Genomic DNA, 44,662 nt, shown 5'->3' on the forward strand with positions numbered 1-44,662 from the left:
ATCTTGCGCAAAGGCGCGCGGGATCTGTTGGCACAGGCGGTCGAGGCCGAGGTTTGTGATCTGATGGCGCAACACGCGCATTTGAGGGATTCGGCCGGTCGCCAGCGCCTTGTTCGCCACGGATACCTGCCGGAGCGCGAGGTGATGACGGGGATCGGCCCTGTCCCGGTGAATGTGCCTCGGGTGCGTGATCGTGGCACGGGGGCGGAGAAGATCAGGTTCACCTCGACGCTTCTGCCGCCGTATCTGCGCCGGGCAAAGTCGGTCGAGGAGTTGTTGCCCTGGCTCTATCTCAAAGGTATTTCCACGGGTGATTTCGGCGAAGCACTGGCGGCCCTTCTGGGGCCTGATGCGGGTGGTTTGACATCGAGCACGATTTCGCGCCTGAAGGCGGAGTGGTGGGCAGAATACGAGCGTTGGAACCGGCGTGACCTGTCGGCCAAACGCTATGTGTATTTCTGGGCCGACGGGGTTTATTTCAAGCCGCGCACGGATGCTGACAAGCAATGCATGCTGGTGATCATCGGCGCGGACGAGTGGGGTAACAAGGATGTTCTGGGCCTCGTGGACGGGTATCGAGAAAGCAGCCAGAGCTGGCGTGAACTGCTGCTGGACTTGCAACGTCGTGGCCTCAGAAAAGCCCCTGATCTGGCCGTTGGTGATGGCGCGCTCGGCTTCTGGAACGCCTTGCGGGAGGTGTTCGGTGAGACCCGGGAGCAGCGCTGCTGGGTGCATAAAACCGGCAACGTCCTGAATGCCATGCCGAAGTCGCTGCAAGCCAAAGCCAAGGGCCATCTACAGGACATCTGGATGGCCGAGAACAAACGGGACGCCGAGGCCGCGTTCAATTTCTTCATCGAAGCCTATGGCGTGAAATACGAGCGTGCCGTGGGGAAGCTGACCAAGGACCGGGACGTGCTGCTGACCTTCTACGACTTCCCTGCCGAGCACTGGAAACACATCCGCACATCCAACCCCATCGAAAGCATATTTGCCACCGTGCGGCACCGAACGAAGAAGACCAAAGGCTGCCTCGGGCGCAAGACCGCCTTGGCAATGACCTTCCGCCTGATGATGTCGGCAAAGAAGAAATGGCGTAAACTCGACGGCGCATTCCGATTGCCGGAAATCATCGAAGGGGTTGAATTTAAGGACGGGATCAAGCAGGAAAAACATGCCGCCTGATTACTGCGTCACCAACTTTTGGGCATAGCTCTGAGTCTTTTGCGTGAAATCCAAGCGTCTCTTATGGAGCAGGATCAAGATATTGGACCTATATTGTTGAAATGGTAGTGTCGCGAGTTTGGTGGAAATTCGAGGACGGCGTAATCTCCGGGTGCATCGAAGCCACCCAACCGGCGGCTGGAACCGCCAAGGAGATCACGCCATGACAAAGAATACAGCAACATCGACATCCGCGCTACTGGCCAATGAAGCAGGCTATGACCCGATTGAAGACCGGCTGCGCCAGAACATCCGCGCGACGATCGAGGCGGTTTTCGAAGAGGAGCTGGAGCAGTTTCTGGGCCGTTGCCGGTATGGCCGCAGCGGCGGGGCAAAGGCCGGATACCGCCACGGGCATCGCGAGCGGCAACTGGTCGGAACATTTGGAACCGAAACGGTGCGCGTGCCGCGTGCGCGGATCACAGGCGAGGCCGGCAAGGCCAGAGAATGGCGCTCGAAGGCATTGCCCCGCTACCAGCGGCTGACGAAGAAGGCCGAGGCGCTGATCGCTGCTGTCTACCTTTCGGGCACCAACACACGGCGGGTAAAACGCGCCCTGTTCGGCCTGTTTCAGGGGGCGGTCAGCAAGGATGTGGTGAGCCGCGCCTGGCGCAAGGTGAAGGTGGACTGGCAGGCGTGGTGCGCCCGCAGCCTTGCGGATGAAGACATCGTGCGGCTGATCCTGGACGGCACCGTGATCAAAACGCGGATTGACAGGAAGGCCACCAATATCTCGGTTCTGGCCGCGATTGGCGTGCGCCGGGATGGGCAGAAGGTCTTGTTATCACTGATGAACATGGGCGGCGAAAGCACCTCCGCCTGGCGTCAGTTCATCAACGATCTGGATGCGCGCGGGTTGAAACGGCCCGAATTTGTCATCGTGGACGGGGCACCGGGACTTGAGGTCGCTCTCATTGCCCTCTGGGGTGAAGATCTGCCGATCCAGAGGTGCACGGTGCACAAGCACCGCAACCTTCTGGCCAAGGCACCCAAGCGTATGCATGATGAGTTGACAGAAGATTACCGCGACATGATCTACGCCAAAACACCCGAGGAAATCGCCACCCGCCGCAAGGCATTTCTGCGAAAATGGCGGCTGAAATGCAAGGCCGTCGCTGACAGCTTGGAAGAAGCAGGAGATAAGCTTTTCACCTTCACGCGTCTGCCACAAGGCCAGTGGAAATCGGCCAGAACGACAAATGCGATCGAACGCCTGAACGAGGAATTCCGCCGCCGCATCAAGACCCAGACCGTGCTGCCATGCGCCGAGACCGTGCCGATGCTGCTTTGGGCTCTGATGGCCTCGGGGCAGATCGTCATGCGAAAGGTCGATGGCTGGGAAACGCTCGCTCAGCCCGTCGCCGACGCAACCCTTGACCAAGCCGCCTGACCGGCGCATAACTCAACCCGCTCGGAGGTGCCTGAAATCAATTTCCACCACTTTCGAGACACAACCGGAGCGGACACGGACGGTCTTTTCCACGTAGCCGTCGAAGGCCCGACCCAGGGGGCGCAGTTCGGCGCGCTCGTCTTCGAACACTTCGGTAATCGTGCGATCCTGCTGCTCGGGATGGGGACGCTCTGCCAGATCTTCGCAACGCAGACGCAGCCACGCGTTCAGCGCCTCGAGATCATCAAAGGCCGGTTCGGGAACGAACAACCGGCCCCGCAAGAACTGGACCTGGTTCTCGACCTGTCCCTTCTCCCAGCCCGCAGCGGGCGTGCAGGCCACCGGCTCCATCACATAGTGGTTCATCAAGGCCAGGAACCGGGGATGGAATATCCGCTCCTTCGAGCGCGAAACGTAGGTCACCATGGTCTTGGGGTTGTCGATGATCACCCTGCGCGGAACGCCTCCGTAAAAGGACAGCGCCTGCACGAAAGCATCCAGCACCATCTCCTGGGCTTCACCGGGATAGGCAATCACGAAAGGCTTGCGGCTGTGACACAGGCGGAAATGAGCGACCTTCACCTTCTGCTCGACACCACCCAGTACGACCCGTTCTTCGCTCCAGTCAAATTGCAGCGCGTCACCCGCCGCAAAATGCAGCGGGATAAACGCATCTCCCGAACAGGCCCCGGCGCGCTTCAACTCACGAACAAAACGCTGAACCGGCGAATAGGACCCGGTATAGCCCTCTGCCACAAGCTGCTCGTATAGCTTCTGGGCCGTCCGCCGCTCCCGGCGTGGTCGCCTCGAGTCCTGATCAAACAGTTCCTGCAGCCGAAGATCAAACCCATTGCACAGTTTGTGCCGAACTGGCGGCGCATGGCGCTGGTAGCTCGGCGGATTCTCGTCCTTCAAATACTTCTTGATCGTGTTCCGCGACAGTCCCGTCGCCCGCGCCACAGACCGGATGCTGCGCCCTTCAACCAGCACCCAGCGCCGGATCTTCGATACGCTTTCCATCAATATCACCTGCTCTTTCCTCCGCACAATTTTGCGCGGATGTTAACGAAACAGGTGGGTCAATTTTACTCGCTCATAACCCACCCAAGTGGGTCAGTTTTGCACGCCGATTCACATCCTGTCCGGGGATATGCGGGAAACCACGGAAATTGGCCGCGTTGGCGAACTTGGCCTGACAGGTTTCGAACCGCTTGTCGCATCCGGCGAAGATATTGCATATGTTGCCGACCTCTGGCGGCCGCACAGGAGCCTCGAGCAATTTGATGATCACGTCCGCGCCCACGATGACATGGCTCAGCACCTCGGTCTTGCGTCCGGTGTTGGCACCGGTCAGCCAGTGCAGCGTGCCGAGCGCAAACCAGCCTTCGGCAAAGCCTGAAAGGCCGGAGACCGCAAAACCGCGATCGCCCGACAGCGAAACCACCGTGCCCGATGCCTTGAAGGTGGCTGCATTCAGATCGACGCCGCAGCGGGTATCCCCCAATGCCGCATCACAACTCGCCTGAAACGTCCGCCCGATGGTCTGGCCCAGCACATGCGCCAGCGAGCGCATCTCGGCCACGAAATGCAGCCGCCCGCGCCGGACCTGACCGATGGCCCCGCGCCGCATCAGGGCACGGCTGGTGGTGCCGGACCAGTTGACGCGCCAGATTTCCACGGTGGCGTTGTCCCAGCGACCATCGAGAATATCGGTCTCGGTGATGGTGGTGGAGGTCAGCACCCCTTCGGCCTCTTGCGCATCGACGGACAGGTCGGAGCCGGAGCGGATTTCCGAGGCGGTGAAACCGCTCTCCGGTTCAAAAGTGGTGTCATCGAACGTTAGCGGCCGGTCATGATCGGTGAAGCCGAACACCGCCCCGTCGTTCCGGCCCGCCGCGCGCACCCCGGCTGATATTGTCCGGAAAACGTACCTCGTGAAACGCCATTAAGATTTTCCTTGTTCATGCTTCTTGTCCGAAAACCGGTTCCCACTTTTCGGGAAGCCCTCACATGCCCCTCCGGCCCATGGCGACGGCGCGGGCAATGTCGGCCGAAACCTGCGTGCGCGATTGCCGGAAGCTTTCCGCATCGCGGGTCTGGATGTTGATGGTGATGTTTTGGGAACTGGCTGTTCCGTATTGCGCGGCCTCACGCCGGTTCAGCACCCGTTCGCCTTTTTGCAGGATGGCGGGCACTTCGTCAGGCCGCAGACCGGCCCACCCGCCGCTATGCATTCTAGGCGCACCGGCGAAAGCCATGGCTGGCACTATCCTTTGTGGTGCAGCCCCACCAACCATACCGCCCGCATGCAGCACCGGCGCAAAAATGCCGCCGAGATTGCCAAGTGCCCCCGACAGGGCGTTGGCCAGCGGGCCAAGAATAAACTTTCGTGCCGACAGCTTGGCGAGATCGGCCAGCAACGTGGTCACGAGTGACCGGAAATCCAGCTTGCCGGTTTTGACGAACTCGCCAATGGCGTTCTCCGCGCTGGTGAAGGCCCCGACCAGCGCATCGCCGATCCTCTTGCCGACATTGGCGGCCTTGCTGGCGTAATCCTTGAGCGAATCGGCCGCCAATTCCCATGCGGTTTTGGCGACCTCGGCCGCTGCGCGCGCCGCACCACCGGCACCGGTGACCGCCCGGGACAGAGTTTCCGCAGCGGTAGTCGTGCCCGCAAGGCCGCTTTCGCCGTCCTCGGTGCTGGCTTTCATCGCATCACGCAGAGCCTGCATGGAAGTTAGCGGCGCGGTTGCGGCCTGGGCCATTTCGCGGGAGGATATCACCAGCCCGTCGGCCGCATTCCTCGCGTCCTCGGCAGTCGCGGCCATCTCGTAATAGGCCGATCCTGCCATGATTGCCGCATTGCCGATGGCCAGCATGGCGCTGTCCATGCCCGGGATATTCGAGATCCCGCGGGTCATCGCATGCAAAAAGTCGGTCCATGTCTTCTGGATGTTGGCCAGCATCGTCAGCCAACTGGCCTTGATCCGCGCCCAGACCGACGAGAGCGCCGCGCCGAGGGATTTGCCGCCAAGTTTTATGCGTTCCCAGACCTCGATGGCCACATCCTTGAGCAGCCGCATGGCCTCGCCAAATCCGCCAGCCCCTTTGACCAGGCGGCCGAACCAGTAGATCAGTTCACCCGCCCCAATGATCAACGCGCCGATACCGGTGCGGATCAGGGCACCGCGCAGAGTCACCAGTGAAATCGACACGCCTTTGATCCCCAATGCCGCGCTGGCCAAAGAAATCACCAGCCGACCACCCAGCACGGCGGCGAAGGTAGCGGCAATGCTGGCGATCTCGCCGATATGGTTGAACAGGCCCTTGATGGCGCGACCGAGCGGGCCGGTAGTCTTGCCGATCACGGCCATGGCGTTGGCGATCGATTCCAGCGCCGGAGCCGCCGCCACTGCCAGCTGGTTGGCAATGCCGCGCCAGAGCAAACCCATGCGGGACAGGGCATCATTGGTGCGCTGGATTTGCGCCGCATCGCTCTCGGACACCGCCACCCCGAAATCCTCTACGTCCTGTGTGGCCTGCCGCAAGGTGGCGCTGTCGATGCGGGTGAAGATCAGACCCGCGCGCGATCCAAAAATCTGTGAGGCCACAGCCGCTTGCTGGGCTGTCGGGATGAACCTGGTGATGGCGTCCTGAATGGCAGCCATCTTTTCGTCGATTGGCAGCTGGGCAAGGTCTGCAGCGGAAAGGTTCAAGGCATCCAATGCTTTCACCGCAGGACCTGTCCCCTGCGCCGCCTGGCTCAGGCTCTTGGTCATCATGATCGTGGCTTGTTCAACTTCGCCCTGCGAGACTCCGGCCAGATCAGCCGCGCGCGCCAACACCTGCATGCTTGCCGTCGTGGTGCGCAGGGACGTCGCCAGCTTTGCCTGCTCGTCGATGGTCTGCAGGCTGGAACGCACCATGGCAATACCGGCTGCCACCGCAGCCGCCGCCATGATACCGGCGGCGATCTTGGCGCGGCGGGCAAAGCGGGCGAGGCGTGCGTTGGCGATTTCGGCCTCTTTCGAGACCTTGCCAATCCCACGTTTTCCCGCATTCCCGATACCCACGAACTCGGCCTTGACCTTGTCACCTCCGACCGCCGCCAAGCGAACCGAGACCCGTTTTTCAGCCATCACCCATTTCCCTTTGTTCGTTCAATGCCCGCACCATTACCGCCTCGATCTCGGGGAGGATTTCCGCGACCGGCGCGGGATCGATCCCGAGCGCTGCGGCCATGCCCAGCGCTGCACCGAAATCCCAACCGGTGATCGTGCCGGATGGCGACAGGCGCAATTGACCGCCAAGGCGACCGACCAGATCCCATATCTGGACACCCTCATAGGTTTGTGGTTGGTTCAGGGTTTGCGGGCAGTCCGGGCATTTGCTTTCGCAGGCTCCGCAATACCTGTCGCCCCCGCCGAAGACCCACCCGGCAAGGGCGACGAGACGTTTTTTTCCTGATCCAGCAGCAGACCGCCCGCGACGTATTCGGTCTGGAAAGCCTCGAACAGCGGCCAGACATCTAGCAGGGCGTCGATCCCCTCGGGGCTGACATCCACCGGTTGCCCGTCCTCATCTCCCACGCCTTCCCAACCCGTAATGGCAAGGCGGCCCAGCGCCTTGGCGAATACCAGCGCGCTTTGCTCGTCGGTTGCATCTTGGGGCAGATCGGCAATGGTTTGATCATTTCGCGCCGCCACCATCAGCGCCGTGGTCAGGGGCAACAGGCGGACGCGCACCCCGTGGCCGAGATCAAGCCACGCGGGTTTATTGGACAGGTTCAGTTTCAGCATATCAGTAACTCGCAATCTGGTTTTTGAGGACCACCGTGCACATTTGCCCGGCGGCGGAATTATAGGCGGCCTGCCAGTCAAAGCTGGCCTGAATGCCCTGCGGCCCCTGAATTTCGATGCGCGGACGCGGCAGATAGACAGCGTGGGCGGTGAAGGTCAGGCTCTCGCCGCTGCCAAGGCTGTAGGCGAACTCCAGTTCCGCCGGCGTGCCATTCATCGCCTGGGTCATCAGCACCTGATCGGCAAAGCGCACCTCCATCTTGCCGGTCAGCGCGGCGATGGACGGGTCAGCCCCATCGATGCGCCCGTCCGAACGGATGGTTTCGATCCGGTCGAGATTATTGGCGTATTGAATGTCGGCGGAAACGATATTGCCGAGAGCCGTGCCATTGCGTTTGATCGACCCGTTGAAATGCCCAAACCGCTGCAGGGTCCAGCCGGTCGGCGTTCCGGCGGCCGTAGAGGTGGCAATCGCCTCGCCCTGTGCGATCAGTTTGGCAGTTGCGGTCAAAAGCCCCGAGCGCTGCATCTGCCAGGAAAGCTGGTCGAGCACGCAACCCGAATACATGGCAAAGCGCGGGACCTCCGGCATGGCGGTTTCGATCGACAGGCTCGGCAGGGTCCAACTGCCAGACACAAACTCATGCGTATACGGCCCCGTCCCGGTGGTGACCGGATCACCGAATGCCGCCTTCAGCCAAAAGCCGAACGCCTCGGCGTCGATCGGCACCACCACATCGCCATCCGCCGTCACCGCATCCTTGATCGGTGCCAGCGGATCACGCCCATAGCCCAGCAGTTCCGAGCCCAGCAAGGGTTGCTCCGCCCCCAGCGAGGTGCTGGCAAACGTCATCTGCATGTAACCGCTCAGCGGCGGGGTGCCATAAGTCGTCTCGAACGCAGCCGCCATCAGCGACCGCGCGCCTTGTGCACGTGCCATATTCAATTCCTTTGTGTTTTAGGGTCAGCCCAGCGGGTCGGCCGTGGTGTAGGTCAGATTTATCGGCACGATGGCCGCCTTCAGCGCCTCCGCCCCTTCAACCGGCAGATCGACCGGCTGCGGGGCTTCAGCCTCGACCCAGTCACATAGCCCGCCAAGGGTTCGGTCGGCCGTGATTGCCGATGCCAATTCCGCCAGCAGGGCATCAAAGACGGCATCACGGGCGGCAGGCATTTTGCCCTGCACAATCACCTCGACCTCGGCCCGATGTTCAAAGTGGTATTGCAGCGGCGACAGCGTTACCTCCGGCGTGCCGGGATCACCATCGCGCAGGATCAGCAGGCCGCCGAGGGGTATGCGCTCGGGCAGGATCGCGCCCCGCAGCACGGCTGGACCGGACACGCTTTGCAGTGTCGCAAGCAAGGCTTGCAGGATGGATTCTCGGGGTGTGGGCATGGGTTTGTCAGTCAGCTACAGTTACGGTTATTTCACTTAATTCCGTTATTTCACTTGAGATTACATGTTTCATGTGCATATAGACAGGTAAGGAAAGGGAGAAATCCAATGGGAAATACCGCTGAAAAACTTGAACATTACGGCCTCATGGACCGGCTTCCGACGGCTGAGGAAATTGACAGTGCTGCCAATGCCGCGACAGCAATTGCCGTAGCGATGGAGTTGGACGGCAGCCTCAAAATTTCCGGTGAAACCGGTGCCCCGGTCAAGATTGCGCCTGCCGTCGGCGAGCTTATCATCGAGCTGCTCGGCCATGTCAGCAACGGCAACATGGTGACGCTTGTCCCTGTTGGCACCATGCTGACCACCCAGCAGGCGGCTGACATGCTGAATGTGTCCCGCCCGTATCTGACCGGTCTCCTGAAAAAGGGCGAGATCGCCTTTGAGGAAGTCGGAAAACACCGGCGTGTTCCACTAACGGCCTTGATGGAATACAAGGAAAACAAGGCCCGGCGCCAAGAAGAAACCCTGCGTGAACTGTCTCGGCTTGGTCAGGAATATGATCGCGCATGAGTTTTGTTGCCAATCCGTTTGTTGTCATTCTTGATGCCAATGTCCTTTACCCGTTCAGGACTCGCGATGTCCTGTTCAGCTTTGCTCAGGCCGGTCTGTTCCGGGCGCGCTTCACCGATGAAATCCTTGATGAATGGACTCGTAACCTCATCAAGAACAAACCAAAGCTGGAAGACAGTGTTCGCCAGCAAGAGGCGGCAATTCGTGACGTATTCGGTGAATGCCTTGTCACGGGATACGCGCCGCTCATTCCGGGTCTGACCCTTCCCGATGAAGATGACCGGCATGTTCTGGCGGCGGCTATAAAATGCTCCGCCCAAATTATCGTAACGGAAAACCACAAGGATTTCCCGGCCGAGACACTCGAGGAATACGGCGTCGAAAAACTTGGGGCCGATGATTTTCTGGCCAACACCTATGACCTGTTTCCCAAAGGTGGCGCGCGGGTACTGAAACAGGTCAGGCAGCGCTATGACAACCCGCCGTTTACACGGTCCGAATTCCTGATGGACTTGATCAAGAGCGGCATGCCGAAATTGGCAGCCTTGGCTCGAGCAGATATAGAGTACCTGTAAGGCAGACCTGTTTCGTTTTAACTACCCAATTTCCGGTACAAAACCTCGGATAAAAACAAATCTTGTCCGAGATTTTGTAACATGCCGCGCAGCGCTATCCCCCATCCGCCCACTTTTCCACAATCAACCCCGGCACAGCCCCTGCCACCTTCTCCGCATCCCGCGCCAGATCCAGCCGTTTGCGCAGTTTGACCTGTGGCACCAGCAGAAATATCGGGGCGGTGACTTGTCCGCGTCCGGTCTTTGACCGCGACGCCACCGCTGTCCCGCGCGTGTTGATCCGCGCCTTTTCGGCGACCAGCAGGCTTGGGCCGTTGCGGCGGTAGATGAACCGCAACCGTATGCCACGACGGCGCTCCCATTCCCCCGGTGTCAGGCGCGCGCCACCTCGACCCTTGCCGGCGGCCTCGGTCGGGATTGCCAGATAGAAGCCGAGTTTCGAGTGGATCAGCACGCCCTTGTCATGGGCGTGGATGATCTTCGGGGCCTTGGACCAGATGAAGGCGGCGGCATCGAGGCTTTCGCCCCGCTCCGGATAGGTCTTGTTGCGGATGCTGCGGGCCAGCCGTTGACCGAGACCCGCGCCGGTAATCTGCCCGCGCCAGTCGGCCTTCAGATCACTGCCCGCCTGACGCATGGCGGCCGTAACAGCGCGTTCACCCGCCAGCACCTCCGCCTGCATCATCGCGGCAATGTCGGGATCGACGTCGAGTTTCAGCTTCATGCCGGATGCACGTCGATGGTCCAGATCAGCCGTTCCGCGTCACGCACCGGCTCACCCTGAATGAGAAACGCCTCGCCATAGATTTCCAGCCGGTCGCCGGGGCGCGGGTTTGCCACCTCGCTCACCCGCAAATCGAACCGCTGGGTTTCGGACCAGAGTTTGGCTTCGCCAAATCCGGTGATACTATCGGCACGGCGCGCCACAACACGGACGAGGACAGGCGAACCGCCCTCTGCCGTATAGATGGCGTCAACGGCAATATTGTCGTCCGCGAACAGCGCGTCCATGCCAATGGCAAAGGCGTTCATCGCAGTGTTTCCAGTTTGCAATACATCAGGGTGTCATTTGGCCCGCAGAGGCAGCCTTTGTTTATATGGGCGCTCAAAGGGCCAAATGATTCCGCGTTAACTGGAAACACCTTAGGTCCGCCGTGCACTGCGCAGCACCTGCGGGCGGGTGCAGATCGGCAGCGGGTTGGACTCAATCTCGAAGCGCACCCATTCATCGCGATCCCGATCCGGGATGGAGCGGGCGTAGAGTGGCAAGCCCAAGGTATTGACGGTCTCGAAGGTATCCGCCGGGGCGTAGTAGATTTCGAACAGGCCCTCGACGCCCTCGGGATAGAAGAACGCCTTGTCGACGGGCACCCCGAAGGCGGCATTGCCCCGGTAGCGACGGAAGTTGATGCCGCCAAAGCTGACCTCGTCGGAGACGCGCGAACGCAGGTCGGCAGCGGCGGCGGTGTTGAGATAGGTCTCGCGCACTTCTTTGTGGGCAACCAGATCGGCGAAGAAGGCCGAGCCGCATTCGGCGCGCAATTGCACGGCACCGGTGGACAATCCGCCGAGGCTATCCTCGACACTTTCGATCAGCGCCTGACAGCGCTTGCGCAGCACGCCGGAGCCGGGATTGGTGGCGGCAAGATCGAAGTTGACCTCCGCCGCCGGCGTAATCGCGAACTCGGTGAAGTAGTCGATCACGGTGGCCCCGTCCTTGGGGTCGAGCACCTTGCCCTGAATGCCGTTCAGCAGGTGATACTCAAAAGTCGCCTCGGCATCGGTGCGCAACCGGCGCAAACGCCGGGCCACTTCGGCCTGAATTTGCTGGGTCTCGCTGTCGGTGCCAAAGGCGCGGATGCCCTGGATTTCAGAGGCCCAGAGCACGTCCTGTTTCTTGAACTGGCGACAAACGAATGCCCGCACATCACGCCGTTCGGGCACTTGTTGATCGTATGCCGACCCGCGCTCGGAAAACGGGATCAGCGACAGGGTGCCGTCGCGGCTCTCGATGACAACAGTGCGGCTTCGCACCCCGCGATCGGAGAACAGGCCCGAGCCCGAGAGGGTGGCGGGCTTGAAGGGGATGTTTTCCAGCGCGCGGGTGAGTTCGATGACCGAAAACGCATCGGTCTCGAAGATATCCATGGTGGCCATGTGTGGATGGCTCCTTTTTTGCAAGGGTTAATTTGAAGTTTTGATCATTGCGGTTGCGGTCATGTGTTCGGCCTGTTGGCGCGGTACGTTTGACCGCTGGCCCTGATGAAGTCCGCGTCGCCTGGGTCCCAATCATGGAGACGAGCTACTATGCCCGGGCTACCGATACGGGGTGTCCCGGCGGCGGTTTTCGTTGATCATCATCATTCATCTTTGCCCTCGCAACTCGGTGCGGCGAACCCGTATCCCGGTCGCTGCGATTCCTGTCAGTTGACTGCCGGGCGGCGATAAACGTCTCCGCGCAACAGCACGGCCCAGATGATGCGCGCTGTTTTGTTGGCAATGGCAACCGTGACCACACGCGCGGGCTTTTTATCAAGCAATCTGCGGATCCAGATGCCGGTGGCGCTGTCGTCGCGTCCGTCTCTGCGAATGATCGATGTGGCACCATTTACCAGCAGAGTTCGCAGATAGGGATCGCCCATTTTGGATATTCGGCCGAGCCTGTCCTTGCCTCCTGACGAATTCTGCCTTGGTACGAGCCCGAGGAAGGCCGCGAACTGGCGCCCCGACGCGAAGGCAGCCGGGTCCGGAACGCTTGCGGCCATGGCGGTTGCCGTGATGAACCCGACGCCCGGGATCGTCTGTAACCGCTGGCTCACCGCACTTTGTCGATGCCAGGCACGCAGCTGATTATCGAGCGAACGGATTTCTACGGTGAGCGTCTCAAGCTGACGGGCAAAACCCAGCAACGCCGTACGCGCGACCTCCGGCAGGTCGTCATGCTCTCCGTCCTTCATGGCCTTCGCCATTCTTACGACATGTTGCGGCCCCTGTGGCGCAATGATGCCGAATTCGGCCAGATGGCTGCGAAACGAATTGAGCATCATGGTCCGTTGCCGGATCAGCAACTTTCGCGTCCGGTGCAGCACCATGACACCCTGTTGCCCAGGCGTCTTGATCGGTACAAAGCGCATGTTCGGGCGTGTTACGGCCTCGCAGATCGCCTCGGCATCTGCCATGTCGTTCTTTTGCCGTTTGACATAGGGTTTGACATAGGCGGGCGGGATCAGCCGCACATCATGGCCGAGCGCCGCAATCTCCCGCGCCCAGAAATGGGAGGTACCGCAAGCTTCTATTCCCACAAGACAAGGCGGCAACGCGCTCATGAACTCCAGAACGGCATTGCGGCGCAATTTCTTCATCAGCACAATCTGTCCTGCAGCATCAACGCCGTGAAGCTGAAAAACAGACTTTGCCAGATCGATCCCGAGTGTTGTAATCTCCATTGTGGATGGCTCCTTCTCTTATTGGTTTGCGACAGCACCAATATGGCACATTGCGATGCCGGCGGGTGGAGCCATCCACCCCATCATGAGCGGGCGTTACCATCCCCTTTTGCCCTGTGTGGGCGCGGGCCAGCCGTAACGCCAACTCGTTGGCTTCGGTTCCGGAATTCAAGAAAAAACAGACATTGAGCGGCGCGGGCAATTTGGACAGGATTTTTTCGGCAAAGGCAGTTTGCGCAGGGTGCAGATAGCGGGTGTTAGAGTTCATTCGGCTTAACTGCGCCGCCACGACCTGTTGAATGCGCGGATGCGCATGACCGACGTGGGGCACGTTGTTATAGGCATCCAGATACGGCCTGCCCCATTCGTCAAACAGGTGATGTTTCCAGCCACGCACAAGCATCACCGGATCTGAATAGGTAAGTGACAGGTTGCGCCCAAAATGCGCGCGCCGCCCGGCCAGCACCTCGGATTTGTCAGTTGGCACAGAGCAGGTTTTGTTGTCCGGCAGGTTCAGCAGTACCGCCGGGTTCGGACATAATGCGCGCCACAGATACATTTCATCCGGGTCGCCTGCCCCAGGCCAGTCTGCCTCGATTCCATCGGTGCTAAGGGCAAGCTGTAAATGCAGATGCTGCCCAGCCGCCGTTCTGCTGCAGGCTGCCAAGGCGACAGAACGCCTGCCCTGCCTCGATCCTGTCACCGATGGAAAGCCGGTCGGTGAGTTCAGGATCAAGATGACCATAGAGGGTATAGAACGAATCGCCCTGCGGGGTTTCATGCGCCAGTATGATGACGCCGCCATAATCAAGATGCCTGTCGCGATAGTCTGCCACCAGCACCCTGCCGGACAGAGGTGCATAGATCTGTTCACCTGCCGGGGCGAATATGTCGACGCCCAGATGGACAGTCCGACGGTCCGAGGCCTTCCATGGCCCCTTGCGAAAGCCGGGTTCGGTGTAGATCAGGCGCGGTTCGTTGTAATATCCCAGCAAGACGTTATCCTTGGGCTTGAATTCCTCGCCGACCCGGGCCGCTTCCTCCGGCGCGAGATGAAATGGATTCTGCGGCCAAAGGGATTCTTCGACCGACAGCGAGCCCATCGGGGCATTGTCCAGCGCCCGCTCCAGAACCATTGCAAAAGAACCGCGTTGCTGTTCCAGATAGGCCATGACCCGGTCTGCCCCTTCCGCAACCGGCAACCCACAAATGCTGCGCAATCGCGCGGCAACAAACCGGGGGTGCGGCGCATAGGCTTCAAGAAACCGCCAGGCCGGGGCCTGTGAGATGGTAACATAGGGGTCATCCGGGTTGTCGACCGCAGTAAGCGTCGAATTGACCACACTGACCGCCAACCGCATTCGCAACAGCGGCCAGACCAGATCCAATTCCTCAGGCGTAAGCGGGTTGACCGTATGATAGCCTTCGACCAAGGCCGCCAGGGCCACCTCGGGCTGGTCGTGATCCAGGACGATATACGCCCCGGCTATGGCAAGATCGCAAATGCGCGGCGCGGTGCACATATCGCCAAGGTCAAGGATGCCGGAAATGGCACGAGGCTCGTTTAGCTGGCCAGTTACCAGAACGTTATAGTCATTGACGTCATTGTGGATGGCCTGAAATGGCAGATCACGCAGGCTCGGAAGGGCCATGTCAAATTGATCGACAATCTCCTGAAGCAGTTCTTTGCGGGCGGTATCGTCGATTATATCAAGATGCTCGGCCACCCAGCCCGCTTCGGTCAGGTTCCACTTGAAATCACGCGCAAGAAACCCGTGCGCGAATGTCTTGAGAGCCGCGTCGCTTCTTCCGACAAGTTGCCCGAGATCGCGGATCAATTGCAGGCTTTTGGGCGCGCACCGAGCGTAACAATCGCCAGAAAGCCGCTCGAGCAACCAGACCAGCCGCCGCCCGCCCCGCCCATCCGAGCATTCCAGAATCTTCTGCCCGGACAGGGTTGGCACAACTGCCGGGAATGGCAGCGTTTCATCCAGCCTTTTCATATGTGTAAGCGCCTGAACCTGCATATCTATGAAATCGGACGAACACCCCGCTCGCATGACTTTCAGAATAAACCCCCTGCCGTCATCTGTTTTGGCGAGAATGTTCAGATCATATTCACCTTCCAGCAGTTCAAGCTGGGCATTTATTCCCCATTCCTCACGCAACATTCCCTGCCAAACATTCAATTCCATCGACGGAGTATCCCCTTGTTATCAGACGATTGAGGATAGGAACCTTACCTGTATGAAGCAAGATGCTAACGCAGGCATCTTGAAGAAACAGGCGCTCACATTCAAGCTGGGCAGCTCAAGAGGCACCGATAAGGCTTATCGAATTTGAAAAAGGCGGAGCTATTGGGCGGAATACAGTTCATTGGGAAGGAGCGCAGAAGGAATGTTTTGGTAGCAAACAGGACGCAAGAACCGGCGAATTGAAAGCGTGCCAACCGATGTTGCGCCAAAATTGGTTGAGGCCGGATATGGGCCACCGTGAACCATTGTGTCGCAAACTTCAACTCCGGTCGGAAAACCATTTGCCAGCACGCGCCCGGCCTTGCGTTCCAGAACAGGCATTATTCCAGCTGCATCAGTGATATCTTCGTCATCAATGTGAATGGTGCAAGTCAGTTGCCCTTGCAGGCTGAGGGCAACCGCCCGCATCTCATCCAGTGATTCAGCGGTGACGATCATACCAAGCGGGCCAAAGACTTCTTCTCCTAAAGCCTCGTTGGCAAGCCAGTTTCGAGCCGTGGTGGCAAAAAGATAAGGCGTTGCCTCGCGCAGATCGCATGTAGAGGTCAGGACTTCGCGCACGCCACTCGTTCCCGCAACCCGTTTTTGTCCATCGCGGTAAGCGGCGGCAATTCCGTCGGTAAGCATGGTTTGGGAGGAAACCCCGGAAAGGGCTGCCCTCGCGACATCGGCAAACTGTTCTGCATTATCACCCGCCAACACGACCACAATGCCGGGGTTTGTACAGAACTGCCCGGCCCCCATGGTGAGCGACGCGGCCCAGCCCTTGGCGATTTCTTCGCCACGGCTGGCCATCGCTCCATTAAAGATAAACATCGGATTTACCGATCCCAGCTCTCCGAAAAAGGGGATAGGCTCCGGTCGCGCTGCGCAGAGATCAAACAGAGTCCGCCCGCCAGCAAGGGATCCGGTAAAACCCACAGCCTTGATCAATGGATGCTCGACCAATGCGGCCCCTACCCGACGGTTACCGCCCTGGATCAAACTGAACACACCGGGATCGATTTTACATTTTGTTATGGCTGCCAGAATGGCCTCGGCGATGATTTCTCCGGTGCCGGGATGCGCGCTGTGGCCTTTTACAACAACGGGGCACCCTGCCGCCAGTGCGGCTACGGTGTCGCCACCAGCGGTGGAGAATGCCAAGGGAAAATTCGATGCGCCAAAAACGGCGACCGGACCAATCGGACTTTGAACCATGCGCATATCAGGCCGTGGCAGTGGCTCGCGATCTGGCAACGCGACATCATGGCGGCGGTCCAGATAGTCCCCTTGCATTATGTGCTGGGCGAACAAACGCAACTGTCCGGTGGTACGACCACGTTCACCATTCAGGCGCGCCTCAGGCAGGCCGGTTTCAGAACAACCGATTTCGGTGATGGCCTCGGCCCGGGCTTCGATCTCGTCTGCAATCGTATTCAAAAAGGCTGCTCGATCTTTCGCTGTGGAATATCCATAACTCCAGAATGCATGCTCAGCAGCTTTGGCGGCGTCATCCACATCACTTACCCGTCCAACGGCGTAAGCATGGGGCTGCCCCGAAGCCGGAGAAGACGTGAATGTTTCGTCGCCCTCAATCCAATTGCCTGCGATCAAGTGCATTCCGTGGGGTTTAAACATTACAGCATCCTTTCGTTGCCCACCTCGGGCGTCAATTTATTTCTGGATACTGTATCCAAAATTACAATTTACGCAAGATTGCTTTCCCGCAATTTTGCGATATTTTTTGATTTTTCGCGAAGTCAGCTTTCGTCTGCTTCCCGGTTAGCAGTGATCAATTCAAGCAATTGATCCTTGGTGCGCATCACGTGTTCATACAACAGTTGGCACCCCGCTTCGACTTTGCGGTCCTCGGCGAGCGCCAAAAGCTGGCGGTGCTCGTCTTTGGCGGGCTCGCGTTGCTCCATCACACTCAGATTCATGCGCACATATCGGTCAGATTGCAGGCTAACCCGTCGCAACAACTCATTGGTCAAATTTCGCTTCGCAGCAGCGTAGAGCGCCGAATGATACTGAAAATTAAGCACCCCCCACCTTGCGACATCATCGGCATCATATGACTGTTCCATTTCATCAAGAATATCGCGGCACCGAGTGAAATCCGGCGAAGTCATTTCAGGTATGGACCGGCGGAACAAATCTACTTCAATCAGAGCCCGCACATCGAAGATCTCACCAATTTCACGTAGCGAATGTTTGATCACTGATGCGCCACGATTATTGGACAAGAGCACAAGCCCTTCCGCGTCCAGACGTTTTAGTGCTTCACGGATTGGCATACGCGATACGTCATACTCTTCGGCAAGCGCCTCTTGCCGTATGATTTCGCCCTCAGCCATCTCTCCACTCAGAATACGCTCTCGTATGTCATCTGCGATCACATCCGGAAGGCTTCGTCTCGAGATAATGCGTTTTCCTGCCATACTGGAACTCTCTGATATGCTTGTATTTTGGATACATACATCATCATGCCTTTGCTTTTCAATTAGAATTCGAAAAACACCTGAAAGAGATACAGTTGGACGTTGCCCAAAACTATTGTATCTATTATCCAGACTGTTGAATTGCCATGAGGAAACGGTTCATGAACGCACCTGTCAAAATCTGCTTGCCGAGAAGGCGTCAAGGGACATCGTCGCCTCATTTCCATTTGCCAGTGAAGTGACAAGTTCTGCTGTCCCGGCGGCCTGTGTCATCCCCAAATGGCCATGGCCAAAGGCATAAATGACATTTCGGGTGTTGGAGGCGTAGCTGATGACCGGCAGGCTATCGGGCGTTGACGGCCGGAACCCCATCCATTGCTGACCACCTTGTGTGTTCAGTTCTGGTAGAAACTGTACCGCTTTTTTCAGCAATATATCAGCGCGTTTGTAATTCGGGGCAAGGGTCAACCCACCCAACTCAACAGCACCGCCAACACGAACCCCCCCCGATATTTTCGAGACAACAAATCCATGGCCGCCAAAGGTCAGATGCGTTCTAAGGTCAAACGCCCCGGCAGGTAGCGTCGTGTTATAGCCGCGTTCAGTCTCCAGCGGAATTTTATCGCCAAGGGTTTTGGCAAGGCGGTGCGACCATGCCCCGGCAGCGACAACAACCTGCCTGGCATGTTGCTTCCCGCTGGTGGTTGTCAAAAGAACCTGACCCTGCTCTTGAGACAGGGATTTGACTTCATCAATGTCAATTGTGCCGCCCCGCGCAACAAAATTCCGTGCCAAATGTTCGGTCCAGCGTGCCGGATCGCAGGTGTTCATCCATTTTGGCGTAAAGCTCGCATGGGTGAACCGCAGATCAAGACCAGGTTGGATCTCGGCAATCTTTTGCGGGCTTTCCAAAAGTTCAAACTCAACGCCGTGTTGGCGCCGCAGCTCCCACCCGGGAAGGCTTGCCGCATATTCCCGCTCGCCCTCGTAAAGCTGAAGCTGGCCATCACGTTGCATCATCTCCTCGCCGCTGACCATTTGAATTTGACGTTCAAGAGCCGCTCGGGACAGCTTCATCAGCTGCGCCTGCGCCGTGATGGTTGCGTCATACCTGTCGCGCCAGCTCGCGCGCCAGAATCGCAACATCCACGGTGCGATTTTCAAGGCATAAGAGGGAGGCACAGAAAGCGGCCCCATCGGATCCAGCAGCCATTTTGGTGCCTTGAGCATAATGCCCGGCGTGGCCAGCGGCACGATATCGGTAAAGGCAAACGCCCCTGCATTGCCCTGAGACGCCTCGGCCGCCACGCCTTTTCGGTCAAGGATGCGAACCGAAAAACCACTTGCCTGCAATGCAAGTGCCGTGCTGATTCCGATGATCCCGGCACCAATAACAATGATATCGCGCTGCGTCATGGCATCTCCCGCGGAGCTACAAGTGCCGAGGGGACTTCCCACAGGAAAGAAAACCGAACTGCGTCAGGTAAAATCATCATGACCCTTGCTGGTCCGGGTGCTGGCTGCCTTCTGATAGCGGGATGCCGCTTTTGAGCGGATCATGCTCAGCAAAGATCAATTTGCTTTCGGACATAACGAATGCCTGACCGGTGATTTTCGGGATAACGCCGCCATTATGGCCGGGGTGATATGACAGGCGGTAGGAGCTACCAATCACGCTTTCCTGCACAATTTCTTTCCCTGGGGACAGGCAGCCATCAGCGGCAAGACAAGCCAGACGCGCGGAACTGCCGGTGCCGCAGGGGGACCGGTCATAGGTGTCATCAGGGCAGAGCACAAAATTGCGGCTGTGCACCCCTTTGTTCGGCGATGTGCCTTGAAAGATCACATGATCCACAGGCTCGCCATTCTCGCCGCGAATGCCGGCCGAAATCACGGCCTCGCGTACGGCGATGGCGGCATCGGTCAATTCGCGAATATTGTCCTTCGTGACGGGGATCGGACTAGGGTCGACGATGAAGAACCAGTTGCCACCATAAGCCAGATCGCCGGTGATTGTGCCCATCCCTTCTACTTCAAGCGCAACCCCTTGCCGGACACAGCGGCTTTCAATGTTGGTCACGGTGACGGTGTTGGCGTCAGATAGCTCGATACTGACCACGCCCACAGGGGTTTCAAAGCGGTGCGTGCCCGTTCCGATCCGGCCCAGACGGGCCAGCGTTACCGCCAAACCCATAGTGCCGTGGCCGCACATACCCAATACGGCACCCGCGTCGAAATAAATCACTCCCGCGACACAACCGGGGTCCACCGGTTCTACCAGCAGTGCGCCAACCATCGCTGTCTGGCCACGTGGCTCGCACATGATCGAGCGGTAGAACGACACATGATCGCGGGCCAGCCGCCCAGCGCGGTCAGCCAACGGCCCGGACCCGAGATCGGGGCCACCATCAAGGATCACCCGGGTGGGCTCACCGCCGGTGTGGCTGTCAATTACATGCATTCTGCAATGACCCCGCCTTGCTTTACCCAATCGGCAAACCAGGCATGAAACAGGTTGTACTGAATTTCGCAATAGTTGCGCTGCGCATCACTCAGAACATCGGTTTCGTTGAAATGCAGGCGGTATTCATCTTCGCCATTCAGGACGAGAAGGTATTTGTAGAATAAAACAAGATCCGTTCCTTCATCAAAGCTGGAAAGAACCGTTAGGGCTTCTTCGAGTTCCAGCGCGCGCGCACGCGCCTCAACATGGCCTTTGGAAGCCATTTGCGACAGACTCGCCAACAGCAATGCCACCTTCGGCAGGGCCGCGCCAATGCCGGTGATCGAGCCCGTTGCGCCGCAGTTGACAAAACCATGATAGACCTGCGTGTCAACACCGACCATCAGCGTAACCTGTTCGTCCTGCGATGTGATTTCTTCCGCCGCATAGCGAAGATCTTCTGCGCCACCGAACTCTTTGAAACCAATCAGATTCGGGTGCTCGGAACGTAGCGCAAAGAACAAATCGGCGCGGGTTGCGAACCCATAAACCGGGCTATTATAGATGATTGCGGGCACATCCGGCGCCGCATCAAGAATTGCTTTGAAGTGGTTTTTCTGGGCAACGGCCGACGAACCGCGTGACAAGACGCGCGGTATGACCATCAGGCCGGCAGCGCCAACTTTCTGGGCATGTGCGGCATGGGCCACTGCAGATTTGCTGTTGATCGCCCCCGTGCCGACGACCACCGGCAGACCAGCTTTGACAAGGCGTTCTACACCCTCCATGCGCTGCTGGTCTGTCAACAAAGGCCAGTCGCCCATCGAACCGCAATAGACAACAGCGGACATACCCGCATCGATCATCTCTTTTCCCTTTTTTACGAGCGCGTCGTAATCCGGGGTGCGATCCGCATTACACGGGGTCATCATGGCCGGCATTGTGCCAGTAAAAACGTTAGAGTTCATTGTTTTCTCCATTGAGTAAGTATTGGATGCGCCTATGGCTTCAACCAGCCGCATCACCTTGTTCTGTTAACGAACGTTTGCCAGAAATTTGCGGGTGTGTTCGGATTGTGCATCGCCGAATATCTGCGACGGCGGCCCGATTTCTTCCATTATGCCTTCGCGGAAAAAGGCCACCCGATCAGAGACATCACGGGAAAATCCCATTTCATGGGTGACGCAAATCATGGTCATACCTTCTTCGGCAAGCAGACGCATGGTGTCGAGAACCTCGCCGACCAACTCTGGATCAAGGGCCGATGTTGCCTCGTCAAACAGCATGTATTCTGGTTCCATCGCCAATGCGCGGGCAATGGCAAGGCGCTGTTGTTGCCCGCCGGAAAGAGCGCTGGGGTATACATCCAACTTGTCAGCAAGGCCGACATGCTCAAGCTGTTTGGCTGCGATGTCACGCGCTTCTGCCCTGGATTTACCTTTGACGATCTTTGGTGCGAGGGCCACGTTTTCCAACGCGGTCAGATGTGGAAAGCTGTTCCATTGCTGGAATACCATTCCCATATTTTGCCGAAGATTGTTCAGGTTTTTGACTTTGCGTGGACCTCGATTGAATCCACTTGCACGGAACCCTCCTGAATCCCCTCAAGGCCATTAATGCAGTATAAAAGGGTGGATTTGCCTGAACCCGAGGCCCCGATAACCGAAAGGACCTCACCTTTCTGCACATCAAGGTCGATGCCTTTAAGAACATGCAATTTACCATAGGGAACCTCTGTAAATTCCCGTTTTCGCCTTCTTCGCGGCGGGGTGGACGGTTTTTCGCCTGTCCCGCCTGATTGCTTCGGATCATAAACCCATTTTCACCGGTTTCAAGCCGGTTTTGGGTATTTCAGGCACACCTCACCCCATGAACCCTTATCCCGGCGCCGCCAGGCCGCATTCGAACTGGACGAAGCGCTTCATGTTGTAGACCAGGTTCATCATCCCGATGCGAAATCGCGCCCGCTTCAGGCCGATGGAGCGGATCAGCTTGCCGCCCATGGAGCGCTCCTGAAAAGCGAATACATGCTCGACCCGGACCCGCACTTTCGAGCGCCTCCGGTTGGCCTTTTGCTGGCGCTCGCCAAGCGGCTTGCCGCGCCTGCCCTTGTGATGGATATGGCTGTGAAGCCCCCGCTCTTCCAGCTCGCTTTCGATCTTTTGCGAGCGATAGGCGCTGTCGGCCCACAGGTCCGATGAGGTGTTGCTCGCATCAATCAGACCGGCAAGCGCCTGGCTGTCATGCACGGCGGCATCGGTGACATCATAAGCGCGGATGAATTTGTGCCGCCGGTCGACATTGATGTGGTTCTTGTAGCCGTAATAGCTCTTGCCGTGCTTCTTCGTCCAGCGCGCATCCACGTCCTTCTGGCGCTTCTTGTGGGGTTTTTCCTCCCACTCTTCAGGCGTTTCGCCCGCCTTGATTTTCTCGTTCTCGTCCCTTTTGTTGTGCTGGCGCGGCGCCGGAACGATGCTCGCATCAACAATCTGCCCGCCCATCGCCAGATAGCCCTTTTCGCGCAGAAAGGCATCGAACTTGTCAAACAGCTCCTTCATCTTCCCGGCCCCGGCCAGCCTTTCACGGTAGGCCCAGATGGTCTTGGCGTCAGGTACGCTGTCTTCAATGCCAAGGCCGAGAAACCGCATGAACGACAGGCGGTCGCGGATCTGATACTCGATCTGATCGTCAGAGAGGTTGTAGAGCTGCTGCAAAACCATCGTCTTGAATATCAGCACCTCATCCCAAGGCGGGCGGCCAGCGTTGGATTTGCGCTGTTCGGGCGGCGTGCGCCATATGGCCTTCAGCTCGTCCCGGTAATCCTCGAACGGCACCATGTCGTTGAGCAACACCAGCGGATCACCAGATTTGTCCAGTCCCGCGTATCGGCTGGAAAGATCAAAAAATCCCATCTGACCCATGACAAAACCCCGTCGGTCGAATCATTTTCATCCTGATGACGATTCTACCCCGTCAGGCCGGATTTTGGGGGATTTTTAGAGGTTCCCTCAGGTGAAAACGGCGAAGTTGCTTCAAACGCGCCATTTACCATGGCCTCGTATTTGGCGGCACCCGGGCTGTCTGTGCCCGGATGCTGGCCGGTCGAGCCGTTGATGTCCGCGCCAAAGTTTTCTTCCAGCGCCGAACCGATCATCCCGTCAGGGAAGTGGAACGTGTCAAACGCGCCGGTGTCCAGTGCGGCGCGAACGATGCCGGCCCCACCCTGGTCGATATAACCTGCAACAACCAGACGATCGCCGCCGGCTGCTGCCAGCGCGCCAACTTCAGCCGAATAGTCGGCCTTGCCGTCTTCATGGGCGGCGGAAATGGTGATGGTGCCGCCAGCTGCCTCATAGGCGCTTTGGAACGCGTCGGCCAAACCTTTGCCGTAGTCGTTGTTGGTGTATGTCAGCGCAACCGATTTGATACCCTGACCGATCAGGATGTCGCTCATCACAACACCTTGACGCGCGTCAGACGGGGCTGTGCGGAAGAACAGACCGTTGTCTTCGGCTGTCGACAGCGCGGGCGATGTGGCAGAGGGCGAAATCATCACGATGCCGTTTGGCACAGCAACATTCGACAGGATCGCACCTGTAACGCCGGAACAGTCAGCACCCATGATGGCCTTGACGCCATCCGAGGTGACCAGACGTTCGGCAGCAGCCGTTGCAGCAGCCGAGTCAACACAAGTCGAGTCAGCGCGAACAGATGTAACTGTGGAACCACCCAGCAGCAGACCTGAATCCGAGACTTCTTTCATTGCCAGTTCGGCACCGGCAGCCATATGCGGTGTCAGCGATTCAATCGGGCCGGTAAAGCCAAGGATCACACCGATCTTGACTTCTTCAGCAGATGCAACACCCGCAAACAATGCGGTGGCGGCAGTCGCCAGTAGCAGCTTTTTCATGTTCTTCTCCCATGTTAGAACTTTATTTCCGGCCTTGAACCTATTCGGCCTTTGACCAAAAGAAAAGTAATTAGAGCCGCAAATCACGGGGTTAATGGGCTTCAATGAGGGATTATTGGGCTTGCCCTACCAAATATCCGGTATATTCCTGCATGTTTCGTGCAAATATTGACTTGGATCAAACCACAGGGTTTGACCGCAATTATCCTTTCGGGAATCGCTACCCTTGCTCGCGCGACCCTTGCGCGCCGCGTTCGCGATAAGGCGTGGTGTTGTAATGGGCACGATAACATTTCGAGAAATGCGACGGGCTGGCAAAGCCACAGGCCAGCGCCACGTTTATCACGCTCATATCGGTTTGCATCAACAGGTTGCGGGCCTTTTGCAGGCGAAGCTCCATGTAATAACGTTTGGGCGAGCGGTTCAGATAGCGCCTAAACAGCCGCTCCAGCTGGCGTGTGGACATGCCGACATCGCGCGCCAGTATCGAGGGGGAAATCGGCTCTTCCAGATTGCCCTCCATCATTTTGATCACGGTGGCCAGTTTCGGGTGGCGCACACCGATGCGCGTGGGGATGGACAGGCGTTGCGTGTCGCGGTCTGTGCGGATCGAGGAATAGATCAGCTGATCCGCCACTGCATTTGCCAATTCCTCGCCGTGTTCATTGGCAATCAAAGTCAGGAACAGATCAATCGAGGCCGTCCCCCCTGCCGCCGAATAGCGGTTACCGTCTATCACGAATACCTTTTTGGTCAGCTCAATTTCGTCGAAATCCTCGGCGAAACTGTCCTGATTTTCCCAATGGATTGTGGCACGCTTGCCATCGAGCAGCCCTGCCCGCGCCAAAGTGTAGGATGCTGTGCACAACCCAGCGATCTTCACTCCACGCCGCGCCTCGCGCCGCAGCCAGTTCAGCACCGGTTTGGTGGTGGCCTTTTGCACATCCAGCCCGCCGCACAAAACAATCGTGTCGTCGCGGTTGGTTTCAATAAAGCCGCTGTCCAACTTGATCATAACATCAGAAGAACTTGTCCCAAATTCCCCGTTTTCCCCGATCAACACAGTTTCATACAGGCTTCGGCCCGACATCCGGTTGGCCAGCCGCAGCGTTTCAACAGCGCTGGCAAAACTGATCAGGGTAAACCTGTCAAGTAGGGCAAACACAAAACGATGCGGCTTTTTCGGCTCGTTTTCAATGTCGACGATCTGGCGACTCACATCCATTTGCGGCGTCCTTAACAAGTGGTCAAATTACCGAAACAGGTTTGTGAATTCCGATCAAGCAAAACCATATCACCCATGAAAAATTCTTCTGCCACAACGCAGTCATTTCCCCTGTTGGCACTGGGGCCATTCATGATTATACTTTGCCTTCTTGACACTTATTTTCTGGAGCAAAGACGATGACAAATTGGCAAAAATCTGACTGGCGGAACAAACCGCGGGTACAGATGCCCGAGTATACGGACGAGACCACGCTGAATGCTGTAGAAGCTCAGCTTGCCAAATATCCGCCGCTCGTCTTTGCAGGCGAGGCCCGGCGCCTGAAATCCGCCCTTGCCGATGCCGCCGAGGGGCGCGCGTTTTTGCTGCAAGGCGGCGATTGTGCCGAAAGCTTTGCCGAGTTTTCAGCCGATACCATTCGCGACACCTTCAAGGTGATGCTGCAAATGGCGATGGTGCTGACCTATGGCGCCAAGGTGCCGGTGGTCAAAGTTGGCCGTATGGCCGGCCAGTTCGCCAAGCCGCGCTCGGCCCCGACCGAAACCGTGGACGGGGTGGAATTGCCCAGCTACCGCGGCGACATCATCAACGATCTGCCCTTCACCGCCGAGGCGCGCATCCCGAACCCGAAGAAGATGTTGCAGGCCTATACGCAGGCTGCCGCATCGCTCAACCTTGTGCGGGCGTTTTCGACAGGCGGGTATGCCGATGTGCATCAGGTGCATTCCTGGACGATGGGATTTACCCGTGGTGAAAACGCCGCGAAATACCGTGAAATGGCACAACGGATTTCCGACACGCTGGATTTCATGAAGGCGGCCGGTGTGGACAGCAATCGTGCCCATACCTTGCAGACGGTCAATTTTTATACCAGCCACGAGGCCCTGTTGCTGGAATACGAAGAAGCCCTGTGCCGGATCGACAGCACCACCGGTCTGCCGGTTGCCGGTTCCGGCCACTTCCTGTGGATCGGGGATCGCACCCGTCAACCCGACGGGGCGCATGTGGAATTCCTGCAAGGGGTGCAAAACCCGATCGGCATGAAATGCGGGCCAACCATGACCACCGAAGATCTGAAGGTTCTGCTTAACAAACTGAACCCCGAAAACGAGGCGGGCCGTTTGACCCTGATCACCCGTTTTGGTGCTGGCAACGTGGGCGACCACCTGCCCCGTCTGATCAAGACGGTTCAGGAAGAAGGTGCAAATGTGCTGTGGACCTGTGACCCGATGCACGGCAACACGATCAAATCGGCCTCGGGCTATAAAACCCGCCCGTTTGATTCCGTGCTGCGTGAAGTTCGCGAGTTCTTTTCGATCCACAAGGCCGAGGGAACGGTCCCGGGTGGTGTCCATTTCGAAATGACCGGACAGGATGTCACCGAATGCACCGGCGGCGTGCGTGCTGTGACCGACGAAGATCTGTCGGCCCGCTACCACACCGCCTGTGATCCGCGCCTGAATGCCAGCCAATCGCTGGAACTGGCGTTTCTGGTGGCCGAAGAACTGTCGGACCTGCGTCAAAGCAAACAGGCCGAAGCGGTTTAAGGGTCTAATCGTTGGAGACAACCAAACGAAGGGTCGGGTGTTTTTCATCCGGCCCTTTTTCGTTGGGGGCCGTGTAAGGCGCCTGCCCTTCGGCAAACCCTTCTACTGGTGTATTAACCGGCGCAGGTTCTGCCAGCGTTGCGGGCGCATGGCCCCGTTCCAGCGCCTTCATCTGCACATCGGTCACATCAAACCGGCGCGGGGAACGGCCAATCTGTCCGTCCGTCACCAAGGCCCCCAATACGCGCGTCACATCGCCCAGATCACTGCGCAGGGGCAGCAGGATCACCTTGGCATCCATTGCCGGTCTGCCGATGCCTTTTTCCGCCGTTAGCGTCAGTTCAGCCACTTGCGGGCCGTCAAACACCATTTCCAGCGCATCCGTCACTGTATTGCGTGCTGCGGGGGTGAAAAAGGATGTAAACGGCATGCCGCGCACTTCCATGCCCAACAGATCGTTCAGATGCATCCCCGACAACCGAAACCGCCCCAGACCGGGGGCAATGCGTTCAAGAATAAAGGTATATTCCAGCGCCCGTTCAATCCCGCGCGGGTCGATTTCACTGCGCAAAGGGACCAGACGACCCATGCGTAAGCCCTCCCAATAGGCCTCGACCTGCTTTATCTCAAGGAAACGCACCTGTTCCCTGAATCCCAACATTGAAATCACCTTGCGGCCACCCCTGAATTTACCCATGATACACACCCCGTGCCAAATGATACCTAAATCGCGGATCGTCATTGTTGTGGCAGGGTTATGTCTCTGTTAACCCTATGCTCACAATGCTTACCGCCAGGTTAATATGCCACGGTTTGTCTAAAATTGCGGGGATAAAATTGTTAAATGGTTAACTGCCGATGATCACTTCAATGACAGGGTTCGCCGCCCGAAATGGCGAAAGCGACGGGTTTACATGGGCTTGGGAGGTCCGCAGCGTCAATGCCAAGGGGCTGGATATCCGCCTGCGGGTGCCCGATTGGGTGGACGGTCTGGAACAGGCGGTGCGCAAACTGGTCGCCAAATCGGTGGGGCGCGGCAATATCAACCTGACCCTGCGGGTGCAGCGCGACGAAGGATCGGCACCGCTGAACCTGAGCGAGTCGCAACTGGCGCGCGTTTTGCAAGCCTTGTCACGGATCGAGGATGCAGCGGCCGATAGCGGCTTGACGCTGGTGCATTGCACCGCTGCCGATGTGCTGGCCCAACGCGGGGTGATTGATACATCCGTGGTGCAGGACGACACAGGCCCCCTGCTGGCGGCCCTGCTGGACGACCTGCCGCCGCTGCTAACGGATTTCACCGCCATGCGCCGCACGGAAGGGGCCGCGCTGGACAAAGTGATCCATGAGCAGATCGACCAGATCGAGGTCCTGACCAAACAGGCCACCACAGCCGCCGAGGCCCGCCGCGATGATGTGGCCAAAACCCTGCACGAAAATCTGGCCCGTGTGCTGGACAACACCGATGGCGCCGATCCGGATAGCGTGGCGCAGGAATTGGCGATGCTGGCGGTTAAATCGGACGTGATGGAAGAACTGGACCGCCTGCGCGCCCATGTGGATGCCGCCCGTGATCTGATGGGCAAATCCGGCCCCGTCGGGCGCAAACTGGATTTCCTGATGCAGGAATTCATGCGCGAGGCAAATACCCTGTGCTCCAAATCGCAATCGGTTGACCTGACGCGGATCGGGCTGGACCTGAAGGCGGTGATCGACCAGATGCGCGAACAGGTGCAGAATGTGGAGTGAACGATGAGCAACGGCACAGATAACCGGCGCGGGTTACTGATCATCCTGTCCTCGCCCTCGGGTGCGGGGAAATCGACACTGTCCAGACGGCTGATCAAATGGGACCCCGGTATCGGCTTTTCTGTATCCGCCACCACCCGTCCGCCACGCCCGGGCGAAGTGGACGGCAAGGATTACTATTTCAAATCCCACGACGAATTCACGGCGATGGTGGACAGCGGCGATATGCTGGAGCACGCCGAAGTATTCGGCAATTTCTACGGCTCGCCCAAGGGGCCGGTGGAACGCGCCATCAACGAAGGACGCGATGTGCTGTTTGACATCGACTGGCAAGGCGGCCAGCAGGTGCGCGCGTCCTCGCTTGGCAAACATGTGTTGTCGATTTTCATTCTGCCGCCCTCGATTGCGGAACTGGAGCGCCGCCTGCACACCCGCGCGCAGGACAGTGACGAGGTGATCGCCACACGGATGCAGAAAAGCCGCGATGAAATCAGCCATTGGGACGAATACGACTATGTGCTGGTCAATGATAATCTGGATGAAACCGAAGACCGGCTGAAAACCATCATTCAGGCCGAACGGATGCGCAAAAGCCAGCAACCCTGGCTGATGAACCATATCCGCGCGTTGAACAAGGAATTCGAGGACCGCCAATGACCCTATATGCAATCGACGGTAAATCCCCCACCCTGCCCAGCGAGGACGACTACTGGGTCGCGCCTGATGCCAACATCATCGGCAATGTGGTGCTGCAAACCGCCACGTCTGTCTGGTTCGGCTGCACCCTGCGCGGCGACAACGAACTGATCTTTGTCGGGGCTGGCAGCAATATTCAGGAAAACTGCATTTTGCACACCGACCCTGGCTATGCCCTGACCATTGGTGCGAATTGCACCATCGGCCACAAGGCAATGCTGCACGGTTGCACCATCGGCAGCAATTCCCTGATCGGCATGGGGGCCACGGTGCTGAATGGGGCGCGGATTGGCAAGAATTGCCTGATCGGCGCCGGCGCGCTGATTACCGAGGGCAAGGAAATTCCCGATGGATCACTGGTGATGGGGGCACCGGGCAAAGTGGTGCGCGAACTGGATGAAACCGCTATTGCCGGACTGAAAGCCAGCGCCCTGCACTATCAGGAAAACATGCGCCGGTTTCGGGATGGTTTGACGGTGGTTCAGGAATAGGTTTAGGCGGATTTGTTTTTGCCGGTAACCGCTGCAAGGCCACCATCCAGAAATGAACTGACACTGGATGGCGCGAACCCGCAGTCCTCGAAACTGTCGCAGACCTCCTGCGGATCCAGTTTGCGCGCTTTGCTTGCCCACAACCGCAATGCCCCTGCCGCGAAAAATCCGCATCCGTAATCCGCGATTATCCGTTCCGCATGTGCCCCGTCAAATTCCGGCGTCGGAAACAGGACCGAGGCCATGCCGCCGGGCCTTAACACACGTGCCACTTCGGTTAACAGATGTTTGCTATCCGGCACGACATTGATCAGTGAGGCCGATAATACATAATCAAACTGGCCCACCCCAAGCCCTGTTTGTGTCGCATCCCCGACCAGAAATTCAACCGCCCCCTTCCTGCTGGCAGCCTTTTTGATCATCTTTGAGGATCGGTCCATCGCGGTTACATCAATGCCTTTTGATGCAATATCACGGGCAAAATTACCCGGGCCGCATCCCAATTCCAGCATTTTGGCATTTTCCCCGACCTTCAGCGCATCAAGCCAGTCGTTTAATGGGGATCTATACCATTCATACCGGTACAGGCGATCAAACAAAGCAGGCGCATTGGTGATCAACAGCGCCAAAGCCGGAAATGTCGAAAGAGTTCTAAGCATTGGGTTTACGCATCCTTAATTACTTTGCCTCGGTGGCAAACGGCCCTCACACAGGCCAACAACGCGACACATAGGTTGCAAGGTTTCTTTTCGGAAGAAGTTACCAAAATGATAGTGGCTATCCATTCGGGGTAATTAAGGCGTGGCCAAAGACGAGCCTGCAGCAGTCTTTCTACAAGCTAATACAAAGACTTAGAAACGAATTCTTAAAATGGAAATCAGGCTTGTCCCGCCTCGAACACAAAAACATTCCTGCCATCAGGATCTGTGACAATCACGCGGCGCCCGTCCCCAAAAGGTGCAGTTTGGGCGACTATGTTATTCAGCGGCAATTTTAGACTGTCCAGATCGTCAGCCTTGATGCCAACCATTACCGATCCGTTGATATCGCCGCCCTTGGACGGATAGATTTCCAGCGCCAAGGCGTCCAGTTGGCAACAGTAGTGCTTTGGTCCCGTGCCGTGTTGTTCGCTTTGAAACGCCAACCCCAAGGCCGTGTAAAACGCCACGGTTTCGGACATATCCCCTGCATAAAGAACCAGAAATGAAACCGTACCCGCAGGCGTTTTCCGGTCATCCACCATGTCCAAACCCCGAACGCACCACATCCTCGCAATATTTCGCCAGCGCCTTGCGCCCGTCAAAATCCGACACCCTGACCGGCGGATGATAGATCACCTCGACCGAGCCATTGCGCCGCACCGAAAGCGTTTTCAGCAGATGCGGGGCCAGTTCCATATCGCCCCACCAGCCGTAAAACCGTTCTTCTTCGCCTTCAGGGGCGGTGTATTTCACCGTCACCGGCTGAATATGCATAATATCGCGCAATTCCGGCACAAAGAACGCCTGAAACAGCGTTGATTTAAAAGGAATAACCCGCAATCCGTCTGTCGATGTGCCTTCGGGGAAAAACAACAGTTTATGGCCTGCCTTCAACCGGTCCTCGAAGATTTGCAATTGGATTTTCGCATCCTGCGGACGACGGGCAATAAACACAGTGCCGGTGGCCCGCGCCAGCCAACCGATCAGCGGCCAACCGGCGACCTCGGATTTGGCAACGAAATAAATGCGTTTCGCCGCATTCAGAGTAAAAATATCCAGCCAGGACGCATGATTGGCCACCACGGCCCCCTTTTGCTGCATCCGGTCCCCTGTAACAATCAGGCGCAACCCCATGATAAACAGGGCTGATTTACAAACAAACTGGGTGATATAGGGCGTGATTGGCCGCTTTGCCCCGAACAATGGCCGCTCAACCAGACGCAGCAGCAGCAACACCGCCAACCCGACCAGAATAACCAGCAGCATCGGCACCACCCGCAGCACCACCCGAACCCAGCCCATCGGCGTCACCTTATAGGGCACCTCGGCCTCTTCGGGGTACCACATCCCGCTCATCCGCGCCGCCCCCTGGTATAGAGCGTGCGGTTCTTTTCGCTGATATTCTGCGTATCCATTAGCAAAAACACGTCGGTGGTGTTGAAACTGTGGTCAATAAACGCCCCTTCCCCTACATAACCGCCCAGCCGCAGGTAGGCTTTGATCAATGTCGGCATGGCACGGGTGGCGCGGCGTTGGTCAATCTGGTCGGCAGGCATCAAATCCATAGTCTGGAAATGCGGTGCCAGCACCTGTACCCGCATATCTTCAGGCGCAAGGTGAAAGTGATGTAAACAGGCCAGCGGCTCGGCAATGGCATTGATATCTGTGCCGTGAAAACTGGCCACCCCGAACATCACTTCGATCCCGTGATCCAACACATAAGCGCCCAGACCACTCCACAATAAATACATCGCCTTACTGCCGCGATAATCGGGATGTACGCAGGACCGGCCCAGTTCCATCAGGCTGCGCCCGCTGGATTTGATCGCGCTCAGATCATATTCATCCTCGGAATAAAACCGCCCCGCCTTTTGGGCCATATCCCCGCGCAACAGCCGGTAAACCCCGACAACATGCCGGTCCGAATCTTCTGGCTGGGTTTTGTCGATCAGCATCAGATGGTCGAAAAAATTGTCAAATTCGTCTTGTTCCAGCCGCGCGTCATGATCCACCAGCGGGCCATCGCCGCCCAGTTCTTTGATGAACACTTCATAACGCAGCCGCTGGGCGGCGCGCAGATCGGCCCTGGACTGTGCAAGGCGCAATTCGAATTTCGTATCTTCGAAGGTCATTTACCCATCACATCCGGCGTCCAAACACTGGCCCAACTTCTACGAATTGCGCCCTGAAATAGCAACAGGTTGCCCGCACAGCGATTGACTCGCGCCAAAGCTGTGTTAGCGTAAACCACAACCCGCCATGCAAGAACCTCAAGGATCCACCAGCATGAGTTCAATCTCGCTCCCGATAATAACAACCTTGCCCGCATGTTCGAAATTAACGGTTATTTTACCATTTATCTGTGATTAGTACCTGCCCAAGGCCCCACTCGGGCCGGGTCGGGTGTTTCACCAACATGCCCGGTTCCAGTAATTCATTCATAAGGACGCCCCCTTTCGCAGGACAGGAAGTTAGACCATGAACACACAAAGCACCATCGCCGCCCTGATCGGCTCGCGTATCTGTCACGATCTTATCAGCCCACTGGGGGCGATTGGCAACGGGGTTGAACTGCTGGGCATGGCGGGATCAGTAGACGGGCCGGAAATGGCACTGATCAGCGAAAGCGTGGCCAGCGCCAATGCCCGCATCCGTTTTTTCCGCATCGCGTTTGGCGCGGCAGGTTCGGGGGCCATGGTCGGCCTGTCCGAAATCACTTCGATCCTGCGCGATATGGGGGCGGCCGGTCGGGTGCAATATGATTGGAACAGCGAAAACAGCCTGCCCCGTTCCGAGGTAAAGCTGGCCTTTTTGCTGATCCAGTGTTTTGAAAGCGCAATGGCTTTTGGCGGCACCGTCAAGGTGCGTCAGGGGCCGGATGGCTGGCGGCTGGCCTGCACGGCTGACAAGATGAATATTGATCCGCAGAAATGGGAAATGCTGGTTTCACCGATCAACAAAGTTGATCTATCTCCGTCCGACGTTCATTTTGCGCTGGTTCCCGATGCGGTTCAACAGGCAGGCCGCGCCCTGAAAACTGACCTGCGCGAAGGCACGATTGCCCTGTCCTTCTAACCCCGCCCGCGCCCTTCTTCTTTCCCTAAATACCTCCGCCGGAGGCAACGCGCCCCGTCAGGGGCGCGCGGGGCAACACCGTCAGGCGGCGCAAACCCGCACCAAATCGAATTCGCCGACACGCTCTAGGCGCGCACCGCCCCGTCCCCGGTCACGATATACTTGAAACTGGTCAGCTGCTCGGCCCCGACCGGCCCGCGGGCGTGCATTTTACCCGTGGCTATGCCAATCTCCGCCCCCATGCCGAATTCACCGCCATCGGCAAATTGGGTCGAGGCATTGTGCATTAAAATCGCACTGTCCAGCCGCTCGAAAAACCGCGCGGCGGCGCTTGCATCCTCGGCCATGATGGCATCGGTATGGTTGCTGCCAAATTCACGGATGTGGGCAATCGCCGCGTCAATATCATCCACCAGTTTGGCGGCAATGATTGAATCCAGGTATTCCATGCCAAAATCATCCTCGGTTGCGGGCTTACTGCCCTGCAACCCTGCACCGGCCCGCACCTCGATCCCCGCCGCCATCAGATCATCAATCACCTGCTGCCCCAGTTCTACGGCATCCCGATGCACCAGCAAACATTCGGCCGCGCCGCAAATACCGGTGCGCCGCGTCTTGGCATTCAGCACCACTTTGCGGGTCTTTTCAGGGTCGGCCGAGGCATCAATATAGACATGCACAATGCCTTCAAGATGGGCAAACACCGGCACGCGGGCCTCGCGTTGCACCAGCCCGACCAGCCCCTTGCCGCCGCGCGGCACGATCACGTCGATGGTATCGGTCATGGTCAGCATTTCCTGCACCGCCGCCCGATCCCGTGTCGGCACTCGCTGGATGGCGTCTTCGGGCAAACCGGCGGCCTTTAGCCCCTGCACCAGACAGGCATGGATCGCGCCCGAGGAATGGAAGCTTTCCGAGCCACCGCGCAGGATCACCGCGTTGCCCGCCTTCAGGCACAAGGCACCCGCGTCCGCCGTTACATTCGGGCGGCTTTCATAGATCACGCCAATCACCCCCAAAGGCGTGCGCACCCGTTTGATGTGCAGGCCCGACGGCATGTCCCATTCGGCAATCACATCGCCCACCGGATCCTTTTGCGCCGCCACCGTGCGCAAGCCCGCCGCCATCGCGTTGATCCGGTTTTGATCCAGCATCAGCCGGTCCAGCATCGCCGCTGTCAGCCCCTTGTCGCGGCCATAGGCCATTTCCAGTTCATTGGCCGCCAGAATATCATCCGTATTGGCAATAATCGCATCCGCCGCAGATTCAAGCGCCGCCTGTTTTGCTTCGCTACTGGCAAACCCCAGCTTAGCCGAGGCCGCTTTGGCACGCGCACCCAGATCGGCCATCATGGTTTTGATTTCATCACTCATTAGATTCTATGCCTCCGGCGGGGATATTTGGGCGAAAAAGAAACAATTACAATACCATATCATCACGGTGGATCAGGGCGGTGCGTGGCTCGTAGCCAAGGATCTTCTCGATCTCGTCGGACCGGCACCCCTTGATCAATTGCGCCTCTTTCGCGGTATAGCGCGATAGGCCTGCCCCCAGCGGCGCAGCATCGGGGCCAAGGATGGTCAGCGGATCACCACGGCCAAAATCGCCCGACACAGCCGTCACACCGGCAGGCAGTAGCGAATTGCCACGTGCCAGCGCGCGGGCGGCACCGGCATCAATCGTTACCGTGCCCTTGGGTTTCATCGCGCCGATCCAGCGTTTGCGGGCGGTTTGCGGATCGTCCACAGGGGTAAACCATGTGGCATTTGCGCCGTTTTCCAGCGCGGTGAGCGGACGCATCGCAAAGCCGTTGCAGATTGCCATCGCGCAACCTGCCGCCATCGCGGTTTTCGCGGCCATCAGCTTGGTTTTCATCCCGCCCTTGGACAGGCCGGACCCGGCATCCCCCGCCATTGCTTCGATTTCAGGCGTAATCTGTTTGATCACCTCATAGCGTTTGGCATCCACGTCTTGCGAAGGGTTGGCGCTGTAAAACCCGTCCACATCCGAGAGCAGAACAAGCGAGTCTGCCCCCACCGTCACCGCCACCTGCGCCGCCAGCCGGTCATTGTCGCCATAGCGGATTTCGTCGGTGGCGATGGTGTCGTTTTCATTGACGATCGGCACCACGCCCAGCGACAGCAACTGCTCCAATGTGGCGCGGGAATTCAGGTAGCGGCGGCGGTTTGCGCTGTCTTCCAGCGTCACCAGCACCTGCGCGGTGGTGATGCCGTGGGGGGCCAGTTCTTCCTCGTAAGCGCGGGCCAGCCGGATCTGGCCAACGGCGGCGGCGGCCTGGGATTGTTCCAGCGCCAGTTCGGTCACGGGCAGACCCAGCACCCCGCGCCCAAGCGCGATTGAGCCAGAGGAAACCAAAATAACATCCGCCCCCTGCCCGCGCAGCCATGCCACGTCCTGAGCCAATGAATGCAACCAGTCGCCGCGCAAATCGCCCGTATCGCGGTCCACCAGCAGGGCGGACCCGATCTTGATCACCAGACGTTTGGCGTGGGTCAGGGATGCCATTCGGCTTCCTCCCCGCTGTCGTCCTCCAACTCGGCCGCCTCGGCCTTTTTGATCCGCAGCTTGCCTTCGGTGATCTCGGCCCGAACCGCACGCAAAACGTCGATCAGCCCTTCGCCAGACACGCCCGACATCATAAAGACGGGGCCACCCACAGCGGCCTCCAGCTCGGCGCGTTTTTCGGTGCGTTCTTCATCATCCAGCGCGTCGATTTTATTCAGTGCGGTCACGCGGGGCTTGTCGGCCAGATGGCCGCCGTATTGCTCCAACTCGTTGATGATCACGCGGTAATCTTCGGCCACGTCTTCGCTGGTGGCATCCACCAGATGCAGCAGAACCGAGCAACGTTCAACATGGCCAAGGAACCGATCGCCAATGCCGCGCCCTTCAGAGGCACCGGCAATCAGGCCCGGAATATCGGCCATCACGAATTCGGCATTATCCACCCCGACCACGCCCAGATTGGGGTGCAGCGTTGTGAAGGGGTAATCGGCGATCTTGGGCCGCGCATTGGATGTCGCGGCCAGAAAGGTGGATTTACCGGCGTTGGGCATGCCCAGCAGGCCCGCATCGGCAATCAGTTTCAGGCGCAGCCACAGGGTGCGTTCAACCCCTTCCTGCCCCGGATTGGCGCGGCGCGGGGCGCGGTTGGTGGGGGATTTGAAGTGCAGGTTGCCAAAGCCGCCATTGCCGCCCTTGGCAAGCAATACACGTTGGCCAACCTCGGTGATGTCGGCGATGACGGTTTCTTCATCTTCGTCCAGAATTTCACAGCCCACGGGCACCCGCAGAATAATATCGTCGCCATCGGCACCGGTGCGTTGTGCACCCATGCCGGGATGGCCGTTTTTGGCAAAGAAATGCTGCTGATAGCGAAAATCGATCAGCGTATTCAGCCCTTCCACACCTTCGGCCCAGACATCACCGCCACGCCCGCCATCACCACCGTTCGGGCCACCATATTCGATGTATTTTTCACGCCGGAACGACACACAGCCGCCGCCGCCGCCGCCCGAGCGAATGTATACTTTGGCAAGATCGAGGAATTTCATTGGTTTGCGGCCCTAAATGATTGTCTATCTAGGCGATAGAACAGAAAGCGTCCGGCCTCAAGCCTCGTCCATCTTCTTAAGGTATGTCCATGTCGCCACGGTTGCGTCACGCGCCACCGAATAGCTTTCGGCATCCCCGATATATTCGAACCCTGCGTTGGTCAGAACACGGGCCGATGCGGGGTTGTCCTGAAACACCTCGGCAAAGATTGTATTGCAGCCCTTGGGGTTGGCTTTGATCAAGGCATTGACGGCCTCGGAGGCATAACCGGTGTTCCAGAACGCCGGAGCAATCCAGTAGCCGATTTCGGCCTGACCGCGTTCAATACAGGTCAACCCAATTACGCCCAGTAATTCGGCATGACCATAGGCCGAGCCATCCAGAACCCAGACATCTTCACGACGATCCTCGGCTGTCACACGCGCGATAAAGGCTTCGGTGGTGCCCGGCGGCAGCGGGTGCGGGATCGAGGTGGTCGAACGCGCAATGCGCTCGTCGCTTGAATAAAGCTCCAGCAATCCGGCATCGGATTTGCGCAATGGGCGCAGGGTGAACCGTTCGGTTTCAATAACCGGCTGATTAATAATCTGTTCAAGTCTCATGCTGGCCCTCCTTTTGGGTCGCATCTGGATCAGATGGCGATTGCGATGTCCCGTTACAAGACATCTTATGATCACCGGGCCTTCAATCTACTGTGACACTGGAGCGATTTTTGGGCGCAATAATGTCGAAAAAGCAAAAGGACCGGTGTTGCCACCGATCCCTTTAAATTCTTACCATAAGGTTTCGGTTTACTCAGCGACCTCCGTTGCCGGAAGGACCGAAATAAATGTGCGGCGTTTAAGGCCTTTGTGGAAGGTCACCTGACCTTCGACAGTTGCAAAGATTGTGTGGTCCTTGCCCATGCCAACGCCTTCGCCCGGCCACATCTTTGTGCCGCGCTGACGCAGGATAATGTTGCTCGGAATGACAGCTTCGCCGCCATATTTCTTAACACCAAGGCGGCGACCGGCAGAGTCGCGACCGTTGCGGGATGAACCGCCTGCTTTTTTATGTGCCATCTCGTCTCTCCTTAGCCTTTAGCCAGTTCTTTGGCCTGATCGACCCAGCCTTCGCGCTCGATACGGCCTTTGAACGACAGTTTCCCGTCCATATCAGCAATATCGGCTTTAGACCAGCCCGCGATCTGGGCAAATGTGGTTACGCCGTTTTCATTCAGCTTCTTTTCCAGTGCCGGGCCAACGCCTGACAACTTCTTCAGATCGTCAGCACCCGTGGCGGCCGGTTTGGCGGCTGCCTTTTTGGCGGGCTTGGCGGCAGGTTTTGCAGCCGGTTTGGATTCTGCCTTGGCTTTGGCAGGTTTTGCGGCCGGTTTGGCAGGTGCCTTTGCCTTCTTTGCCGGTGCAGCCTTAACAGGCTTGTTGCTGGCGGGCTTCAGGGCGGCCAGCGCAGCAGCCGAAACCGACCCTGTGCCAACAGCTTCTTTAACACCCGACTTGTCAGCGCCTTTTTCCAGGATCTCGGTGATCCGGACCAAAGTCAGCTTTTGACGGTGGCCTTTGGTGCGCTTGGAGCCATGCTTGCGACGACGCTTGACAAAGTGGATCAGCTTTTCGCCTTTGATCTGGTCGATCACATCGGCCTGAACGCCAGCACCTTTAACAGTGGGTGTGCCGATTGTGTTGCCAACCATCAGAATTTCGTTGAACTGGACTTTTTCGCCCGCATCAGCCGCAATACGTTCGATCCGCAGAACATCGCCTGCCTGAACCTTGTATTGCTTGCCGCCGGTTTTCATAACCGCAAACATCTGGTATTCCTTCATTTCATCCGCGTTCTGTGGCCGCCCCGGTCGGGGTGTTTTGCCAGTATCGGCGCCTCGAACTGCGCGCCCGTTTGGGCGTCATTTCATAAACCTGACAAGGGAAGCCTTGCCAAGATGCGCGCTTATCTGGGAAATACGGATATAAGTCAAGCGTTATGAGTAAAGGAATATAGGGAAATGCGTATTATTTTGACAGTGGCTGTTCTGGCATTGGGTGGCTGTGATATGGGGCATCTGGGAAACCCGCTGATGTGGCCGGGAATGGCGGTGGGCAGTGCAGTGGAAAACACCACATATAACGCGCGCCGCAAGAAGGTTTCCGATCATGTTAACGCACACCAGTTTGAAATCCTGACCGATATTGGCGTTGGCGGTGGTCCGGCGCTGGACAAGGCCTTTGATCTGGCACGCATCCAGACAACAAACCGCGCGCAAGTGTTGCGCACATTGCAAAAGGAAATTGCAATGTACCGCCCCAACACCGCAGAGGCCCGCGAACAGCTGGTGATTGCACTGATGGTCAACGGGCGTTAGGCGTTACAGGTCTTCACCGTGCATAAATTGCGCCGCAGTCAGCCCCAGCGCTTTGGACACATTCACCGTGACCCCGTCATAGGCCGCAAACAGCGCCGCATTCAGCGCGCGACCGGCTTTGCTGGCGGAAAAATCGATATAGGCCCGCAATTCATCATCACTCAGCGGCTCATAAGCCAACAGCATATAGGAATAGAGCCATTCGGTTGAATCCAGCCGGATTTCCTCTTCCTGCGCCCAGACTTCTTTCAGGACATCGGCGTCCGAGGGCGCCGGATCAAAGGTGCGGCCCTCGATCATGCCGGTATAAAAGGCATAGCTGGCGTTCAGGGCCGACATGACATTGAATTCGACCAGATCATTGGCATCCACCAATTCGTTCAACAACCGCATCCGGTTTGAACCGTCTTCGGACAGGGCGTGAAACCTTTCTTTGCTGGCGGTTTCGATGGTCTTGTCCAGCAAGGCCTGTCGCGCCTCAAGCTCCAGCGCTGCGATCCTGACCCCGAGGTTTGATTCAAAAAACGCAATCATCGCGTTAATGTCCGCGTCCTTTAGCTCGGATTTGAAAACCGGCAGGAAGGTTAACCAGATACGGTCGGGTTCATAGATTTCATTTATTGCCCGTTGCCAGCCAATGCCCCCTGCTCCGCCCAGCATCTCGCGATCCAGATCGGCGCCGTAGGTGATGCCCTCGTCGCGCATCACATCGAACATCGGTTGCAGGTTCAGCAGGCTGGCCAGACGTTCGACCTTGGCCCCGTCCTGTGCATTTGCCAGCGGCGCCAGCGATATAAATAACAATATCAGGAAAAAACGCTTCAACATTTGGCCATCCTGTCGGTTTTCGCATTCCACCTGTGTATAGAGGCAATTCCCGACACTTGAAAGCCATCCGGTATTCCCAACCTGATTGCAAAATCGCTATGACCAATTAAGGAATCCAGATTCAGGCCATTTTTCTATTGTGTCCATCGCAACCTGCCCTTAGATACAGCCACGGTTCGACAACAGTCGCCAATCACGCGGAGAGGTGCCGGAGTGGTCGAACGGGGCGGTCTCGAAAACCGTTGTGGGTGCAAGCCTACCCAGGGTTCGAATCCCTGTCTCTCCGCCACAGGCTTTTTGCGCAGCAAAACGCCAGAAACATCCGAATTAAAGTGTTGGGCGGTAGTCGTTTCGCAGAAACGATGGAAGCATCCGGGGTTCGAATAATCTCCCTCTAACTCCGCCACATCCGAATATAATACCCATTTCAAGAAAGCTGGCCCAAAGTGCCGGGTTTACGTTGATGGTTTCCTACCGGAACACCGCCAGAAATATCCCAAACAAGGCCAGAACAGAACACCCTGCCAGCATAAAGCTGATCATCTTGACCAGCCACAGCGGGGTTGCATCCACATCCAGATCTGCAATGCGAAGATGAAGGTGTGTGTAACGCCACGATGCCTGTAGAAAGGCGGCGATGCTCAGGATAATCAGAACGACCGCAATCGTCAGAAGCATCCAGAGGGGCATCGCATCCTGCAAGAACTTTGCAACGCCCAGTCCGGCGGCAAGCGCGGATAGCCCAGTACGGATCCAGGCCTGAAAGGTGCGTTCATTGGCCAGAACCGTTCGATCCAGTGCCAGTGCGGTTGTATCAGGTTCTGAAACTTTCATCCCGTCCCTATGGTTCTGTATTCACAAGGGATTATCCCCGAAACCCTGTTGCCACCACGAATTTCTCGGAACTGTCCGAGCGGCTGGCGGGGGGTTTTACATTCGCCACCTTGGTGAATTTCATCTTCAGCAGCTTTTGCAAATCGCCCTCGGCCCCGCCGGCCAGCACCTTGGCGATGAATGTGCCACCCTCTTCCAGCACGTCAAAGGCGAAATAGGCGGCGGTTTCGCACAGGGCCATGATGCGCATATGGTCGGTCTGTTTGTGGCCTGACGCCTTGGCGGCCATGTCGGACATCACCACATCGGCCTTGCCCCCCAACCAGCCCTTGACCAGATCATCGGCGCCGTCCGCCATGAAATCCAGCACATGGATTTCAGCACCCGGCACCGGCTCGACCTGTTGCAGGTCAACCCCGATCAGACGGCCAACCGCCTTGCCCTTGCGTTCGCCCAGCGAATTGATGCGTGGCACTGCAACCTGAAGCCAGCCACCGGGGGCACAGCCCAGATCAACCACCCGCGCACCGGGCACCAGAAAGCGGTATTTGTCGTCCAGCTCCATGATCTTGAAGGCCGCGCGCCCGCGATAGCCCTCGGTGGTCGCGCGCTTTACATATGGATCGTTCAACTGGCGCTCCAGCCAGAGCGTGGAGGACAGCTTGCGCCCGCGCGCCGATTTCACCTTGACCCGCAGGTCGCGTTGCCCGCGTCCACTATTGTTTTTTCCTGTTGGGCTTTTGGCCATCAGTCTATCCCGTCTTTCAGCACCCCGTCGGCGCTCATTTGTGCATATAGCAGGCCTTCGCGCAAACCGCGATCAGCAACTGACAAACGATCCGTCGGCCAAACCCGCAGCAAAGCTTGCAAAATTGCGGCGCCCGACATGATCAGCGCCTGCCGGTCGCGCCCGATGCGCGGATCCTTACGCCGCCCTTCCGGCCCCAAGGATAGGTAATCGCGCACCACGGCGTCAATTTGGCCCGAGGTCATGCGCAGCCCGTCCACCTTGTTGCGATCATAGCGGCGCAACCCCAGATGCGAAGCAGCGACCGTGGTCACCGTGCCGGATGTACCGACAATCTGGAACCCCTTTTTGGCCTGTTCGCTTTCGAATGGCGAAAACTCGGCCAGATTTTCCTCGAAATGACAGGACATCAGGGCGAACCGCGCAGTGTCATCGTCCACATCATCGAAAATATCACGCAGGGTGGCCACGCCCAAGGGTACCGAAATCCAGTCTACCACGCGGGCATTTTCGATCAGCGTCTGGTCCTGCAAAAAACCCGTGCGCAACCGCATTATCGAATTTGCGCGATCATGCTGTGGCACTTTGGATATGTCGATCCAGACCAGTTCGGTCGAACCACCGCCAATATCCACCACTAGCAACTGTTCGGTGCGTTTGGACACCAGCGGTGCGCAGGAAATGACCGCCAGTCGCGCTTCTTCCTCGGGCTCGATAATTTCCAGCGTCAAACCGGTTTCACGCTTCACCAGACGGTGGAATTCGGTCGAGTTTTTTGCCCTGCGGCAAGCCTCGGTCGCGACCAGGCGCATGTTGGTAACTTTATGATTTTGCAGCTTTTTCTTGCAAATCCGCAGCGCCTGAACCGTGCGTTTGATCGATGCACGACTAAGCCTTCCCGTCGCCTCAAGGCCCGAGCCAAGCTGCACGGATTTTGAAAAACTGTCGACCACAGTGAACTGGTTACCCACAGGTCGGGCAATCAGCATGCGGCAACTATTTGTGCCCAGGTCCAGCGCTGCATAAAGCGGCGCCGGATCAGACGTATTTGGCGCGGGTGGTTCAACCGCATCGGAGAACGCGCCCGCACCGGACAGACGCTTGGGCGTCATCGTCACGCCCTCCTATTTCAAGTTATCCCCAAGGTAGACCCGACAGAGCGCCTGCGCAAGGTGCCAGATGATCAATTTTGCACCATTCATAACCTTCATGAGAATTATGATAGCGCCCGGCACTGGCCCCTTCGGCCCCGCTTGCATAGACAGGCTACATCAATCGGGCGTCGCAACGCCGCCCCTGAATGTCGAAAACAGCCCCTGAAGGCGTGGCATCCCCGCGTAAGGATGGAGTGTGAAAGGAATCAGCGAATGCCCGATGTGACCATAGTTTACTGGCGTGATATTCCGGCCCAGGTTATTGTGGGCAAGGGACGGCGTGCCAGCAAGGTGCAACTGGCAGAACGGTTCGAACAGGCGATTGACCGCGCCGCGATGAAGGTGGGGGCTGCCGGAACGGATGCCTACCTTGCCGAATGGCGGCGTGCGCCCTCCTACTCTGTAGACGGGGACGCCGACCAGATCGCGGCAAACGAAGCCGCGCGCCTTGAGGCCGAATTCGACGCCGAGCGGATCAAACAGCTGATTTCCAATGACGGATGGGCCTAGGTCCGCATTCCATAAAGGAGGCCGTAATGGCGCTGTTGCAATTCAAAAAAAAACCCGAGGCAGGCCCCCTGCCCGTCAATCCGCAGCTTGAGACGTTTCTGGATGGCTATTCCATCGAGGTGATGCCCCGCACCGCCGCCAAGGTCGAGGATTTCACTGCGTTGTTGCCCAAAGGCACCCGCGTTTACATAGCCCACCTTGAGGGCACTCCGATTGAAGACATGGTTGCTACTGCCGCACGACTGTCAGCAGAAGGCTTTAATGTCATGCCGCATTTCCCTGCCCGCATCATTGCAGACCGTGCCACATTGTCTGACTGGATTTCGCGTTATAGGGGTGAAGCGGACGTAACGCAGGCGCTTTTGCTGGCCGGCGGGATATCTAAACCACTGGGAGAGTTCGACAATTCCATGCAACTGCTGGAAACCGGTCTTTTTGATTCGGCCGGTTTCACGAATCTGCATTTTGCCGGCCATCCGGAGGGTAATCGCGATATTGATCCGGACGGATCGGACAAAAATGTGATGGATGCGCTGCGCTGGAAACAGGATTTTTCGAACCGGACCGATGCCAAAACCGCACTAACAACCCAGTTCCTATTCGAGGCAAAGCCGGTGCTCGAATGGGCCGACGCGCTTAGGGCTGCGGGCATCGACATGCCAATCCATCTGGGCATTGCCGGTCCGGCCAAATTGCAAACGCTGGTGAAATTCGCCATCGCCTGTGGTGTTGGCC

General features: G+C 57.8%; 45 protein-coding genes, 1 tRNA gene and 5 pseudogenes (1 of these 51 running past the window's edge). 13 read left to right on the forward strand and 38 right to left on the reverse strand.

The genetic code is table 11. From position 1 onward, the window contains the following. Nucleotides 1–1,185, forward strand: the 3' portion of a protein-coding gene (locus ACQY4M_RS01735) for an IS256 family transposase (protein ID WP_428539230.1). The gene continues 66 nt to the left of window position 1, outside the view; 1,185 of the gene's 1,251 nt are visible here — the last part of the coding sequence; its start codon lies beyond the left edge, outside the window; the stop codon is at nucleotides 1,183–1,185. 202 nt (nucleotides 1,186–1,387) lie between these two features. Further along, nucleotides 1,388–2,614, forward strand: a complete 1,227-nt coding sequence (locus tag ACQY4M_RS01740; protein WP_428539582.1) for an IS256 family transposase — start codon at nucleotides 1,388–1,390, stop codon at nucleotides 2,612–2,614. A gap of 12 nt (nucleotides 2,615–2,626) precedes the next feature. Here ACQY4M_RS01740 and istA read toward each other — a convergent pair whose 3' ends face one another. The 8 genes and pseudogenes from istA to ACQY4M_RS01780 form a co-directional block, all read right to left on the reverse strand. After that, nucleotides 2,627–3,634, reverse strand: coding sequence for an IS21 family transposase (istA, locus tag ACQY4M_RS01745; protein WP_428540028.1), 1,008 nt, complete (start codon nucleotides 3,632–3,634; stop codon nucleotides 2,627–2,629). Between the two features lie 73 nt (nucleotides 3,635–3,707). Next, nucleotides 3,708–4,487 (reverse strand): DUF2163 domain-containing protein, encoded by a 780-nt coding sequence (locus tag ACQY4M_RS01750; protein ID WP_428540031.1) that lies wholly within the window; start codon nucleotides 4,485–4,487, stop codon nucleotides 3,708–3,710. 4 nt (nucleotides 4,488–4,491) lie between these two features. After that, a pseudogene (locus ACQY4M_RS01755) lies at nucleotides 4,492–4,560 on the reverse strand (TIGR02217 family protein); the annotation flags it as partial. Nucleotides 4,561–4,620: 60 nt separating this feature from the next. Continuing rightward, nucleotides 4,621–6,753, reverse strand: a complete 2,133-nt coding sequence (locus ACQY4M_RS01760; protein ID WP_428540034.1) for a phage tail tape measure C-terminal domain-containing protein — start codon at nucleotides 6,751–6,753, stop codon at nucleotides 4,621–4,623. Continuing rightward, nucleotides 6,746–6,913, reverse strand: a complete 168-nt coding sequence (locus ACQY4M_RS01765) for a DUF7697 family protein (RefSeq protein WP_428540036.1) — start codon at nucleotides 6,911–6,913, stop codon at nucleotides 6,746–6,748. Before ACQY4M_RS01765 ends, ACQY4M_RS01760 begins: the two co-directional genes overlap by 8 nt. 62 nt (nucleotides 6,914–6,975) lie before the next feature. Then, nucleotides 6,976–7,413 carry a hypothetical protein gene (locus tag ACQY4M_RS01770; protein WP_428540039.1) on the reverse strand — a complete coding sequence of 146 codons (438 nt, stop codon included), beginning with the start codon at nucleotides 7,411–7,413 and terminating at the stop codon, nucleotides 6,976–6,978. 1 nt (nucleotide 7,414) lies between these two features. After that, complete coding sequence (locus tag ACQY4M_RS01775; RefSeq protein WP_428540152.1) at nucleotides 7,415–8,353, reverse strand: phage tail tube protein; 939 nt, start codon at nucleotides 8,351–8,353, stop codon at nucleotides 7,415–7,417. A 24-nt stretch (nucleotides 8,354–8,377) separates the two neighbouring features. Next, a complete protein-coding gene (locus ACQY4M_RS01780) occupies nucleotides 8,378–8,809 on the reverse strand; it encodes an acyl-CoA transferase (protein WP_428540042.1) in 432 nt (143 codons plus the stop codon). Between the two features lie 108 nt (nucleotides 8,810–8,917). Between ACQY4M_RS01780 and ACQY4M_RS01785 the strand changes: the two genes are divergently transcribed. Beyond that, a complete protein-coding gene (locus ACQY4M_RS01785) occupies nucleotides 8,918–9,382 on the forward strand; it encodes an excisionase family DNA-binding protein (RefSeq protein WP_428540045.1) in 465 nt (154 codons plus the stop codon). After that, nucleotides 9,379–9,957: a PIN domain-containing protein gene (locus ACQY4M_RS01790; protein WP_428540048.1), complete on the forward strand. Its 579-nt coding sequence runs from the start codon at nucleotides 9,379–9,381 to the stop codon at nucleotides 9,955–9,957. The genes ACQY4M_RS01785 and ACQY4M_RS01790 overlap by 4 nt, the downstream gene beginning before the upstream one ends. A gap of 94 nt (nucleotides 9,958–10,051) precedes the next feature. On the opposite strand, the gene ACQY4M_RS01795 is transcribed toward ACQY4M_RS01790, so the two are convergent. The 14 genes and pseudogenes from ACQY4M_RS01795 to ACQY4M_RS01860 all read right to left on the reverse strand — a co-directional run bounded on the left by ACQY4M_RS01795 (nucleotide 10,052) and on the right by ACQY4M_RS01860 (nucleotide 25,659). Further along, nucleotides 10,052–10,681 (reverse strand): DUF6441 family protein, encoded by a 630-nt coding sequence (locus ACQY4M_RS01795; RefSeq protein ID WP_428540051.1) that lies wholly within the window; start codon nucleotides 10,679–10,681, stop codon nucleotides 10,052–10,054. Next, nucleotides 10,678–10,989: a head-tail joining protein gene (locus ACQY4M_RS01800; RefSeq protein WP_428540054.1), complete on the reverse strand. Its 312-nt coding sequence runs from the start codon at nucleotides 10,987–10,989 to the stop codon at nucleotides 10,678–10,680. The genes ACQY4M_RS01795 and ACQY4M_RS01800 overlap by 4 nt, the downstream gene beginning before the upstream one ends. Before the next feature lie 111 nt (nucleotides 10,990–11,100). Continuing rightward, nucleotides 11,101–12,114, reverse strand: a complete 1,014-nt coding sequence (locus ACQY4M_RS01805; RefSeq protein WP_428540057.1) for a major capsid protein — start codon at nucleotides 12,112–12,114, stop codon at nucleotides 11,101–11,103. A 266-nt stretch (nucleotides 12,115–12,380) separates the two neighbouring features. Continuing rightward, nucleotides 12,381–13,403, reverse strand: a complete 1,023-nt coding sequence (locus ACQY4M_RS01810) for an IS110 family transposase (protein ID WP_428540060.1) — start codon at nucleotides 13,401–13,403, stop codon at nucleotides 12,381–12,383. Continuing rightward, a pseudogene (locus tag ACQY4M_RS01815) lies at nucleotides 13,393–15,598 on the reverse strand (aminotransferase class III-fold pyridoxal phosphate-dependent enzyme); the annotation flags it as partial. The gene ACQY4M_RS01810 and the pseudogene ACQY4M_RS01815, both read right to left, overlap by 11 nt. A 159-nt stretch (nucleotides 15,599–15,757) precedes the next feature. Continuing rightward, nucleotides 15,758–17,278, reverse strand: coding sequence for an aldehyde dehydrogenase (NADP(+)) (locus ACQY4M_RS01820; protein WP_428540063.1), 1,521 nt, complete (start codon nucleotides 17,276–17,278; stop codon nucleotides 15,758–15,760). Nucleotides 17,279–17,400: 122 nt separating this feature from the next. Beyond that, nucleotides 17,401–18,081, reverse strand: a complete 681-nt coding sequence (locus ACQY4M_RS01825; protein WP_428540066.1) for a GntR family transcriptional regulator — start codon at nucleotides 18,079–18,081, stop codon at nucleotides 17,401–17,403. Between the two features lie 174 nt (nucleotides 18,082–18,255). Next, a complete protein-coding gene (locus ACQY4M_RS01830) occupies nucleotides 18,256–19,497 on the reverse strand; it encodes an NAD(P)/FAD-dependent oxidoreductase (protein ID WP_428540069.1) in 1,242 nt (413 codons plus the stop codon). A gap of 76 nt (nucleotides 19,498–19,573) precedes the next feature. Continuing rightward, the gene (locus ACQY4M_RS01835; RefSeq protein ID WP_428540071.1) at nucleotides 19,574–20,542 is read right to left on the reverse strand and encodes a proline racemase family protein; all 969 of its coding nucleotides are present in this window, start codon (nucleotides 20,540–20,542) and stop codon (nucleotides 19,574–19,576) included. Further along, nucleotides 20,533–21,492 carry a dihydrodipicolinate synthase family protein gene (locus tag ACQY4M_RS01840; protein ID WP_428540155.1) on the reverse strand — a complete coding sequence of 320 codons (960 nt, stop codon included), beginning with the start codon at nucleotides 21,490–21,492 and terminating at the stop codon, nucleotides 20,533–20,535. Before ACQY4M_RS01840 ends, ACQY4M_RS01835 begins: the two co-directional genes overlap by 10 nt. Before the next feature lie 66 nt (nucleotides 21,493–21,558). After that, nucleotides 21,559–22,241 (reverse strand): annotated as a pseudogene (locus ACQY4M_RS01845) (amino acid ABC transporter ATP-binding protein). Between the two features lie 160 nt (nucleotides 22,242–22,401). Continuing rightward, nucleotides 22,402–23,445: an IS5 family transposase gene (locus ACQY4M_RS01850; protein WP_428539227.1), complete on the reverse strand. Its 1,044-nt coding sequence runs from the start codon at nucleotides 23,443–23,445 to the stop codon at nucleotides 22,402–22,404. An 86-nt stretch (nucleotides 23,446–23,531) separates the two neighbouring features. Beyond that, nucleotides 23,532–24,434 (reverse strand): annotated as a pseudogene (locus ACQY4M_RS01855) (ABC transporter substrate-binding protein); the annotation flags it as partial. A gap of 220 nt (nucleotides 24,435–24,654) precedes the next feature. Continuing rightward, nucleotides 24,655–25,659 (reverse strand): GlxA family transcriptional regulator, encoded by a 1,005-nt coding sequence (locus ACQY4M_RS01860; protein WP_428540074.1) that lies wholly within the window; start codon nucleotides 25,657–25,659, stop codon nucleotides 24,655–24,657. A gap of 179 nt (nucleotides 25,660–25,838) precedes the next feature. On the opposite strand from ACQY4M_RS01860, the gene ACQY4M_RS01865 reads away from it, so the two are divergent. Next, entirely contained in the window at nucleotides 25,839–27,206 is a 1,368-nt protein-coding gene (locus tag ACQY4M_RS01865; protein ID WP_428540077.1) for a class II 3-deoxy-7-phosphoheptulonate synthase, read from the forward strand. 4 nt (nucleotides 27,207–27,210) lie between these two features. Here ACQY4M_RS01865 and ACQY4M_RS01870 read toward each other — a convergent pair whose 3' ends face one another. Continuing rightward, nucleotides 27,211–27,903, reverse strand: a complete 693-nt coding sequence (locus ACQY4M_RS01870) for a PAS domain-containing protein (protein ID WP_428540080.1) — start codon at nucleotides 27,901–27,903, stop codon at nucleotides 27,211–27,213. Nucleotides 27,904–28,064: 161 nt separating this feature from the next. Here ACQY4M_RS01870 and ACQY4M_RS01875 point away from each other — a divergent pair, with 161 nt between their 5' ends. The 3 genes from ACQY4M_RS01875 to ACQY4M_RS01885 are packed head-to-tail and all read left to right on the forward strand — an operon-like array spanning nucleotide 28,065 to nucleotide 30,142. Then, nucleotides 28,065–28,955 (forward strand): YicC/YloC family endoribonuclease, encoded by an 891-nt coding sequence (locus ACQY4M_RS01875; protein ID WP_428540083.1) that lies wholly within the window; start codon nucleotides 28,065–28,067, stop codon nucleotides 28,953–28,955. Nucleotides 28,956–28,958: 3 nt separating this feature from the next. Beyond that, nucleotides 28,959–29,612 carry a guanylate kinase gene (gene gmk, locus ACQY4M_RS01880; protein WP_428540086.1) on the forward strand — a complete coding sequence of 218 codons (654 nt, stop codon included), beginning with the start codon at nucleotides 28,959–28,961 and terminating at the stop codon, nucleotides 29,610–29,612. Then, the gene (locus ACQY4M_RS01885) at nucleotides 29,609–30,142 is read left to right on the forward strand and encodes a gamma carbonic anhydrase family protein (RefSeq protein WP_428540089.1); all 534 of its coding nucleotides are present in this window, start codon (nucleotides 29,609–29,611) and stop codon (nucleotides 30,140–30,142) included. Before gmk ends, ACQY4M_RS01885 begins: the two co-directional genes overlap by 4 nt. Before the next feature lie 2 nt (nucleotides 30,143–30,144). Here ACQY4M_RS01885 and ACQY4M_RS01890 read toward each other — a convergent pair whose 3' ends face one another. From ACQY4M_RS01890 to ACQY4M_RS01910, 5 genes and pseudogenes are all read right to left on the reverse strand, one after another. Further along, nucleotides 30,145–30,801 carry a class I SAM-dependent methyltransferase gene (locus ACQY4M_RS01890; RefSeq protein ID WP_428540092.1) on the reverse strand — a complete coding sequence of 219 codons (657 nt, stop codon included), beginning with the start codon at nucleotides 30,799–30,801 and terminating at the stop codon, nucleotides 30,145–30,147. Nucleotides 30,802–31,019: 218 nt separating this feature from the next. Continuing rightward, entirely contained in the window at nucleotides 31,020–31,322 is a 303-nt protein-coding gene (locus ACQY4M_RS01895) for a VOC family protein (protein ID WP_428540095.1), read from the reverse strand. A gap of 52 nt (nucleotides 31,323–31,374) precedes the next feature. Beyond that, nucleotides 31,375–32,199 carry a lysophospholipid acyltransferase family protein gene (locus tag ACQY4M_RS01900; RefSeq protein WP_428540098.1) on the reverse strand — a complete coding sequence of 275 codons (825 nt, stop codon included), beginning with the start codon at nucleotides 32,197–32,199 and terminating at the stop codon, nucleotides 31,375–31,377. Further along, the gene (locus ACQY4M_RS01905) at nucleotides 32,196–32,975 is read right to left on the reverse strand and encodes a GNAT family N-acetyltransferase (RefSeq protein WP_428540101.1); all 780 of its coding nucleotides are present in this window, start codon (nucleotides 32,973–32,975) and stop codon (nucleotides 32,196–32,198) included. The genes ACQY4M_RS01900 and ACQY4M_RS01905 overlap by 4 nt, the downstream gene beginning before the upstream one ends. Before the next feature lie 138 nt (nucleotides 32,976–33,113). Beyond that, nucleotides 33,114–33,285, reverse strand: a pseudogene (locus tag ACQY4M_RS01910) (DUF3553 domain-containing protein). Between the two features lie 36 nt (nucleotides 33,286–33,321). Here ACQY4M_RS01910 and ACQY4M_RS01915 point away from each other — a divergent pair. Beyond that, nucleotides 33,322–33,918 (forward strand): histidine phosphotransferase family protein, encoded by a 597-nt coding sequence (locus tag ACQY4M_RS01915; protein WP_428540104.1) that lies wholly within the window; start codon nucleotides 33,322–33,324, stop codon nucleotides 33,916–33,918. Between the two features lie 125 nt (nucleotides 33,919–34,043). Here the strand turns inward: ACQY4M_RS01915 and ACQY4M_RS01920 are convergent, their stop codons facing one another. The 6 genes from ACQY4M_RS01920 to rplU form a co-directional block, all read right to left on the reverse strand. Then, nucleotides 34,044–35,291, reverse strand: coding sequence for a glutamate-5-semialdehyde dehydrogenase (locus ACQY4M_RS01920; RefSeq protein ID WP_428540107.1), 1,248 nt, complete (start codon nucleotides 35,289–35,291; stop codon nucleotides 34,044–34,046). Between the two features lie 46 nt (nucleotides 35,292–35,337). Next, nucleotides 35,338–36,444 carry a glutamate 5-kinase gene (gene proB / locus ACQY4M_RS01925; protein WP_428540110.1) on the reverse strand — a complete coding sequence of 369 codons (1,107 nt, stop codon included), beginning with the start codon at nucleotides 36,442–36,444 and terminating at the stop codon, nucleotides 35,338–35,340. Beyond that, the gene (gene obgE, locus ACQY4M_RS01930; RefSeq protein ID WP_428540113.1) at nucleotides 36,432–37,493 is read right to left on the reverse strand and encodes a GTPase ObgE; all 1,062 of its coding nucleotides are present in this window, start codon (nucleotides 37,491–37,493) and stop codon (nucleotides 36,432–36,434) included. The genes proB and obgE overlap by 13 nt, the downstream gene beginning before the upstream one ends. A 57-nt stretch (nucleotides 37,494–37,550) precedes the next feature. Continuing rightward, on the reverse strand, nucleotides 37,551–38,096 hold the full coding sequence (locus ACQY4M_RS01935; RefSeq protein ID WP_428540116.1) for a GNAT family N-acetyltransferase: 546 nt from the start codon (nucleotides 38,094–38,096) through the stop codon (nucleotides 37,551–37,553). Nucleotides 38,097–38,285: 189 nt separating this feature from the next. After that, entirely contained in the window at nucleotides 38,286–38,555 is a 270-nt protein-coding gene (gene rpmA / locus ACQY4M_RS01940) for a 50S ribosomal protein L27 (protein WP_428540119.1), read from the reverse strand. Between the two features lie 11 nt (nucleotides 38,556–38,566). Further along, a complete protein-coding gene (gene rplU, locus ACQY4M_RS01945; RefSeq protein WP_428540122.1) occupies nucleotides 38,567–39,304 on the reverse strand; it encodes a 50S ribosomal protein L21 in 738 nt (245 codons plus the stop codon). A 192-nt stretch (nucleotides 39,305–39,496) separates the two neighbouring features. Between rplU and ACQY4M_RS01950 the strand changes: the two genes are divergently transcribed. Further along, nucleotides 39,497–39,853 carry a hypothetical protein gene (locus tag ACQY4M_RS01950; RefSeq protein WP_428540125.1) on the forward strand — a complete coding sequence of 119 codons (357 nt, stop codon included), beginning with the start codon at nucleotides 39,497–39,499 and terminating at the stop codon, nucleotides 39,851–39,853. A gap of 3 nt (nucleotides 39,854–39,856) precedes the next feature. Here the strand turns inward: ACQY4M_RS01950 and ACQY4M_RS01955 are convergent, their stop codons facing one another. Then, nucleotides 39,857–40,681 (reverse strand): DUF2059 domain-containing protein, encoded by an 825-nt coding sequence (locus ACQY4M_RS01955; protein WP_428540128.1) that lies wholly within the window; start codon nucleotides 40,679–40,681, stop codon nucleotides 39,857–39,859. 199 nt (nucleotides 40,682–40,880) lie between these two features. Between ACQY4M_RS01955 and ACQY4M_RS01960 the strand changes: the two genes are divergently transcribed. After that, a tRNA-Ser gene (locus ACQY4M_RS01960) sits at nucleotides 40,881–40,970 on the forward strand. A 182-nt stretch (nucleotides 40,971–41,152) separates the two neighbouring features. Here ACQY4M_RS01960 and ACQY4M_RS01965 read toward each other — a convergent pair. From ACQY4M_RS01965 to ACQY4M_RS01975, 3 genes are read right to left on the reverse strand one after another with little or no spacing between them, the layout of a single operon-like run. Next, the gene (locus tag ACQY4M_RS01965; protein WP_428540131.1) at nucleotides 41,153–41,515 is read right to left on the reverse strand and encodes a YidH family protein; all 363 of its coding nucleotides are present in this window, start codon (nucleotides 41,513–41,515) and stop codon (nucleotides 41,153–41,155) included. A 31-nt stretch (nucleotides 41,516–41,546) separates the two neighbouring features. Then, nucleotides 41,547–42,263 carry an RlmE family RNA methyltransferase gene (locus tag ACQY4M_RS01970; RefSeq protein ID WP_428540134.1) on the reverse strand — a complete coding sequence of 239 codons (717 nt, stop codon included), beginning with the start codon at nucleotides 42,261–42,263 and terminating at the stop codon, nucleotides 41,547–41,549. Next, nucleotides 42,263–43,375 (reverse strand): Ppx/GppA phosphatase family protein, encoded by a 1,113-nt coding sequence (locus tag ACQY4M_RS01975; RefSeq protein ID WP_428540137.1) that lies wholly within the window; start codon nucleotides 43,373–43,375, stop codon nucleotides 42,263–42,265. The genes ACQY4M_RS01970 and ACQY4M_RS01975 overlap by 1 nt, the downstream gene beginning before the upstream one ends. 255 nt (nucleotides 43,376–43,630) lie before the next feature. Here ACQY4M_RS01975 and ACQY4M_RS01980 point away from each other — a divergent pair, with 255 nt between their 5' ends. Next, nucleotides 43,631–43,927 carry a virulence factor gene (locus tag ACQY4M_RS01980; protein WP_428540140.1) on the forward strand — a complete coding sequence of 99 codons (297 nt, stop codon included), beginning with the start codon at nucleotides 43,631–43,633 and terminating at the stop codon, nucleotides 43,925–43,927. Nucleotides 43,928–43,953: 26 nt separating this feature from the next. Continuing rightward, on the forward strand, nucleotides 43,954–44,662 hold a 709-nt coding region (locus tag ACQY4M_RS01985; protein WP_428540143.1), incomplete at its 3' end, for a methylenetetrahydrofolate reductase.

The organism is Profundibacter sp. (assembly GCF_965277155.1).
In the GTDB taxonomy this organism is placed as follows: Bacteria; Pseudomonadota; Alphaproteobacteria; order Rhodobacterales; family Rhodobacteraceae; genus Profundibacter.

Coding starts and splice junctions, on each gene's coding strand:
- ACQY4M_RS01740 (WP_428539582.1), top strand. CDS start 1,388: ATGACAAAGAATACAGCAACATCGACATCCGCGCTACTGGCCAATGAA.
- istA (WP_428540028.1), bottom strand. CDS start 3,634: ATGGAAAGCGTATCGAAGATCCGGCGCTGGGTGCTGGTTGAAGGGCGC.
- ACQY4M_RS01760 (WP_428540034.1), bottom strand. CDS start 6,753: ATGGCTGAAAAACGGGTCTCGGTTCGCTTGGCGGCGGTCGGAGGTGAC.
- ACQY4M_RS01770 (WP_428540039.1), bottom strand. CDS start 7,413: ATGCTGAAACTGAACCTGTCCAATAAACCCGCGTGGCTTGATCTCGGC.
- ACQY4M_RS01775 (WP_428540152.1), bottom strand. CDS start 8,353: ATGGCACGTGCACAAGGCGCGCGGTCGCTGATGGCGGCTGCGTTCGAG.
- ACQY4M_RS01780 (WP_428540042.1), bottom strand. CDS start 8,809: ATGCCCACACCCCGAGAATCCATCCTGCAAGCCTTGCTTGCGACACTG.
- ACQY4M_RS01785 (WP_428540045.1), top strand. CDS start 8,918: ATGGGAAATACCGCTGAAAAACTTGAACATTACGGCCTCATGGACCGG.
- ACQY4M_RS01790 (WP_428540048.1), top strand. CDS start 9,379: ATGAGTTTTGTTGCCAATCCGTTTGTTGTCATTCTTGATGCCAATGTC.
- ACQY4M_RS01795 (WP_428540051.1), bottom strand. CDS start 10,681: ATGAAGCTGAAACTCGACGTCGATCCCGACATTGCCGCGATGATGCAG.
- ACQY4M_RS01800 (WP_428540054.1), bottom strand. CDS start 10,989: ATGAACGCCTTTGCCATTGGCATGGACGCGCTGTTCGCGGACGACAAT.
- ACQY4M_RS01805 (WP_428540057.1), bottom strand. CDS start 12,114: ATGGCCACCATGGATATCTTCGAGACCGATGCGTTTTCGGTCATCGAA.
- ACQY4M_RS01810 (WP_428540060.1), bottom strand. CDS start 13,403: ATGGAGATTACAACACTCGGGATCGATCTGGCAAAGTCTGTTTTTCAG.
- ACQY4M_RS01820 (WP_428540063.1), bottom strand. CDS start 17,278: ATGTTTAAACCCCACGGAATGCACTTGATCGCAGGCAATTGGATTGAG.
- ACQY4M_RS01825 (WP_428540066.1), bottom strand. CDS start 18,081: ATGGCAGGAAAACGCATTATCTCGAGACGAAGCCTTCCGGATGTGATC.
- ACQY4M_RS01830 (WP_428540069.1), bottom strand. CDS start 19,497: ATGACGCAGCGCGATATCATTGTTATTGGTGCCGGGATCATCGGAATC.
- ACQY4M_RS01835 (WP_428540071.1), bottom strand. CDS start 20,542: ATGCATGTAATTGACAGCCACACCGGCGGTGAGCCCACCCGGGTGATC.
- ACQY4M_RS01840 (WP_428540155.1), bottom strand. CDS start 21,492: ATGAACTCTAACGTTTTTACTGGCACAATGCCGGCCATGATGACCCCG.
- ACQY4M_RS01850 (WP_428539227.1), bottom strand. CDS start 23,445: ATGGGTCAGATGGGATTTTTTGATCTTTCCAGCCGATACGCGGGACTG.
- ACQY4M_RS01860 (WP_428540074.1), bottom strand. CDS start 25,659: ATGGATGTGAGTCGCCAGATCGTCGACATTGAAAACGAGCCGAAAAAG.
- ACQY4M_RS01865 (WP_428540077.1), top strand. CDS start 25,839: ATGACAAATTGGCAAAAATCTGACTGGCGGAACAAACCGCGGGTACAG.
- ACQY4M_RS01870 (WP_428540080.1), bottom strand. CDS start 27,903: ATGGGTAAATTCAGGGGTGGCCGCAAGGTGATTTCAATGTTGGGATTC.
- ACQY4M_RS01875 (WP_428540083.1), top strand. CDS start 28,065: ATGATCACTTCAATGACAGGGTTCGCCGCCCGAAATGGCGAAAGCGAC.
- gmk (WP_428540086.1), top strand. CDS start 28,959: ATGAGCAACGGCACAGATAACCGGCGCGGGTTACTGATCATCCTGTCC.
- ACQY4M_RS01885 (WP_428540089.1), top strand. CDS start 29,609: ATGACCCTATATGCAATCGACGGTAAATCCCCCACCCTGCCCAGCGAG.
- ACQY4M_RS01890 (WP_428540092.1), bottom strand. CDS start 30,801: ATGCTTAGAACTCTTTCGACATTTCCGGCTTTGGCGCTGTTGATCACC.
- ACQY4M_RS01895 (WP_428540095.1), bottom strand. CDS start 31,322: ATGTCCGAAACCGTGGCGTTTTACACGGCCTTGGGGTTGGCGTTTCAA.
- ACQY4M_RS01900 (WP_428540098.1), bottom strand. CDS start 32,199: ATGAGCGGGATGTGGTACCCCGAAGAGGCCGAGGTGCCCTATAAGGTG.
- ACQY4M_RS01905 (WP_428540101.1), bottom strand. CDS start 32,975: ATGACCTTCGAAGATACGAAATTCGAATTGCGCCTTGCACAGTCCAGG.
- ACQY4M_RS01915 (WP_428540104.1), top strand. CDS start 33,322: ATGAACACACAAAGCACCATCGCCGCCCTGATCGGCTCGCGTATCTGT.
- ACQY4M_RS01920 (WP_428540107.1), bottom strand. CDS start 35,291: ATGAGTGATGAAATCAAAACCATGATGGCCGATCTGGGTGCGCGTGCC.
- proB (WP_428540110.1), bottom strand. CDS start 36,444: ATGGCATCCCTGACCCACGCCAAACGTCTGGTGATCAAGATCGGGTCC.
- obgE (WP_428540113.1), bottom strand. CDS start 37,493: ATGAAATTCCTCGATCTTGCCAAAGTATACATTCGCTCGGGCGGCGGC.
- ACQY4M_RS01935 (WP_428540116.1), bottom strand. CDS start 38,096: ATGAGACTTGAACAGATTATTAATCAGCCGGTTATTGAAACCGAACGG.
- rpmA (WP_428540119.1), bottom strand. CDS start 38,555: ATGGCACATAAAAAAGCAGGCGGTTCATCCCGCAACGGTCGCGACTCT.
- rplU (WP_428540122.1), bottom strand. CDS start 39,304: ATGTTTGCGGTTATGAAAACCGGCGGCAAGCAATACAAGGTTCAGGCA.
- ACQY4M_RS01950 (WP_428540125.1), top strand. CDS start 39,497: ATGCGTATTATTTTGACAGTGGCTGTTCTGGCATTGGGTGGCTGTGAT.
- ACQY4M_RS01955 (WP_428540128.1), bottom strand. CDS start 40,681: ATGTTGAAGCGTTTTTTCCTGATATTGTTATTTATATCGCTGGCGCCG.
- ACQY4M_RS01965 (WP_428540131.1), bottom strand. CDS start 41,515: ATGAAAGTTTCAGAACCTGATACAACCGCACTGGCACTGGATCGAACG.
- ACQY4M_RS01970 (WP_428540134.1), bottom strand. CDS start 42,263: ATGGCCAAAAGCCCAACAGGAAAAAACAATAGTGGACGCGGGCAACGC.
- ACQY4M_RS01975 (WP_428540137.1), bottom strand. CDS start 43,375: ATGACGCCCAAGCGTCTGTCCGGTGCGGGCGCGTTCTCCGATGCGGTT.
- ACQY4M_RS01980 (WP_428540140.1), top strand. CDS start 43,631: ATGCCCGATGTGACCATAGTTTACTGGCGTGATATTCCGGCCCAGGTT.